We start from the raw sequence: 57397 nt of genomic DNA, 5'->3' as shown, positions 1-57397 counted from the left end.
CCTGGGCGGTGCGCGGGTCGCCCGGCCCGAAGCGGCGCTCGTACGCGGCGACCACCTGGCGGCACAACGCCTCCGCCTGCGCCCGGTCGCCCCGGCGGTGCACCATCGCGGCCAGGTTGCTCATGCTGGAGACGGTTTCGGGATGGTCGGCGCCGAAGACCTTGGAGTACCCCTCCACCACCGTGCGCATCAGGGCCTCGGCCTCACCCGCATGGCCCGCGCCGTGCAGGACCGAAGCCAGGTTGAACTGCGCGCCCAGCGTCTCGACGTGGCCCGCGCCGTTGTTGCGCACGCGGAGTGCGACCACGGCCCGGTAGTGCCGCTCCGCCTCCGCCCACCGGCCCTGGTGGGCGAGGACGGCGGCCTGGTTGGCGCGCGCGCTCACACTGATCGAGTCGTCCTCGCCGAACAGTCGCCCGGCGTCCTCCGCGACCTCCCGGTACAGCCGCTCGGCATCCTCCGCCCGCCCCTGCGCACGGAGCGCCCCCGCCAGGTCGTTGCGGCTTGCCAGGGTGTCCCGATGCCCCGGTCCGAGGACCTGCTCCCGGCCCGCCAGCGCCAGTCGGGTCAGTTCCTCGGCCTCGGCGGGCCGGTTCAGTCGGCGCACGATGCGGGCGAGCCGGGCGAGGTTCGTCAGGGCGTCCGGGTGAGCGGCAGCGGACGCGCGGACGTACTGCGCCCACACCGTCCGGGTGAGCTGCTCCGCCTCGGCGAACTCGCCCAGCTGCTCCAGCGCCCGCGCCAGGAAGGACGTGGCCGCCAGGGTGTCGGGGTGGCCGTGGCCGACCACGCTCCGACGGCCGGCGACGACATAGCGCAACAGTTCGACCGCCTCGTCCGTGGCCCCCTGTCTCCACAGCACTTCGGCCAACTCGTGGGCCGCGGTGAGGGTTTCGTGATGCGTCTCGCCCAAGTCCCGGTAGGCGGCGCTCAGCGTCCACCGCGCCTTCGCCTCCGCCGTCATCGTGAGCGCGATGTTCACGAGGGGCACGTCGTCGGCGCGCTCACGCCTGGTGATGCTGTACGAGACGCCCTCGCCGAGTTCCCCGGTCCCGAGATTCTCCGGCTCCGCGGGCTCGGCCTGCTGTTCCGCCTTCCCCCGACGTCCCCGCCTTCGCCAGCCACCGCTCATCGACCGCCCCTCCCCCTGGTGCGACTCCTGATTCGTCCTCCCATGGTCGCGCAACGACCCACATGAGCCCAGTAGGCGTCCGCGACGCGTCGGCCCCCTACGCTTGTCGGCCGCTCCGGCACGGCGCTACCTTGCCGAAGTGGATCTCTTCACGCGCTCTTGGGCGGCGTTGCGCACGGCGGTCGACGAACTCTCCGGCGACGACTGGGAACGGCCGTCCGGCTGTACCGGCTGGCTGGTGCGGGACCTGGTGTGCCATCTGATCGTCGACGCCCAGGACGTCCTGATCACCCTGGTCACGCCCGCCGACGCCGAACCCACCGTCGACTCGGTCACCTACTGGGACCTTGTCGAGCCCCCGACCGGCGAAGATCCGCTCGACGCGCTGATCCCTCGGCTGGCCGCCGCGTACGGCGAGCCGCGGTGGCTCAAGTTCCACTTCGACGACGTCGGTTCCGCGGCCGGGCGCGCCGCCGAACTCGCCGACCCGCACGCACGCGTCGGCACCCGCGACGAAGTGCTGACCGTCGGCGACTACCTCTCCGCGTACGTCATGGAATGGACGCTGCACCACCTCGACCTGATGGCCCACCTGCCCGCGTCCGCAGATCCGCCCGCCGAGACCCTCGCGGCCGCCCGCGCAGCGCTGGAGGAGATCGCCGGGGCATCGTTTCCGGCGGCCTTCTCCGACAAGGACGCGCTGCTGGTCGGCACCGGACGGCGCGCTCCGGCGGACGCCGAGAGAGCCGCGCTCGGACAACTGGCCGCCAGGATCCCGTTCGTGCTCGGCTGACAACCGGCGCGGAGGCGTTCCTCAGCGCACCGGGAAGCCGAAGGAGTACCCCTGCTCCTTCAGCCATGGCAGGACCTCGCGCAGGGCGGTGACGGTCTGCGAACGGTCGCCGCCGGCGTCGTGGAACAAGATGGTCGGACCGTTGGACACCTCGTTCTTGACGGTGGCCACGATGGCGTCGGCGCCGGGTCGCTCGAAGTCCTTGGTGTCGACGTTCCAGCCCAGCGGCCGCATCCCGTGCGAGGCGGCGAGAGTGCGGCTGTAGGGGGTGAAGGCGCCGCCCGGCGCGCGGTAGTACATCGGCCGGACACCGCCGGAGGCCTCGGTGATCATCCGCTCGGCGTCCAGGATCTGCTGCGACTGGTAGGACTCGGACTTGGTGTCCATGGTGGTGTCGTGCGAGACCGTGTGGTCGCACAGCCGGTGCCCGTCCGCCACCACCGCCTTGACCAGGTCCGGGTAGGCCTCGGCCTGGGTGCCGACCATGCAGAACGTCGCCTTCACGCCGTTCTCCCGCAGCACCTGAAGGACCTGCGGTGTCGAGACCGGGTCCGGCCCGTCGTCGATGGTGATGTTGACGCCCCGCGCGCCCTTGTCCGAGGCGTGGGCGATCTCCACCGACACCGCCGCCAGGGCGCGGGCGGCCGGCGCGGAAGGGCTCGCGGAGGCGCCCGCTCCCGCCTGCGATCCGTCGACGGGTCCGGCCTGGGCGGTCCAGACAGAGGTGACGGCCGCCAGGGCAGTCACCCCGATCGCCGCCGCGAGTACTCGGCCGTGCCATCCCCGCCCGCCATGTCGCGCCATGTCCGCCCTGTCCTCGTCCGTGGTGGTTGACCCCGTGCAGCTGTCAGGACGAGGAAAAGGCCGTGCGGGATCCGCGCTGGATCCGCCTGTTACCGATTGCGGACAGTTCCGCGCAGGTTCGGGGACGGACGAGCCTTTCTCAGGGCCGCAGTCGGGCGCACAACAGGGCCGCGGGGCCCGGCGTGCTGCCGAGGCGGGTGGTGAAGGCGATGCCGGCGGCGTACTCGTCGGCGGCGCACTGACCCTTGTAGCGGCCTTGGGCGAAGTCCCCGCCGCCGTCGGCCGGCCGGTTGTCGGACCGGTCGAACCAGACGGTCCGTCCGGCACCGCCGAGCGGCGTGCGGGCGGGGGCGCACAGGGCGGCCGACACCCGTTCGCCGCGGCGGCTGTAGCCGATGAGGAACTGCCCGGCGGGGCACTGGAGTTTGGTGTAGCCGCCGGCCCAGTCGCCGCCCGCCGGGACGTTTCGTTCGTCGGTCACGACGGTCTGTTCGTTGCCCGGCGCCCGCAGGTCGCCGCCCGTCTCGTCGGAGCACAGACCGCGGCCGCCGGTGTGGCTGAGGCCGGTCAACCGCAGGCCGTCGGGGCAGGCGGCCTTGGACGCTCCCGGATCCCAGTCCCCGCCGGCCCGTACCCGCAGCGACTGCACGGAGTCGCCGTGGTCGGTGGCGAGCATGCGCCGGACGGCCACCGACGCGACGGGCCCGCTGAGCGAGGCGGCCGTCGTCAGGCGACTCCAGGCCGTGCCGCGCCAGTCGCCCTGGTCGAGGATGCCGTACCGCCGCCCGGCCGTGTCGTAGCGCAGCAGCGCCCAGTCGTCGTGGCCCTCCCAGCCGACCAGGGGCCAGTAGGCGAAGTCGGCGTCGTGGTCGGCGAAGTAGTCGGTGAGGTTGCCGAACCAGGCGCGGGCCGCGGCCCCCGTCTCGCTGCCGCCGACGCCGAACTCGCTGATCCACACCGGCGCCGTGTAGTGCTGTCCTTCGGCCGTGACGAAGAAGGCCTGGTCGGTGAGGACTTGGTACAGCTGGTCGCGGGTCAGGTCCTGGTAGCGGGGGTCGTGGGTCTCGCCGACCCCGGTGGCGCCGCTGTGCCGGGGACCGGTGTAGCCGTAGAAGTGGGCTGAGTAGACCAGCTTGTGCGCGTCCACGAGGGTGTGCGAGAGCGTGCGCACGGGGGCGAGGGTCGGGCGTTCGTGCGGCAGCCCGTCCACGGGCAGCCCGGTCCAGTTGATTCCCTCGACGATGACGAGGAGATCCGGGTTGGCCTCGGTGAGGATGCGGTCCGCGGCGAGCTGGGCCGCGGCGTACCAGTCGTGATCGTCCCCCAGGCCCCAGTTGGGGTCGTCCAGGACGTCACGGCGTACCTCGTTGTAGAGGTCGGCGCCCACGACCCGGGGATCGGCGGCGTAGCGGCGGGCCATGAACACCCAGTCGTCGGCCCACCGCCCGGTGGTCTGACCGCTGTTCCAGCGTTCGTTGCCGTCGAGACCACAGCACCAACGGGAGGTGTTGGTGTGGTTGTTGAGGACGACCGCGAACCCGTCCCGGGTGAGGGCGGCCACGACGGCGTCGTAGATCTGAAGCGGTGTCCGGCCGCGCAGTTGCGGGTTGGCCGTGACGGCGGCGTCCGGCACCGGGGCCGTCGCGTGGATCATCTCGTTGGAGAACGGCAGCCGGATGCTGTTGACGCCGAGCGCGTGGAAGTCGGCGAGCAACTGCGGCAGCGGGGCGCGGTCCAGGCCCAGGGGGATCCCGTAGGAGTTCTGGCCGGCGTGGTGGTCGGCGGGGTCGGCCGTGCTACCGCTTCCCGTCCACGAGCCCTGCGCGCCGTCCCAGTTGGCCGACTTGAGACGGAAGCGGTTCCCCCGGGCGTCGACGATGTAGCGGCCGCGGGTGGACAGGGGCGGCTGCCAGGCGGCGGCGTCGGCGGCGGCCGGGGGAGCGGCTCGGACGGGTGTCCCGGCAGCCACCGCGGTCGGCGCCGGGGTCAGAAAGGCGAGAACCACGGCAGTTGATGTCAGGTACTTGACAAGTCTGACGAATCTGATGGTCGGCATCCGGTCCTCTGCGGGGGGTGGCGGGAGCGCGAGCGGCGACCGCCAGCCTACGAGGACTCGGCCGCGATGTCCCCGGGTCGGACATCGCGGCCTGGAGGGTTGTCACCAGGTGTGGGCGACGTCCACCACGACGTGGCCGGGCAGGACCAGCACCTGGAAGGGCAGCCGCGCCCGGACGCCGAGCCCGAACTGCGTCACGCCCTCGAAGCTGCCGGCGTAGCGGGTGTCCCGGAACGTGGAGTACCCGGTGAGGTTCACTCCCGGCAGGGGCTGCGCGACCCGTCCGGGGTAGGTCGAGGCGCCGGTCTCGGGGTTGTAGGCGGGCGCGTTCACCCGCACCTCGATGACGGCCCCGCCGCCGACGGCGATGGGCCGGCCGGATCCGTCCTGGTAGAGCTGGTCGACATAGCCCACCGAGTAGCCGAGCGCGGCGCTGGCCGCCCCGGGGACGTCGATGACGAACCGGTCGTAGCAGTCGTGGCGGCCGGTCCTGACGTTCGTCAGCGGCCTCGACGTGCCGGCGAAGGACGTCTTGTCGAGGCTGCCCCACCCGGTCGGGCAGGCGGCGGCAGCCCGGGGCGCGGTGGTCGGCGCGGCCACGGCCGGGGCCGCGGCCACGGCCAGCGTGGCGGTCAGCAGGGCGGCGGTCGCCCAGACGGTTCTGGTTCGTACCATGATCTCCCCCGAAGCTTGGTCTGTCGGATATCTACTGAGACAACCGGAATGACCAGAAGGTTGCGCTGTATTTCGGCCGCGCTGCTCAGAGACGCGATCTTGCGGGCTGTGACTTCTCCCACCTGCTCTTGCCCGCGGGAGGAAGGCCTACCTACGTTCGGTCGCATGTCCTCCGATTTCGCCATCGATCTCAGCGCGCACGAGATGCTCCGGCGGGCTCACGTCCTGGACGCCGTGGGCCCCGACTGGGATCCCGGCGAGGCCCTGCGCGGCGAGCAGGAGGCGTACGCGCTGCTGTACTCCGGCCTCGACGCCGACCAGCAGCGCGTCTACGCCGAGCTGGTCGCGGCCGGCGTGCTCCCCGGGCGAGGGGACGGCCATGCTGCCCCTTGATCCGCTGGCCGACGTCGGCCGTCGCGCCTGGGTCGCCTGCCCGAACTGTGACGACCGGCAGGGCTGCGACCCGTGCGCCGAGGGGCGCAGCTGCTCCACGCACTGGCGCTACCTGCTCTCCAACACCGGCAGCCTGCTGCATCTCCAGTGCCCGTCCTGCACCCACATCTGGACGCACGAGACCCGGTTCGGGGCCACCCGCTCCCGCTGGGAGCGCGTCATCAGCGGCCTGCGGCCACGCTGATCACGGCGTCGTCCGCACGCTGAGGCCGGACGACGGCGAGACCGGACGACGGCGAGACCCGACGACGGTGAGGCCGGACGGCGCATCCACGTCCGCTTTCGGATGACCTCACCGTCTGTCGGCGGCGGCGGTCGCCGGGCGCACCGGAGGATCGCAGTCGGCCGGGACGTCCCGGCGTGCCCCTCGTCCGCCTGGAGACAGCTGTGCACATCCTGCTCGTGGCCGGCGCGTTCAACAGCCTCACCCAGCGTGTCCACGCCGAGCTCCGCGACCGCGGCCACCACGTGGCGGTGGAACTCGCCCTCCCCGACGTCTCCCTGCCGGCCGCCGTCCGACGGCACGATCCGCGACTCGTCGTCGCGCCGATACTGAAGACGGCGATCCCCGAGGAGGTGTGGACGGCCTACACCTGCCTCGTCGTCCACCCAGGGCCCCTGGGCGATCGGGGACCGTCCTCGCTGGACTGGGCGATCCACGAGGGCGTAGACGAGTGGGGCGTCACGGTCCTCCAGGCGAACGGGGAGCTCGACGCGGGCGACGTCTGGGCCTCGGTGGCGTGCCGCGTCCCCCCGGTCGCCAAGAGCGACCTGTACCGGGGCGAGATCGCCGACGCCGCCCTCGAAGCCGTCCTCCTCGCCGTGGACCGCTTCGCCGGCGGGACCCACGTGCCGCGCCGACAGAGCGAGGCGTGTGAGCGGGAGGGCCTCCTGCGCGTCCGTCCCTGTCTCGACCAGAGCGTCCGGCGGATCGACTGGGCCGAGGACTCCACCCGGACGGTCGTCCGCAAGCTGCGGGCCGCCGACTCGCAGCCCGGGGTGCTCGACGTGCTGCTCGGCGTCGAGTGGTATCTGCACGGCGGCCACCCCGAGGGCGCACTGCGCGGCAGCCCGGGCGAGCTGCTGGCCACCCGGGCCGGGGCGATCTGCCGGGCCACCACGGACGGCGCGGTGTGGATCCCCGAGCTGAGGCCCCGCCGGCTGCCCGGGCAGCCGCGCCCTTTCAAACTCCCGGCCGTGCAGGCCCTGGGCGACCGGCTGCCGCCCCTGCCGGAGCACGCCCCGCCCCCGCTGCCCGAGGCGGCGGACCCCAGGTGGACCGACATCCGCTACCGGGAGGACGGCAGCGTCGGCTGTCTCTCGTTCTCCTTCCCGGGCGGCGCAATGAGCACCGAGCAGTGCCGCCGCCTCCTGGACGCCTACCGCGAAGCCTGCGCCCGCCCCACCTCGGTACTGGTACTGGGCGGCGAGCGGGACTTCTTCTCCAACGGGATCCACCTGGGCGTCATCGAGGCCGCCGCCGACTCCGCCGCCGAGTCCTGGGCGAACATCAACGCCATGAACGACCTGGTCGAGGCGGTGCTGACCACCACGGACCGCCTCGTCGTCGCGGCCGTCGCGGGCAACGCCGCCGCGGGCGGGGCGATGCTCGCCCTGGCCGCGGACGAGGTGTGGTGCCGCTCCGGGGCCGTGTGGAACCCCCACTACGGCCTGCTGGGCCTGTACGGCTCGGAGTACTGGACCTGCACCCTGCCCCGCAGGGTCGGTCCGGCGGTGGCCGAACGGCTCATGCGGGACACCCTGCCGGTGAGCTCGGCGCGCGCCGAGGAGCTGGGGCTGGTCGACCTGGTGGTGGACGCCGACCCCGACGCGTTCGCCGCGGACGTCCGCCGCCTGGCCGCGTATCTGGCGGGGCTGCCGGCGACGGAGGCCCGGATCGCCGCGAAGAAGACGGAGCTGGAGCTGCGCGAGAGCGTGGCCCCGCTGGCCGGGTTCCGGGAGCGCGAGCTGGCCCGGATGCGGCAGACCTTCGACGACCCGGACGCCCCGTACCACGCCCTGCGCCGGGCCTTCGTCCACAAGGAGTGCCCCCGGCACACCCCGCCGTACCTCGCCCAGGGCCCGTCCTAAACCACTTTGGGGCCGTCCGCCGTCGGATTCACCGCAACGGCCCCCCATGGCGTCCCGTCACGGCCGAACGGCTGATACGAAGAACTGTGAAGGGCATGGCAGTACATAGCGGAACACCACAGGGCGTCACGTGGTGCTGCGCCATATTTAGGGCGAACGCTCGCCCTGATCCCCTACCTCCCCGGGAGGCGATCCCATGACTGAGGCGGCGACGAAGACGGCCGAAGAGACACCCACGATCCACATCCTCTGGATCAACGCGGGCCTGAGCTGCGACGGCGACTCGGTCGCGCTGACGGCGGCCATGCAGCCGAGCATCGAGGAGATCGTCCTCGGTGTGCTGCCGGGGCTGCCGAAGGTCGCCGTGCACTGGCCGCTGATCGACTTCGAGTGCGGTCCGGTCGGCGGCGCGGACACGTTCATCGAGTGGTTCTTCAAGGGCGAGCGGGGCGAGATCGACCCGTTCGTGCTGGTCGTCGAGGGGTCCGTCCCCAACGAGGCGATCAAGCCGGAGGGCTACTGGTGCGGCTTCGGCGACAACCCGGAGACCGGCCAGCCGATCACCACCAGTGAGTGGATCGACCGGCTCGCGCCGAAGGCGCTGGCCGTGGTCGCCATCGGCACCTGCGCCACCTACGGCGGCATCCACGCCATGGCGGGCAATCCGACCGGAGCCATGGGCGTGCCGGACTACCTCGGCTGGGAGTGGAAGTCCAAGGCCGGCATCCCGATCGTGTGCGTCCCCGGCTGTCCGATCCAGCCCGACAACTTCGCCGAGACGCTCACCTACCTGCTCTACCAGGCGGCCGGCTCCGCCCCGATGATCCCGCTGGACGACAAGCTGCGCCCGACCTGGCTGTTCGGGGCCACCGTCCACGAGGGCTGCGACCGCGCCGGCTACTACGAGCAGGGCGAGTTCGCGACGACGTACGACTCGCCGAAGTGCCTGGTCAAGATCGGCTGCTGGGGTCCGGTCGTCAAGTGCAACGTGCCCAAGCGCGGCTGGATGAACGGCATCGGCGGCTGTCCGAACGTCGGCGGCATCTGCATCGCCTGCACCATGCCCGGCTTCCCCGACAAGTTCATGCCGTTCATGGACGAACCCCCCGGCGCCAAGGTCTCCACCACCGCCAGCGGCGCCTACGGGGCCGTGGTCCGACGCATGCGGACGATCACGGCGAAGACGCTGGACAAGGAACCCAAGTGGCGCCGCACCGGCGAGAAGATCAGCACCGGCTACCGGCCCCCGTGGTGACGACCCACACCCGACACCCCATCCGCAACGAAGGGCACGGCAAAGACGATGGCAAGGACGAAGGCGGCCGGCGACGGCAGTGGCCTGGTGGAGATGTCCTGGGACCCGATCACCCGGATCGTGGGCAGCCTGGGCATCCACACGAAGATCGACTTCAAGCAGAAACGGGTCGCGGAGTGCTACAGCACCTCGTCGGTCTTCCGCGGCTACAGCGTCTTCATGCGCGGCAAGGACCCCCGGGACGCGCACTTCATCACCAGCCGCATCTGCGGGATCTGCGGCGACAACCACGCCACCTGCTCGGTGTACGCGCAGAACATGGCGTACGGCGTGAAACCCCCGCACCTCGGTGAGTGGATCATCAACCTCGGCGAGTCCGCGGAGTACATGTTCGACCACAACATCTTCCAGGAGAACCTGGTCGGGGTCGACTACTGCGAGAAGATGGTCCGGGAGACCAACCCGGGCGTCCTCGAACTCGCCGAGCGCACCGAGGCCCCGCACGCCGCCGAGCACGGCTATCGCACGATCGCCGACATCATGCGCTCCCTGAACCCGCTCGAAGGCGAGTTCTACCGCGAGGCCCTCCAGGTCAGCCGGTACACGCGCGAGATGTTCTGCCTGATGGAGGGCCGCCATGTGCACCCCTCCACGCTCTATCCGGGCGGCGTCGGCACGGTCGCCTCCGTGCAGCTCTTCACCGACTACATGAGCCGCCTGATGCGGTACGTCGAGTTCATGAAGCGCGTGGTCCCCCTGCACGACGACCTGTTCGACTTCTTCTACGAGGCCCTGCCCGGCTACGAGGAGGTCGGCCGCCGGCGTGTCCTGCTCGGGTGCTGGGGAGCCCTCAACGACCCCGAGTACTGCGACTTCACCTACGCCAACATGACCGACTGGGGCCGGCGGATGTTCGTCACGCCCGGCGTCGTCGTCGACGGCAAGCTCGTCACCAACGATCTCACCGAGATCAACCTCGGCATCCGCATCCTGCTGGGCAGCTCCTACTACGACGACTGGCAGGGGCAGGAGCAGTTCGTCACCCACGACCCGCTCGGCAACCCGGTGGACCCGCGCCACCCGTGGAACCAGCACACCATCCCCGCCCCGCAGAAGCGGAACTTCGACGACAAGTACAGCTGGGTGATGTCCCCGCGCTGGTTCGACGGCAAGGACCACCTCGCCCTGGACACCGGCGGCGGCCCCATCGCCCGGCTGTGGTCCACCGCCCTGTCCGGGCTCGTCGACATCGGGTACGTGAAGGCCACCGGCCACAGCGTGGTCATCAACCTGCCGCGCACCATGACCAAGCCGGAGACCACCTTCGAGTGGAAGATCCCGAAGTGGTCCAACGCGCTGGAGCGCAACCGCGCCCGCACCTACTTCCAGGCGTACGCCGCCGCGGTCGCCCTGCACTGCGCGGAGAAGGGCCTGGCGGAGGTCCGCGCCGGACGCACCCAGACCTGGGAGAAGTTCGAGGTCCCCGAGGAGGGGCTCGGCGTCGGCTTCACCGAGGCCGTCCGCGGCGTCCTCTCCCACCACATGGTGATCCGCGACGGCAAGATCGCCAACTACCACCCGTACCCGCCCACCCCCTGGAACGCCAGCGTCCGGGACTCCTACGGCACGCCCGGCCCCTACGAGGACGCCGTCCAGAACACCCCGATCTTCGAGGAGAACACCCCGGAGAACTTCAAGGGCATCGACATCATGCGCGCCGTCCGCAGCTTCGACCCCTGTCTGCCCTGCGGCGTCCACATGTACGTCGGCGGCGGCAAGACCGTGAAGACCATGCACGTGCCCACCGGCCTGAGCGGACTCGGCGGATGAGCGCGCGCACCCCGGCGGCGGCGCGCCCGGCGAACGCCGAGCAGACCGGGCGCGCGATCGAGGAGGTCCTGGACCGGCTGACCACGAGCGGCGACCCGGCCTCGGCGGCAGCCGCCGAGGAACTCGTCCGGTCCCTCATGGACTTCTACGGCTCCGGTCTCGCCCGCGTCCTCCAACTGCTGTCCGCCGCGCCCGCGGGCATTCCGGGAGCGCTGCTCGGCGACGAACTGGTCGCCAGCCTGCTCGTCCTGCACGACCTGCACCCCGAGGACCGCGACGCCCGGATCGCCCGGGCCCTCGACAGCGTGCGCGAACACGGCCTGGAGGCCGTGGACTTCGACGCGGAGAGCGGCGCCCTGCGGCTGCGCTCCCGGGCGAGCGGCGGCTGCGGATGCGGCTCCGGCGCGGACGCCCAGGAGGCGGCGCGGGCCGCCCTCGCCTGCTTCGCGCCGGAGGTCACGGAGGTAGTCGTGGAGTCGGCGCCCGCGCTGCTCCAGATCGGTTCCGGTCCGGTGGGGAGCCGATGAACGCACCGGGCCTGCGCAGATTCCTCACCCCGCGGCCGCCGCGGCCCGAGCGGTGCGAACTGTGCGCGGCGGCGGTGCCGGACGACCACCGCCACCTCGTCGACACCGAGAAACGCGCCCTCGCCTGCGCCTGCACCGCCTGCGCGCTGCTGATGGAGGCGCCGGGCGTCGCCGCGGGCCGCTTCCGCGCGGTCCCGAACCGGTACCTGACCGACCCCGCCCACCGCCTCGACGACGGCGCCTGGGACGCGCTCCAGATCCCGGTCGGCGTCGCCTTCTTCTTCCGCAACGCCGCCCTCGACCGGTTGGTCGCCCTCTACCCGAGCCCGGCCGGCGCCACCGAGAGCGAACTCGAACCGGCCACCTGGACCGAGGTCCTCGGCGGCAGCCGGCTCGCCGAACTCCTCGAAGCCGACGTCGAGGCGCTGCTGCTGCGCCGCAGCGAGGGCCGGATCGAGTGCCATCTCGTCCCGATCGACATCTGCTACGAACTCGTCGGCCGCATGCGGCTGTTGTGGCAGGGCTTCGACGGCGGGGCCGAGGCCCGGGCCGCACTGGACGCCTTCTTCGACGACGTCCGCCGGCAGGCGCGACCGGTGGAGGAGGCGGTCCGACCGTGACCGACTTCTCCTTCGCCTGCACCGGGGTGCGCGCCGACCGGTACGCGGCCGGCCCGACCCTCGTCTTCCGGCTGCGCGTCACGGCCTCCGGGAACGCCCCCGTGCACGCCCTCGCGCTGCGCTGCCAGCTCCGGATCGAACCCGCCCGTCGCGGTTACGCGCCCGCCGAGGCCGACGGCCTGAGCGACCTGTTCGGCGAACGCTCCCGCTGGGGCAGCACGCTCCAGCCGGTGCAGTTCGCGCAGGTGTCGGTGATGGTGCCCACCTTCACCGGAGAGACCGACACCGACCTCGTCGTCCCCTGCACCTACGACATGGACATCGCAGCCACCCGCTACCTCACCGCCCTCACCGACGGCGAGGTCCCGCTGCTGATGCTCTTCTCCGGCACCGCGTTCACCGGGGCGGGCGGCTTCCAGGTCGAACCCGTCCCGTGGGACCGGGAGACGGCCTTCCGGATGCCGGTCACCGTCTGGCGGGACATGCTCGAACAGCACTTCCCCGGCTGCGGCTGGATCCGGCTCCCGAGCGACACCATGGACGCCCTCCTCGCCTACCGCTCCCGGCACGCGCTGCCCTCCTGGGAGGCGACGCTGAAGACGCTGCTGGACCACGCCGACCCGTCCGTGCGCGACCCGTTCCGTGCGCTCACCGGAAGGACCGACCCGTGACCGTGACCGCGTTCGCCCCGGAGACGGAGGAGCGGTTCGCCCTCGCCCGGCAGGTGGCCGACGCCGTCCTCTTCGAGGGCTATGTGCTCTACCCGTACCGCGCCTCGGCGGCCAAGAACCGGCTGCGCTGGCAGTTCGGGGTGCTCGTGCCGCCCGGGTGGGGCGCCGAGTGCGAGGAGCACGACTTCCAGTACACCGAGTGCCTGATGGAACCGAAGGCCGGCGCGACGCTGGCGGTCGAGGCGCGCTTCCTGCACGCCCGGCGACGCACCGTGCAGCGGCTCCGCCCGGACGGCGACTACGAGACGGTCCCCGAACTCCGCCTCGACGACCGCGTGTTGGTGCCCTGGGACGAGGGCGGCGAGGAACGCGTCGAGGTCGTGGCACAGGTGGAAGACCTGCTGGGCGACGGCGTCACGCATCCCTTCCGACGGCCCGCCCGCCAGGACGCACAACCGGTTCTGGACGCCGCCGGCCGCACCGTCGGCCGACTGGTGCGGCGGTGCGAGGAGATCAGCGGGCAGGTCAGGCTGTCCGCCCGCGAACTCGACGGCCCCTACCGGACCCTGCGGCTGACCGCGGTCGTCGAGAACACCAGCGACTGGACGGCGCCCGAGGGACGCGGCGCCGACCGGGACGCGGCGCTGCCGCACTCCCTGGTCTCCGCCCACCTCCTCATGGCGCTCAGTGCCGGATCGTTCCTGTCGATGACCGATCCCCCCGAGTGGGCCAAGGGCGCTGCCGCCGCCTGCCGCAACCTGCACACCTGGCCCGTGCTCGCCGGCGAACCCGGCCGCGCCGACCTCGTTCTCTCCTCGCCGATCATCCTGGAGGACCACCCGGCCATCGCCCCCGAGAGCCCGGGCGCGCTCTACGACGCCACCGAGATCGACGAGATCCTCGCGCTGCGCACCGCCGCCCTGACCGACGAGGAGAAGCGCGAGGCCCGGGGCACCGACGAGCGGGCAGCCGCCGTGATCGACCTCGCCGACTCGATGCCGCCGGAGGTCCTGGAACGCCTCCACGGCGCGGTGCGGAGCCTGCGGGAGGTCACCGGGGAGACGACGCCCGGCTTCCCCGACGAGCACGGCGTGCAGCGCCCCGACACCCCCTGGTGGGACCCGGCGAGCGACGCGGGCTTCGACCCCGAACAGGACACGGTCGTGGTCGACGGCCGGTCGGTGGGGAAGGGCAGCCGCGTCGAGCTGCGGCCCGGCCTGCGCCACACCGACGCCCAGGACCTGTTCCTCCAGGGCCGCGCCGCGACCGTCGAGGCGGTGCTGCACGACGTCGACGGCACGGTGCACCTGGCGGTCACCGTCGAGGGCGACCCGGGAGCCGACATCCGCCGCGAACAGGGCCGCTACCTCTACTTCCAGCCGGACGAAATCGTCCCCCTGGAGGACCGGCCATGACCCGGACCCTCGTCGCCGGCATCGGCAACGTCTTCCTCGGCGACGACGGCTTCGGCGTCGAGACGGCCCGCCGACTGGCCGAACGGCAGCTGACGACACGGCTACTGCCGCCGCACGTCGAGGTCGTGGACATCGGCGTGCGCGGGGTGCACCTCGCCTATCAGCTCCTGGACGGCTACGACACCCTCGTCCTCGTGGACGCCACGGCCCGCGGCGAGACCCCCGGCACGCTGTACGTGATCGAGTACGACGGGCCCGGCGACGCCCCCGAAGGCGCCGCGCCCGCGATCGACGGCCACCGCATGACCCCCGACGCCGTCCTGGCGCTGCTGGACACCCTCTGCGCCGGGACCGGCGGCGAACCGCCGCGGCGCGTCCTGATCGTCGGCTGTGAGCCGGCCTCGGTGGCGGAGGGCATCGGCCTCAGCGGGCCGGTGTCGGACGCCGTGCCCGAGGCCGTGCGACTGATCGAAGAGCTGCTGCGGGGCGGCGTCGAGCCGCCCGTGGCGCAGGCCTCCACCGATGGGGCCCCGACCCGAGGAGAGACGGGATGAAGAAGATCATCGCTGGTGGGGCGGCCCTGGTCGTGGCCCTCGTGGTCGTCGAGGTGCTCCCCGACGTCCGGCGCTATCTGCGGATCCGACGGATGTGAACCAGGGGCCGGGTGGGGCGAACGGCGTACCCACCCGGCCGGTCACGGCGTGCCTGGCCACCGGATCCGGACCTCGCACCTGTAATGAAGTCGGTTCCGGGAGGACGGAGAGACCGACCCATGCACGAGATGTCCGTGGCGCTCGCCGTGATCGACCAGGTGGAGACGGCCGCCGCCGAGGCGGGAGACGTCACGGCGGTGCGCTCGGTCCGGCTTCAGGTGGGCGAACTGGCCGGCGTCGTACCCGACTCGCTCGCCTTCTGCTTCGAGCTGGCCTGCGCCGGAACCCTGCTGGAAGGCGCCGAGCTGGTCACCGAAGCGGTGCCCGGACGGGCCTGCTGCACGTCCTGCGCGCACGCCTGGGCCGTCGGCATGCCGCCCCGGCTGACCTGTCCCGCGTGCGGCGGGACGCAGACCGACCTGCTCGCGGGCCGGGAGCTGAGAATCGTCGGCGTGCGCTGGGAGGACGGCGAGCCGGTGCCGCCGCCCACCCGCGAACCGATCTCCGAGGAGTGCTGAACCATGTGTCGTGCCGTCGACCTCCGGCAGGCCGTACTCGCGAAGAACGACGCCGGCGCCGAGGTGCTGCGCGCCGGCCTCGCGGCGCGCGGCACCACCATCGTCAACCTGCTGTCCAGCCCCGGCAGCGGCAAGACCGCCCTGCTGGAACGCGAACTGCTGCTGGCCCGGGAACGCTCGCTGCCGGTGGCGGCACTGACCGCGGACCTCGCCACCGAGAACGACGCGGCCCGGCTGGCCCGTTCGGGAGTCCCGGTCAAGCAGATCCTCACCGACGGACTGTGTCATCTGGAGGCCGGCATGCTCGCCGGGCACCTGGTGGGCTGGCTGCCCGACGACACCCGGCTGCTGTTCGTGGAGAACGTCGGCAACCTGGTCTGCCCGGCCTCGTACGACCTGGGGGAGACCCTGCGAGTCGTCCTCGCCTCGGTGACCGAGGGCGAGGACAAGCCGCTCAAGTACCCCACCGCCTTCGGTCTCGCCCAGCTGGTCGTGATCACCAAGACCGACATCGCCGAGGCCGTCGAGTTCGACGAGCACGCCTTTCGCGCGAACGTGCAGCAGGTCAACCCGGGGGTGGAGATCGTCCACACCTCGGCGCGCCGGGGGCAGGGCGTCGGCGCGGTGCTCGACCGGGCGCTCGCGGCGGCCTCGGGAGCGCCCGTCCACCAGCCGGTCATGGCCCGTGCGCCGCATACACATACGCACCCGCACCCGCATACGGAGGCGGTCGGCGGCGATCTGGCCGACCTCCCGTCGTGAGCACTCCGGTGCTGCGTCGGCGGGTCGTCGTCCGCGGAGTGGTGCAGGGCGTGGGTTTCCGGCCCTACCTCTACAGCCTCGCCACCGAACTCGCCCTGGTCGGGCATGTGACCAACACCCCGGAGGGCGTCGTCGCCGAGGTGGAGGGCAGTTTCGCGGCCGTGGCCCAGTTCTGCGACCGGATCGCGGTGCAGGCGCCCCCGCTGGCCCGGGTGGAGTCCGTCCACCACCAGGAACTGGCCGCGGCGGGAGGCGGCGCGTTCACCATCCTCGCCTCGCGCGGCGACGGCCCGGCCCGCACCCTCGTCTCCCCGGACACGGCCACCTGCGCCGACTGCCTCGCCGAGCTGGCCGACCCGGCCGACCGGCGCTACCGGCACCCCTTCGTCAACTGCACGCACTGCGGCCCCCGCTTCACCATCGTCACCGGCGTCCCCTACGACCGGGCCAACACCACCATGGCCGGCTTCGCGATGTGCGCCGCATGCGCCCGCGAGTACGGCGATCCGGCCGACCGGCGTTTCCACGCGCAGCCGGTCGCCTGCCCGGAGTGCGGGCCGAGGCTGCGGCTGGTCGGCGCGGGGACGGGCGGTGATCCGATTGCCGAGGCACGGGCGTCGCTGGCGCGCGGCGCGATCCTCGCCGTGAAGGGGCTGGGCGGTTACCACCTGGCCTGCGACGCCTCGGACGACGACGCCGTGTCCCTGCTTCGGCTCAGAAAGGCGCGCGGGGACAAGCCGTTCGCGGTCATGGCGGGGAGCGCGGACGACGTCGAGCACCTGGTGCACCTCGGCCCCGACGAACGGCGGCTGCTCCAGGACCCGGCCCGGCCCGTCGTGCTGCTGCGCCGGCGCGCGTCGGAGGTGGCCGCGGCCGTCGCGCCCGGCAGCCCCGACCTCGGGGTGATGCTGCCGTACACGCCCCTGCACCAGCTGCTGCTCGGCCTGCCCGGCGACCCGGACGGCCCCCGGCTGCTGGTCATGACCAGCGGGAACGTCTCCGGGGAGCCGATCGTCATCGACGACGCCGAGGCGCTGGAGCGGCTCGCGCATCTGGCCGACGCCTGGCTCGTGCACGACCGGCCGATCCACGTCCCCTGCGACGACTCCGTGGTCCGCGTGTGCGACGGGGAGCCGCTGGTGATCCGCCGCTCCCGCGGCTACGCCCCGCTGCCGGTCACCCTGCCACTGTCCGTCCGGCCGGCCCTCGCGGTCGGCGGCGACCTGAAGAACGCCTTCTGTCTCGGGGCGGACCGCAAAGCGTGGCTCTCGGCGCACATCGGCGACATGGACGACCTCGGCACCCAGGTCGCGTTCGAGCGCGCGGTGACGCAGCTGCAGTCCATCACGGGCGTGCGGCCCGAGACCCTGGTGGCCGACCGCCACCCCGGGTACCGCTCCGCGCAGTGGGCCGACCGGAACGCGGCCGGACGGCCCGTCGTACGCGTCCAGCACCACCATGCGCATATCGCCGCCGCGATGGCCGAACACGGGCTGGACGGCGGCCGGCCGGTGATCGGCGTCGCCTTCGACGGCACCGGCCACGGCGACGACGGGGCCGTGTGGGGCGGCGAGTTCCTGCTGGCCGACTACGACGGCTACACCCGGTTCGGGCATCTCGCCCATGTCCCGCTGCCCGGCGGCGACGCGGCGGTGCGCCGGCCCTACCGCATGGCGCTGGCGCATCTGCGGGCGGCCGGCCTCGGTTGGTCGGCCGACCTCCCCTGTACGGCCGTCTGCCCGACCGACGAACTGCACGTTCTGGAGCGGCAGTTGGAGCGCGAGCTGAACTGCGTGCCCACCTCCAGCATGGGCCGGCTCTTCGACGCCGTGTCCTCGCTCACCGGCGTGTGCCACCGGTCCGGCTACGAGGCGCAGGCCGCCGTCGAGCTGGAGAACGCCGCAATGGGCGCACCCGCCGAGGACACGACGGCGTACGTCTTCGGCCTGCGCTCGCACGGGGACGGCCCCGTAGCGGCCGACCCGGCGCCCGTGTTCGCGGCGATCGTCGCCGACCTGCGGTCGGGCGTCCGGCCCGCCCTGATCGCGGCCCGGTTCCACCGGGGCGTCGCGGGCCTGGTGCGGCGGCTCTGCGGGCGGGCGCGTGAGCGGCACGGGCTCGACACGGTCGTCCTGACGGGCGGCGTGTTCGCCAACACGCTGCTGTCCTCGGCCTGCGCCGCCCTCCTGCGCGAGGACGGCTTCACGGTCCTGCGGCACCGTCTGGTGCCGCCCGGCGACGGCGGCCTGGCGCTCGGCCAGCTGATAGTGGCCGCCCGTGCCACCGCCGCCGACGCCGCCGATGCCACCGACTGACCAAGACGCGCCACAGCGAGGAGAGGCCCATGTGCCTGGCGGTACCCGGCAGAGTGCTGGACATCGAGGAACGGGACGGCACCCGGATGGCCACCGTCGACTTCGGCGGGGTGGTCAAGGAGGTGTGCCTGGAGTACCTGCCGGACCTTCAGGTCGGCGAGTACGCCATCGTCCACGTGGGGTTCGCCCTGCAACGGCTGGACGAGGAGTCGGCGAAACAGACGCTCGAACTCTTCGCCGAACTCGGCATGCTCCAGGAGGAGTTCGGCGACCCCTGGGAGCTGGCGGCGGCAGAGGCGGGCGCGGACCCGGTGGAAGAGGTGGGCAAGCCGTGAAGTACATCGACGAGTTCCAGGACCCGGAACTGGCGCGCCGGCTCCTCGACGACATCCACGCCACGGTGACCAGGCCGTGGGCGCTGATGGAGGTCTGCGGCGGCCAGACGCACAGCATCATCCGGCACGGCATCGACCAACTCCTCCCCGAAGAGGTCGAGTTGATCCACGGGCCCGGCTGTCCGGTGTGCGTGACCCCGCTGGAGGTCATCGACAAGGCCCTGGAGATCGCCTCCAGGCCGGGCGTGATCTTCTGCTCCTTCGGCGACATGCTCCGGGTGCCCGGCACCGGCCGGGACCTGTTCCAGGTCCGTGGCGAGGGCGGCGACGTACGGGTCGTCTACTCGCCGCTCGACGCCCTGCGGATCGCGCAGCAGAACCCGGACCGCGAGGTGGTGTTCTTCGGCATCGGCTTCGAGACGACGGCCCCGCCGAACGCCATGACCGTCCATCAGGCCCGCACACTGGGCGTCCGCAACTTCAGCATGCTCGTGTCCCATGTGCGGGTGCCGCCCGCCATCGAGGCGATCATGTCCTCGCCGAGCTGCCGGGTACAGGGCTTTCTCGCGGCCGGGCATGTGTGCAGCGTCATGGGCATGGCGGAGTACCCGGAGCTCGCCGAGCGGTTCCGGGTGCCGATCGTCGTGACGGGTTTCGAACCGCTCGACATCCTCGAAGGCGTGCGCCGGACCGTGCGCCAACTGGAACGCGGCGAGCACACCGTCGACAACGCCTACGCCCGCGCCGTCCGCCCGGAGGGCAACCCGGCGGCCCAGGCCATGCTGGAGGACGTCTTCGAGGTCACCGACCGTGCCTGGCGGGGCATCGGGGTGATCCCGGGCAGCGGCTGGCGACTGGCGGCGAAGTACCGCGACCACGACGCCGAGCACCGCTTCTCGGTCGAGGGAATCCGGACCGAGGAACCGGCCGAGTGCCGTGCCGGCGAGGTGCTGCAAGGGCTGCTCAAGCCCCACGAGTGCGCGGCCTTCGGCACGCTGTGCACCCCGCGGACGCCCCTGGGGGCCACCATGGTCTCCAGCGAGGGCGCCTGCGCCGCCTACTACCTCTACCGGCGGCTCGACCTGCCCACCGCGAAGGCCCGGGAGGCGACCCCCGTTGTCTGACACCACCGATCTCCCCGCCCCGGCCACTGCCCCTGCCACGGCCCCCGCCCTGGACGTCGAGGGGTGGACCTGTCCCGCGCCGCTGCGCGACCGGCCCCGGGTGGTCATGGGCCACGGCGGCGGCGGGGTCCTCTCCGCCGAACTGGTCCAGCAGATCTTCGCGCCCGCCTACGGCGGCGAGGCGCTCTCCCAGCTGGGCGACGCCGCCGCCGTCTCCCTGGGCGGCGCGCGGCTGGCGTTCTCCACCGACTCCTTCGTGGTGCGGCCGCTGTTCTTCCCCGGCGGCAGCATCGGCGACCTCGCCGTCAACGGCACGGTCAACGACCTCGCCATGAGCGGCGCCCGCGCGGCCTACCTGTCCTGCGGGTTCATCCTGGAGGAGGGCGTCGAGCTCGACGTGGTCGCCCGGGTCGCGAAGGCCCTGGGCGCGGCGGCCCGCACCGCCGGCGTCGAGGTGGCCACCGGCGACACCAAGGTCGTCGAGGCCGGGCACGGCGACGGGATCTTCATCAACACCGCGGGCATCGGACTCGTCCCCGAAGGCGTCGATCTGCGCCCGCAGCGGGTCGTCCCCGGGGATGTGGTGATCGTCAGCGGGGCCATCGGCGTCCACGGTGTGGCGATCATGAGTGTCCGCGAGGGCCTGGAGTTCGGGGTGGAGATCGAGAGCGACTGCGCGGCGCTCGGCACTCTGGTCGACGCCATGCTGGCCGTCACCCCGGATCTGCACGTGCTGCGCGATCCCACCCGGGGCGGCCTGGCCGCTGCCCTCAACGAGATCGCCAAGGCCTCCGGAACAGGGGTCGTCCTTCGGGAACGCGCCGTCCCGGTGCCGCCCGCCGTCGCCAACGCCTGCGCCATCCTGGGCCTGGACCCGCTGTACGTGGCCAACGAGGGCAAGCTGGTGGCCTTCGTCCCGCGCGAGCACGCCGAGGCCGTCCTGGCGGCGATGCGGGCCCATCCGCTGGGTGCGGACTCCGCTGTCGTCGGGGAGGCCGTCGCAGCGCATCCCGGCATGGTGGTGGCCCGGACCGGGCTGGGCGGAACCCGCGTGGTCGACCTTCCGATCGGGGAACAGCTGCCCCGGATCTGCTGAGCGCGGCCTCGCCGCCGCCGGCTACGAACCAAGCCTGTCCGGCATCGGCCGGCCGGCGGGGGAGCGGACGGCGTCCGCGGCGAGGACGTCCTCCAACTGCCCGGTGTCACCGGACCGGGCGGCCGCGAGGAACGCCTGGACGAGACGCCGATGCGCGGCGGCGTCCACCCGCTGCCTGCCGCGATCGGCGGCGAGCCGCTGGTGGGCGCGGGTGTTCAGCTGCCTGGCGTTGGGGACGGTGAGGCGCAGGAGCTCCGAGATCCGGCCGTACGGGTAGCCGAACCCCTCCCGCAAAACGTAGGCTGCGCGTTGACTGGGCGTGAGTGTCTCCATCAGGAGGAGAACCGCTTCCTCGACCGCGTCCTGCTGCTCTACCAGCACTTCTGGGGTCTCATGGATGTCTGTTCGTTCCGGGAGCCAAGGAGTGGCGCAGGACTCCCGGCGTCTCCAGGCGGACTGGACGACGTTGATCGCCAGCCTGGCGGTCGTCGTCCTGAGCAGCGCCGACGGATTCAGGACGACCGTTCGGTCGGTGCCCTGCCAACGAAGCCACGCCTCCTGGACGACGTCCTCGGCCTCGTTCGCGTTCCCGACGATCCGGCCTGCGATCTTGAGCAGTCCCGGTATGTCGCGGACGAACACGGAAGTGGCCCCTTCCAGGTCGCCGATCCGCTCGCGGACTGGTCCGGATGGGGCGCTGTACGTGTCCACGACCGGCTCCTCTGTTCGGGGGTCCGTGGCTTGCGGGCTGGTGACAACCAGCCTGACGCCCGGGTGCGGCGCCCCGCACCCCGGGAAGGCCGTGGTCGGCTCCGTGGTCGTACGGGGGCGGCCCCGTGGCCGGACCCTGTTCGACCCGCCTCACCTGCGGTGATACAAGTACGGGCGCGGAGGAGGCTGCCATGACGGGCCGTGGTCCACGCGCGGGGTTCCTCGGGCGCCAGGACGAGTGCCGGACCCTTGACGGCCTCCTGGAAGGCGCCAAGGCCGGGCGCAGCGCGGTCCTGGTGCTGCGCGGTGAGGCGGGGATCGGGAAGACCGAGCTGCTGAACCACCTTCCCGAACGCTCCACCGGATGCCGCGTCGTCCGTGCCGCCGGCGTCCAGTCCGAGATGGAGCTCTCCTACGCCGGCCTGCACCAGCTCTGCGCCCCCCTGCTGGCGGGCCTCGACCGGCTTCCCGAACCGCAGCGCGACGCATTGCGCACGGCCTTCGGGCTGCGGGCGGGCAACGCGCCCGACCGGTTCCTGGTGGGCCTGGCCACGCTGAGTCTGCTCGCGGACGCCGCGGGGGACCAGCCGCTGGTCTGTCTCGTCGACGACGCCCAGTGGCTGGACCACGTGTCGGCGCAGACCTTGGCGTTCGCCGCCCGCCGGCTGTTTGCTGAATCGATCCTGCTCGTCTTCGCGGTCCGCGAGCCCACCGCCGGCGAGGTCTTCGCCGGTCTCCCCGAGCTGCCGGTGAGAGGGCTGGCCGAGAGCGACTCCCGCAAACTTCTCGACCTGGTCGTCACCGGTCCCCTGGACGAGCGGGTGCGCGACCGCATCATCGCCGAGACGCGCGGCAACCCGCTGGCCCTGCTCGAACTGCCTCGCGGGCTGTCCGCGGTGGAGCTGGCCGGCGGCTTCGGGCACCCCGCCGCGCAACCGCTGGCGGGCCAGATCGAGCAGGGCTTCCTGCGTCGCGTCCAGTCGCTCCCGGCCGAGACGCAACGCCTGCTGCTGACCGCCGCCGCCGAGCCGGTCGGCGACGTGCCGCTGCTGCGACGGGCGGCCGCACGGCTGGGGATCGACCTGGAGGCGGCGGCGGTGGACGCCGAGGCGTCCGGGCTGCTGACGCTCGGCACCTGGGTGCGCTTCCGGCACCCGCTGGTGCGCTCGGCGGCCTATCGCGCCGCCGACGTGTACGAGCGTCGTGAGGTGCACAGAGCGCTGGCGGACGCGACCGACGCCGGGCTCGATCCGGATCGTCGGGCCTGGCATCTGGCCCGCGCGACCGCGGGACCGGACGAGAGCGTGGCCGCCGAGCTGGAGCGCTCGGCCGGGCGGGCGCAGGCGCGCGGCGGAGTCGCCGCGGCGGCGGCCTTCCTCGACCGGGCCGCCGAGCTGACCCCCGACCCCGTACGCCGCGGCACCAGGCAGTTGGCGGCGGCGCAGGCCAAGTACCAGGCCGGCGCCTTCGAAGCGGCGCGCGAGCTGGCGGACGCGGCGGACCTGAGCGCCCTCGACGAGTTGGAGGCCGCACAGTCCAAACTGCTGCGCGGCCGGATCATGTCCGCCTCCCAGAGCGCCGGAGCGGGCATCCCGCTCATGCTCGAAGCGGCCAAGCGGCTCTGGCCGCTCGATGCCCGGATCGCCCGGGAGACCTACCGGGACGCGCTCTACGCGGCGCTCACCGCCGGCCGGCTGCCCCACGGCGGGATCCTCGAAGTGGCCCAGGCCGTGCTGAGCGCGCCGACACCGGACGAACCGACACGCGACGATCTGCTGCTGGACGGCGTCGCCAGGATGATCACGGAGGGCTACGCCGTCGGCGCGCCGCTGGTGCTCCGGGCGCTGGACGAGTTCCGCACCGACGACGTCTCGCGGGCGGAGGGGCTCGGCTGGCTCCCGCTGGTCTGCCGGATGGCCCACAGCACCTGGGACTTCGACACCTGGTCCGTGCTCTCGGCGCGGTTGGTCGACATGGCGCGCGAGACGGGCGCCCTGTCCGTGCTGCCGTCGGCGCTTCTCCTGCGCCTGTCGAACCGCGTCTTCGCCGGCGATCTGGCGGGCGCCGACGCCCTCGTCGTGGAGTCGTCCGCGATCGGCGAGGCCACCGGCAGCAGCTTCTTCGCGCACTACAGCGCACTGGTCGTCGAGCCGTGGAAGGGCCGGGAGTCCGCCACCCGCCAGGCGATCGACGCGATCACCCAGGATCTCCTGCTGCGCGGGGACGGCAAGGTGATCACGGCCACGCAATGGGCGGCGGCGGTGCTCTACAACGGCCTCGGCCGCTACCAGGAGGCCTTCACGGCCGCCCGGCGCGGCTGCGAGAACCCGCAGGAACTCGGCCTGTCGATCCAGTCCACGGCGGAGTTCGTCGAGGCCGCGGCACGGCTCGGCAGACCGGCGGACGCCGCTGAGGCGGTCCGGAGAATCAGCGAGATGGCGCAGGCCGGCGGCACCGACTGGGCCCTGGGCGTCTCGGCCCTCGCCCGTGCCCTGGTGAGCGAGGGGAAGGCCGCCGACGTCCTCTACCGCGAGGCGGTCGAGCGGCTCGGCAACACCCCCGTGCGGATGGACACCGCCCGCGCCCGACTGCTCTACGGCGAGTGGCTGCGCCGCGAGAACCGCCGCACCGACGCCCGGGCCCAACTGGGCACCGCTCACGAGATGCTCAGCCACATGGGGGCGGCCGGCTTCGCGGAACGCGCGCGACACGAGCTCCAGGCCACGGGTGCGAAGGTCCGCAGACCTCGTACCCCCGCGACGCACACCGCGCTCACCCCGCAGGAAGCGCAGATCGCCCGGCTCGCCGGCGACGGGCTCACCAACCCCGAGATCGGCGCCCAGCTGTTCATCAGCCCCCACACCGTCGAGTGGCACCTGCGCAAGGTGTTCTCGAAACTCGGCATCGCCTCCCGCAAGGAGATCCCGGCCCTGCGGGAGGAAGGCGGGGCGACCTGCGCGTAGGGCCTGTCCGGCCGATCATGCCGCAGACGCGGGGTGGCACGCTCCCCCAGAGGGGGGACCTCCATCGCGTCGACGCCCTCGACCGCCTTGCGGCTGTACGCCCCACACCCCGCTCACCGGCACCACCGAGGCACGGATCAGCTCGGTCAATAGGTGACCGGAAGCTCCAGCAGGCCGCGGGCGCGCATCGCCGGCCGGCGGCGCAGTTCGCCGGCGGGGACGGCGAGGGACAGCCGGGGGAACCGGTCCAGAAGGGCGGCGAGGGCGATCTCGGTCTCCAGTCGGGCCAGGGGCGCGCCCAGGCAGTAGTGGATGCCGTGGCCGAGGGCGAGGTGGCCCGTCGCGTCGCGGCCGATGTCGAGTCGGTCGGGGTCGCTGAAGCGGGCCGGGTCGCGGTGGGCGGCCGCGAGGCCGAGCAGGACGGTCTCGCCCGCGGGGACGGTGACGCCGCCGATGACGAGGTCCTCGGTGGGAAAGCGCCGGATGGCCAGCGGCGTCGGTCCGTCGTAGCGGGCCAGCTCCTCGACGGCCGACCCCAGCCGGCCCGGGTCCGCGCGCAGGGCGGCCAGTTGGTCGGGGTGGCCGAGGAGGGCCACGGTGGCGTTTCCGATCAGATGGACCGTGTTCTCGTATCCGGCGAACAGGACGAGGAAGGCGAGGGACATCAGCTCGTCCTCGCTCAGCCGGTCCGCGCCGTCCGCCGCGCCGTCCGCCTCGTCGCGTACCGCGATCAGGGCGGACAGCAGGTCGTCGGCCGGGTCGCTGCGCTTGTCGGCGATGAGCCGGGTGAAGAACGCCAGCACGCTGCCCACGGCCTGCTTCGCCCGGGAGGGCTCCGCCGGGTCGGGGGCGACCAGGGCGTCGGTCCAGGACCGGAAGTCCCGCCGGTCGTGCGGGGGCACGCCCAGCAGATCGCAGATCACGGCGATGGGCAGCGGCGCGGCGTAGGAGGCGATCAGGTCGGCACGGCCGAGCGGTTCGATCGCGTCGAGCAGCGCGTCGGCGGTCTCCCTGATCGGTTCGCGCAGTGCGGCGACCCGGCGGGGGGTGAACGCCTGGGACACCAGGCGCCGGATGCGGGTGTGGTCCGGCGGGTCCATGTTCAGCAGGTTCGCGTCCAGCGCCGGCGGCAGCGCGAGCCCGCGGTAGCCGCCGGGCTTGGCGTTGCGTTTGTCGAGCGAGAGCCGGGGGTCGGCGAGGGCCCGGCGGACGTCGTCGTAACGGGTGATCAGCCAGGCCGGCAGACCGTCGGTTCCGGTGATGCGGTGCACGGGCCCCGCCTCGCGGAGTCGGGCGTACGCCGCGTAGGGGTCCGCGATGAGCTCGTCGTGCTCAACCAGGGGCTTCTGAGCGGGTGTTGTGGTGGACATGCGTCCACCCTAGGCATCTGTGTCGAGGTCCGCGGCGTCGAGGAACATCCGCTCCAGGGCTTCGGGCGAGCGATCGCCGAGGCCGTCCGGGAGGTCGGGGCCGTCCGCGCCGTTCGGGCAGACGAGCTGCTGCTCGGTCCAGATGCACTTCCCCGTCGGTGTGTAGCGGGCGCCCCACCGTTCGGAGAGCGCCGTGATCAGCTGGAGCCCGCGGCCTCCCTCGTCGGTCTCCGCGGCACGGCGGATGCGGGGCATCGTCTGGCTGCCGTCGAACACCTCGCAGATCAACTCGGCCCCGTACAGCAGACGCAGCCGGACCGGGCCCCTGGCATGTCGGACGACGTTGCCCACGAGTTCGCTGACCAGGAGCTCGGTGGTGGGGGCGAGGTCGTCCAGGTCCCAGACGGCGAGCTGTTCGCGGACGTGGCGGCGGGCCCGGCCGGCCGCTATCGCCTCGTCGGGCAGCGGCCAGGACGCCATCCGGTCGCGCGGCAGGCAGTGCAGCCGGGCGACGAGGAACGCCGCGTCGTCGGCCGCCTGCTGTTCGGTGGGCAGCAGACCGGCCGTCAGCGTGTCGCACAGCCGCTCCAGGTCCGCCTCGGTGCTGACGGCGCCGCCCTGGTGCGCCGTGCTCAGCATCCGGGCCAGCTCCGCCATGCCCTCGTCGATCTCCCGCCTCGCCGATTCGACCAGGCCGTCGGTGTAGAGCACGAGCAGACTGCCCTCGGGCACCTCCAACTCGACCGTTTCGAAAGGCGGTTCGGCCGCGCCGAGGGGCGGGTCGGCGTCCGTCTTCGGGAAGTGCACCGTGCCGTCGGGATGGACCAGCGCGGGCGGTGGATGCCCGGCGCGGGCGATCGAGCAGACCCGGGTGGTGGAGTCGTAGAGCGCGTACAGGCAGGTGACGTACGAGGCCTCGCCCATGCCGCCGACGAGGTCGTTGAGGTGCCCCATGATTTCGTCGGGGGGCAGTTCGAGATCGGCCAGGGTGTGCACGGCGGTGCGCAGCCGGCCCATCGTGGCCGCCTCCGGCAGGCCATGGCCCATGACGTCGCCGACGACGAGGGCGACCTGTCCGCCGGAGAGCGGGATGATGTCGTACCAGTCGCCGCCCACGTCCGCGCCCTGCCCGGCCGGGAGGTAGCGGGCGGCGGCGGTGCAGGCGGGCAGGACGGGCAGTTCCTGGGGGAGCAGACTGCGCTGGAGCTCGCGGGACCGGGTGTGCTCGGCGTCGTAGAGCCGGGCCCGTTCCAGGGACTGCGCGACGAGGGCGCTGATGGTGGTCAGCAGGGCGCGCTCCTCGTCGGTGAGCAGCCGCGGCCGGTCGAAGGCCACGACGCACACGCCGAACGTACGGCCAGAGGCCGTGAGGGGCAGGAACGCCCACGCCTGCTTCCCGGCCCGCTGCGGCAGGCCGGTCAGCCGGGGCGCGCGTGCGGTCAGCTCCTCGGCCGAGGACAGGAACAGCGGGGCGCCGGAGTCGATGACGTCCCAGGCCGGGTCGCCGGGCGTCCGGGTGCGGTAGTTGATGAGTTCCAGGAAGTCGTCCTGGTAGCCGACGGCTCCGACGTAGTGCAGCCGCTCGTCCTCGATGACCTGGACCAGGACCGCGGTGGCGGCGAACGGCGGCAGCACCCGCCGGGCGACCGCGGCCACCACGTCCTGCGAGGTCGACGCCTTGGCGAGCTCCGTCGTCAGTTCCGCGATCCGGACCGCGCGCTCGGCCGCGGCTCGCTCGGTGGTCCGCCGCTCCTCCTCCAGGTGCCGTCTCTCGGTGACGTCGGTGAAGTACAGGGTGCGCCCGTCGGGTCCCGGCACCAGCCGCAGTTGGAACCGCCGCCCGGAGTCCGCCATGTGCACGTCGAAGCTGGCCGGCTTCTCGCTGGCGGCGGCCTCCCGGCACCGGTGCTCCAGGTCGGGCGCCTCCCGCACGGAGGGCAGGTCCCACAGGAGGCGCCCGAACAGCTGCTCCTCCGAGAGGCCCAGCAGGTGTTCCGCCTCCAGGTTGGCGAAGGTGATGCGCCACGCGTCGTCCACCGCCAGGAAGCCGTCGCTCATGTGCCGCAGGGCCCGGCCGAGCGCGTCCCGGGCGGTACGGGACTCGTTGCTCTCCCAGCCCACGCCGACCATCCGCAGGGGTTCGCCCTGCTCGTCGTAGGTCGCCCGGCCACGGGCCTGCGTCCAGCCGTAGGTGCCGTCGAGGCGGCGGACCCGGTACTCGGCCTCGTAGACGCTGTGGTCGAGGATCGCGCGCTGGGCCGCCGCGAGGGTGGGCGCCAGGTCGTCGGGGTGGACGATGCGCATCCAGTTCTCGATCTTGCCGGTGAAGTCGGCGGGCAGCGTGCCGTACAGCTCCAGCGCCGCCTCGTCCCAGATCAGGTCGCCGCTGCGGACGTCCCAGTCCCACGCGCCGACCCGGACCTCTTTGAGGGCCTGCCGCAGGTGCTCGGCGCTCGGCTCCGTCTGTCCGGGTCCGGCGGGCGGGGGCGCCTGGGACATGCGGTCCTCGGTCCAGTGGACGACGGCCCGCAGGAAGTCCCAGTGCTCCGGGCCGGGCTCGCCGCGCTCGCCGGCCAGGACGGTCAGCGCGCCGACGCTGCGCTTCCCGCTGAACACCGGCAGGGAGGCCAGTCCGGTGCCGGGCCAGGGCACCTCCGCCGTCGCCCCGCCGGGATCGGCGGCGCCGCCCGGACCGTCGGAGCGCCGTGGCACCCACACGCCGCTGCCCTGCTGGAGGGCGCGCGCAGGGGCGAGCGGCCCCTCCTGGTCGACGATCTCCCACGGGCGGGTGAGGGCAGGCGGCAGGCCGACGGCGGACACCAGGCGCAGGGCGGACATCGGACCGCGCAGATGCATGGTTGCGCCGAGTGCCTCCAGCTCGCTCATCGCGTGCTGGAGGGCCAGCCGGAAGACCTCGCTCTCGGTGACACCGGGGGCAACCGTGCCGAGCAGAGCGAGTCGTGCATTCATGGGAGGAAACCTATCGTTCCCGGTCGGTTCCGAAACCTGTTTCACAGATTCCATCTGTGGCCCCCGAAGTCGCCCCGTACGACAACACCCATGACACCGACGGCAGTTGCCGACGGGAGCGCCGTGTCGCGTGCCGCCGCACGGGTTACGCTCCGATCATGGACATCGGCGTCTTCATCCCCATCGGCAACAACGGCTGGCTCATATCCAAGAGCTCACCGCAGTACCTGCCGACCTTCGAGCTGAACAAGGCCGTCGTGCAGAAGGCCGAGGAGCACGGGCTCGACTTCGCCCTGTCGATGATCAAACTCAAGGGCTTCGGCGGCGAGACCGAGTTCTGGGACCACTGCCTCGAGTCGTTCACGCTGATGGCGGGCCTGGCCGCGGTCACCGAGCGGATCAAGCTCTACGCCTCCACCCCGATCCTCGCCCTGCCGCCGGCCATCGTCGCGCGGATGGCGGCCACCGTCGACTGCATCGCCCCCGGCCGGTTCGGCGTCAACATCGTCACCGGCTGGGCGCCCGGCGAGTACGCGCAGATGGGCCTGTGGCCCGGGGACGAGCACTTCGGCAACCGCTACGCCCGGGCCGTCGAGTACGTCACGGTGATGAAGGAGCTGTGGAGCGACGGCGTCAGCACCTTCAAGGGCGACTTCTACGAGATGGACGACTGCGTGCTGTCCCCGCGGCCGGCGAACGGGCGCATCGACATCGTCGCCGCCGGGCAGAGCGGCACCGGAATGCGGTTCGCCGCCCAGCACGCCGACTACAACTTCATCCTCGGCAGCGGCGTCAACACCCCGCTCGCCTTCTCGGACACCACGGCCTCGCTCATGGACGCGGTGCGGGAGACCGGCCGTGACGTGGGGGCGCTCTCGCTGTTCATGGTCATCGCGGACGAGACCGACGCCGCCGCCCGGGCGAAGTGGCAGGACTACCACGACAACGCCGACCACGCGGCGCTGGCGTACATGGCGGGGGAGTCGGCCACGGACACGACCGCGGACGACTCCTCCACCGCCCGGACCATCGTGCTGCCCGAGGGCGCCGTCAACTTCAACATGGGCACGCTCGTCGGTTCGTACGAGACAGTCGCGGGGATGCTCGACGAGATCGCCGGGGTGCCCGGGACCAAGGGGATCATGCTGGTCTTCGACGACTTCCTCGAAGGACTCGAGAACTTCGGCACGCGGATCCAGCCCCTGATGAGGTCCCGGGCGACCGGCTGAGCGCGTCAGCGGTAGCAGGTGGTGACGCCCGGCCGCCACGGACAGGCGAGGGCCGCGAAACCGCCGTTGGCCACGACGTCGACGCTCAGCGTGTCGCCGCCGCGCAGCACCTGACGGTCCTGGACGAGCCCGTCGGCGCCGTCCCGGATCGTCTCCACCAGCCACCGTCCGGGCGTCAGGGACAGCGGCACCTGCGCGGTGCGGGCCGCGCCGGCGTACACCCCGCCCAGGAACCAGCGGTCACCGCTGCGACGGGCGAGCACGGCCTCCTGCCCGGGCTGTCCGGCGAGCAGCCGGGTGTCGTCCCAGGCGGCCGGGACCTGGTCGAAGTAGGCACGGGCGAGCGGGCGTTCGTCGTACGACCGGGGGGTGCCCGCGAACATCTGCAGGCCCGACTCGTAGGCGACGGTGAGCCCGACCTCGGCCGCGTCGGAGTTGGGCCGCAGGCCGACGCGCTGGAAGGCGCCCGGGGTGAAGTCCATGGAGCCGATGACGTTGCGGGTGAACGGCAGGGTCGTCAGGTGGGCGGCGGTGTTGGTGCGCTTCTCCTCGCCGCCGACCCCCTCCAGGGTCATGACGTGCGGCCAGGTGCGCTGGATGCCCTTGGGGATCGTCGAGCCGTGGAAGTCGATCATCAGGTGACGGGCGGCGGTCTCCGGGAGGATGGCGTCGTACCACTGGAGCATCGACTGCGCCTCGGAGTTCATGAAGTCGATCTTGACGCCCTTGACGCCCCACCGCTCCAGCGTGGGCAGCCACTGGGCGCGCTCCTCGGCCGTGTCGAGGTCGCGCTGGTGGATCCAGACGATGATCCCGACGCCCTTGGCGCGCGCGTACCGGACGAGTTCGGGCATCCAGCTGTTGGTCTGCCAGTCGGGGTCGGTGACGTCCCACTCGCCGGGCTTGTAGTACCAGCCGGCGTCGACCGCCTCGTAGGGCCAGTTCCGTTCGGCGGCGTAGTCGACGTACGCCTTCTGCGCCGCCAGGCTCTGCCCGGCCTCCTTCCCGCCCGCGAGCCAGGTCCACAGCACGGTGCCGGGCCGGATCCAGGAGCGGTCGGCGACCTTGGAAGCGGGCGCGAGGTCGTCGGTGAAGGTGGACCGGGTGACGGTGGCCAGGTCGCCGGTCACCATCGCCCGCCAGGGGGTGGCGAGTCGGCCGTCGGTGCGGACCCGCTCGTCGGCGAGCTGGACGCGGTAGGCGCCGGTGCCCTGGGTGTGGGCGAGCCGGGCGCCGGAGTAGGCGCCGGTGAGGTCGGACTCGGCGAGCAGGGTGTAGCCGCCGGGCGTGGCGAACAGCGCCTGCGGCGAGTACGCGGCGGTGGGGGCGCTCGCGGCGGTGTGCTGGACGAACTGGCCCTCGTTGTCGACCCGGTAGGTGCTGAGCCACGCGCCGGCGTCCGACGGCAGGTTGAACGCCGAGGTCTCGCCGAGCACGTCGCCGTACCCGCCGGGCAGGACGTAACGGTAGGCGACGCCGTCGGCGGAGGCGCGGACGACGAGGTCGAGCCGGGCGCCGGCGGCGGTGGCGAACGACAGCCGGGTCTCGTTCATCCGGACCTTGCGATCGAGTCGCTTTCCGGACTTCGCCCGGTAACTCTCCTCGATCCGGCGGTCCTTGCGGTGCAGGAAGCGCAAGTCCTTGGAGAGATCGGCCTGTTCGGTGACGATGCCGACCGGCGACGGCTCGAGGACCGTCCGGCCGTCACGGGACACCGACAGGCTCAGCGTGCCGGTGGCGTCGTCCAGCGATATCCGGGCCCGGGGCGCGTGTGCCGCCGCGGAGACGGTCCAGGCGCGTGGATGCGACCCGGAGTCCTGCTCCGCCCTCGCGGGCGCGGTCGTGAAGAGTGTGGCCAGCAGTCCGGCGCAGAGCGCGCCGACCGCGGTCCTGATCGGAACAGCCATGTAAACCCTCCCTGTTGCGTAGACGGACGAAGGGACGGACGGACCGTCGTTACGGCAGTCCCCAGGCCGGGCCCGGTTCGCTGACGGCGACCGGCGCGATGACGAGGTCGGGCCGGGAGCCCGCGTGGACGAGCACCTCGCGGCCCCGGGGCAGGTCGATGCCGAGGACGCCGTCGCCCAGGTCGTGGGTGCGGGCCGGAGCGCCGTCGTCCAGCACGGCGGTGACACGGCCGGTGAGCCCGTGCCGCAGCTTGAGCGGCTCGCCCGCCAGGCTCCTGATCCGGATGAACCGGGTCGCCCCCGCCTTGCGGACGGCGCTGACCAGGAACGCGCCCTGGGTGCGGAAATCGTGCAGCGTGACGTCCGCCCAGGCGGCGGGGACGGCCGGGAAGACGCGGAGCACGCCGCCCCAGCTCTGGCAGAACATGTCGTGCAGCGACTGCGAGGCGGACAGCGGCGTCTCGATGACCGGACCGGCCTCGGTGTAGTGGGTGTTGGGGCGGCACGGGTAGCGGGTGGTGGTGTCGAAGAACTTCCGCAGATAGGCGATCGCGGTGTCGCCGTCGCCGGTCATCGCGTACAGCGAGGCGGCCCCGGTGTAGCTGTAGCCCCGGTGGGCGCCGGTCAGCGAGTGCCAGTGCTCGACGGACTTCGTGATCAGCTCGCGGTTCTCCGGCTGGTCCCAGTTGACGAGGTACAGCGGGTACACCATCAGCAGGTGCGAGTAGTGCCGGTGGGACTGCGCGTACGGGGTGTCGGCGCCGATCATGAAGCCGTTGTCGTCGACCGGGTACGGCGTCAGCTTGGCCAGCACCTCCTGCCAGCGCGGGGTCAACTCGTCGTCGACGCCGAGCAGTTCGGCGGACTCCAGGAGCGTCTGGCAGCCCCAGCGGATGAGGGCCAGGTCGTAGTTGGTGTCCTGCGGCGGCACCACGGGGTACTCGGGGGACAGCGTGCTCGGCAGATGGAGGCGGCCGTCGCTGCCCGGGGTGAGGAAGTGCAGGTAGTAGTTGATCGTCCGGCGCAGCACCGGGTAGATCGTGTCGCGCAGCAGGGCCCGGTCCATGGAGTGCCGGTAGGACAGCCACACGTTGTGCAGCGCCCAGGCGAGGTCGCCGGTCTCGGCGCCGGTGCCCGGTCGGCCCACGCCCCGGTTGGCGAACATGTCGGAGCTGCGGCCGACGCCCGAACTGTCCGAGCGGTAGGCGGCGGGCACGTTGGCGATCAGCTGTTCCTGGTTCTGCCGCAGGGTGGTGGCGAGCGCGTCGAGTTCGGGGTGGTTGGAGCCGTGGATGAGCCAGTACTCCAGCTGGATGTTGAGGTTCCACCACACCGCGGGCCAGGGCGTCGGCTCCAGCCACGGTCCGCAGGTGGCCATGACGGGACCGTCGGCGCGGCTGGCGGAGGCGACCTTGTAGAGCTGGATCCAGTGGAAGCTCTGCAGCCGCTGGTCGGGGAACGAGACGAAGCTCTTCGGGTAGAACGCGTGCCACCAGCGGGTGTGCCGTCGCCGCAGGGCGCCGTACGACCCCGCGCGGCGCAGGCCGCGCAGCGAGTCGGCCTCGGCGGCGGTGCCGGAGGGCGAGCTGTGCCCGACGCTGAGCAGCAGTTCGTCGCCGGTGCGGCGGTAGGAGGTCGCCGTCTGTCCGCCGCCGACGAGGGGCTGGAGCACCTGCTCGGTGCCGTCGGCGGTGGTCCGGGTGGTCCAGGGCGGGTTGGCGGTGTAGCCGGCGGGCGGCGCCTCGCTGATCTGCCGGGGGCTGACCGCGTCCTCGGGGTGGAACGTCCAGACGACCCGCTCGTCGCCCTCGGCCGTCACCCGGACGGCCAGTACCTCGTCGTGGATGAGGGCGGCGAGGGTGAGAGTGCCGGCGCTGGTGGTGACGGTGCCGGTGAGCTCGGCGTTCCACAGGCTCAGCCGCCAGTCGACGGCGGTGACCGCGCCGACCGGTTCGAGGGTGAGGTGTCCGACCGGCAGCCGGCAGGTGCCCCAGCCGCTGCCGAACTCGGGCCGGTGGTCCTGGACCCGGCCGTGCTGGACGGTGAACCGGATCTGATTCACGCCCGGTTCCTGGTAGATCATGCTGCCCAGCAGCCCGTCGCCGAGGAAGGGACCCTCGTACCAGCGGGTGGGCAGTGTGCTCCACAGGAGGTCCTGGCCGCGCAGGAACCGGCTCCAGGACTGGTCGGAGGTCATGTTGTCGCGGAGCTTCCAGGGGCGCCGGCCGTGCGCGGTCCCGGTGCCGGAGTCGGAGGCTGAGGCGGAGGCCGCTTGGGCCGTGCCGGGCAGTGCGGCGACCGCAGCCCCGCCGAGAGCGGTGCCGATCACTGCTCTTCGGGGCATGCGTGAGACGTTCCCCGACTGCGAGGTCATCATCGTCCTCCAGATCTGACGGATCATCGATACATCGGATACATCGGGTGTATCCCGGACCGTAGGCACGGTTCACAGACATGTCAATGGTTCAAGTCCTTGACTCCTCCGATGTATTGGAGTTCTCTACTGGCGTGTTCCTGACATGGTCCATACCTGGGAAAGGACGCGCGATGAACCGGAGAACCCTCTTACGGGCGGGCGGTGGCCTGCTGGCCGGCGGTGCCATGACCGCGGCGGCAGCCCCGTCGGCCGCGGCCGCGCCCGCCGCCGACCCAACCGACGGCTGGACGCAGACCGCGTTCACGTACAGCTGGCAGAAGCCCTGGAACCTCGACCTCGCCGACCGGCACAGCTACAGCGGCGGCGTCCACCGCATGTGGGTGTACGCCACCGACGAGCCGTTCCAGGAGGACAGCACCACGGACCCGCGCACCGAGATGCGCTGGAAGAACGACTACACCACCGGCAACCGCATGTGGGACGCCGACGTCTATCTGCCGTCCGGCAGCGACGGCGCGTCGTTCGTCCAGATCCTGCGCGGAGTCCACCCCTCGGGCACCCCGGCCACCGACATCATGCTCAACGTGTACGACACGAACGGCGGCACCGTGCGGCGCTACGACGGCACGGTGCTCAAGACCGACGCGTACGACACCTGGTTCAACGTGAAGATCGCCCACCGGGCGACCAGCGGCACCGGAACCGTCAAGGTCTACTTCGACGACTCGCTCGTCCTGACGGTCGCCGACCGGGGTCCCGCCACCCGGTACTTCAAGAACGGCGTCTACAACCATGGTTCCGGCCGCGTCGAGGCCCGCTTCCGCAACATCCTCTACTGGACGCGGTGACCCGACAGGGCGCGGACCCGGGGGCGGTGGGCACGGCCGCGCCCACCCGGCCGCGCCCACCCGGCCGCGCCCACCCGGCCGAGGCCGCCCGTCAGCCCTCGCGGCGCAGCGCGGCCGGTGTCGTGCCGAGCCGGGAGCGCAGCACCCTCGTCAGGTGCTCCTGGTGGGAGAAGCCGCACGCGGCGGCCACCTGCGCGATGGGCAGCGTCCCCGCCCGCAGCAGCCGGGCCGCCTGCTCCACGCGCACCCGCACGAGGTACCGGTGCGGCGGGCACCCCGTACGGGCGCTGAAGCGCCGAGCGAACTGACTGACGCTCAGGCCCGCGGCCGAGGCGAGATCTTCGAGGGACAGCGGCTCGGAGAGCCGCGCGTCGATGAGTTCCCGCACGGCCGCGAACTGCCGGTCGCCGAGTCCCGTCCGCGCCCGCGCCGGCTCGGCGGCAGGCTGCCGCACACTGTGCCGCCGCGCCAGCTGGGCCGCGGTCATCAGGGCGAGCTGCTCCGCGTAGGCGGTCCCGCTGGGCTCCCAGCGCTGTACGACACCGTCGAGTGCCAGCACGAGCTGCTCCAGCAGCGGGTCCGTGCTGCCGAACTCCTCCTTCAGCCGCACCGGCCGCTCGTCGTCCGCCGTCGACTGGAGAGCCGCGTCCGACACGTAGACGTGCACCGTGTTCAACTGTCCGCCGAGTTCCACGTCCAGATCGGTGGCGGCCGGGTGCAGGAACAGGCCGCCGGGCGGCACCTGCCGGGCCGCGGTCAGTCCCCGGCGGCCCCGCCGGACGGTCACGGGGCCGTCCAGGTGCAGGATCAGCAGATGGCTGTCGGCCCCCGCGAACGCGTCCCGGTACGGCAGTTCCCGCTGCGTCGACACGTAGACCAGCTCCCAGCCGAGCCCCGCGCTGCTGCGGACGGGACGCACGCCCGGCCGGGCCAGGATGCCGTGGGTGTCACCGATCCCCAGCTCGCTCATACGGCCCTCCTTCGCGCCACGGCCAGTCTCTCCGCCCCGACCGCGGGTGGGCAAGCGACACCGGCCGAGTGACGGTCCCTGCGGGTTTCGTGCAGCGGCGTGCGGTGATTGTGCAGGAGCCGGGCGCGTGAGGGAGCGGATACTGCGGCAGACGGCCACACCCCCGGGAAACGACCCACGGCACAGCATGGAGAGAGCGGCTTCATGAGGAGTTTCGTACACACAACCAGTCCGAGCAGGGTGCTCTTCGGCAGAGGCACGGTCGAGCGGGTCCGCGACGAGGTGGAGCGGCTCGGCGGATCCCGCGTCCTGCTCCTGTCCGACGGGTCACCGCCACTGCGCAAGGACGTCGAGCGGCTCCGCGCGGCCCTGGGCGACCTGGTGGCGGCCGAGTTCGACGGCGCGGCCATGCACACCCCCGTCGAGGTGACCGAGCGGGCCCTGAGCCTGCTGCGCGCACAGCGCGTGGACTGCCTCGTGGCGATCGGCGGCGGCTCGACGACCGGCCTGTCGAAGGCGTTGGCGGTCCGCACCGATCTGCCGCAGGTCATCGTGCCGACCACCTACGCCGGCTCCGAGGCGACCCCCGTCCTCGGCGAGACCGCGGACGGCCGCAAGACCACCCGGTCCGCGCCCGAGATCCTGCCGGAGACCGTCGTCTACGACGTGGAGCTCACCCTGGAGCTGCCGCTCCCGATGACGGTCACCAGCGGCGTCAACGCACTCGCCCACGCCGTGGAGGCCCTCTACTCGCCGGACGCCGACCCGGTCACCGACGCCATGGCCCTGGAGGCCGTCGCCGCGATCGCCCGTGCGCTCCCCGCCCTCCACGACGACCCCCGCGACCCGGCCGCGCGGGCGGATCTGTTGCAGGCGGCCTGGCTCGCGGGCATCTGCCTGGGCGCCGTCGGCATGGGACTGCACCACAAGCTCTGCCACACCCTGGGCGGCGCCTTCGGCCTGCCGCATGCCGCGACCCACACCGTGGTCCTGCCGTACGCCATGGCGTACAACGCGCCCGCCGCACCGGAGGCGATGGACCGCATCGCACGCGCCCTCGGCGTGCCCGACGCCCCCGCGGGCGTCTTCGACCTCGTCCGCCGGGTCGGCGGCCCGACGTCGCTGCGCGAACTCGGCCTGGCCGAGTCCGACCTGGACCGCGCGGCGGAACTGGCCACCGCCCAGCCGTACCCGAACCCGCGCGAGCTGACCCGCACCGGCCTCGACGGCCTGCTGCGGGACGCCTGGCAGGGCCGCCGTCCCCACGGCGCCCCCGATCTGCGGGCGCTCACCGACGAGGTCGTGGCGAGCTTCGCCGGCTGCGCCGCCCCGCGACTCAGGGAGTTGCTGGCCGATCTCGCCCGCACCCTGCACGGCTACGTCCTCCGCAACGACCTGACCCCGCAGGAGTGGCTGCGGGCCGTCGAGTTCCTCACCGAGGCCGGTCACATCACCACCGACACCCGGCAGGAGTTCATCCTGCTCTCCGACACCCTCGGCGTGTCCAGCGTGGTCGACGCCCTCGCCAACTCCCGTACCCCGGACACCACTTCGTCCGCGATCCTCGGCCCCTTCTATGTGGCCGGGCCGCCCGCCGCCGAACACGGCAGCGACATCTCGGGAGACTGCGCCGGGACGCCGATGTGGGCCGACATCCGGGTGATCGACCAGGACGGGGCACCGGTCGCCGGCGCCGTCGTGGACGTGTGGCAGTCCAACGAGCACGGCTTCTACGACGTCCAACTCCCGGATCTGGACGGGCCCGTGCTGCGCGCCCGGTTCACCACCGGCTCCGACGGACGGTTCACCTTCTGGTCGATCCTCCCCTCCGAGTACCCCATCCCCGACGACGGCCCGGTGGGCAGGATGCTGGCCGCCGCGGGCCGCCACCCCTTCCGCGCGCCCCATGTGCACTTCCTGATCGACGCCCCCGGACACCAGCCGCTGATCACCCAGCTGTTCGTCCGCGGCGGCGCCTATCTCGACGGAGCCCCCGGGCAGCGCGACGCCGTCTTCGGCGTCAAGGACGACCTGGTCAGTGACTTCGTCAGGCAGGCCGGCCCGACACCCGACGGCCGGCCGGTCGACGGCGAGTGGCGCCGACTCGACTTCACGTTCCGCATCGCACGCCTCACGGATTCCACGGAGACGACAGCATGAGCACGCCTGAGACCACCGGGAACCACGACACCGACGTCCTCGTCATCGGCAGCGGACCCGCCGGCGGCACCGCGGCCCTGCTGCTGGCGACCTACGGGGTGCGCACCCAACTGGTCACCAAGTACGGGTGGCTCGCCGACACCCCGCGCGCCCACATCACCAACCAGCGCGCCATGGAGGTCTTCCGCGACCTCGGGATCGAGCAGGACGCGCTGGAGAAGGGCACCCCCGGCCACCTGATGGGCGACACGGTCTTCGCCACCTCGCTGCTGGGCGACGAGATCGGCCGCATCCGCACCTGGGGCACCGGCGACGACAGTCGCACCGAGTACGCGGCCCAGAGCCCCTGCGCGATGATCGACCTCCCGCAGACCTATCTGGAGCCCATCCTCCTGGCCAGGGCCGCCGAGCGCGGCGCCGTGGTCCGGCTGAACACCGAGCTGATCGACTTCGAGCAGGACGAGGACGGCGTGACCGCGCGTCTGCGCGACCGCCCCTCTGGAACCGAGTCCACCGTGCGGGCCCGCTACCTGATCGGCGCCGACGGAGGCCGCAGCATCGTCGCGGACCGGCTCGGGCTGCCCCTGGAAGGGCAGATGGGCAAGGCCGGCAGCATGAACATCGTCTTCCGGGCCGACCTCGCGCAGTACGTCGCGCACCGTCCCAGCGTCCTGTACTGGATCATGCGGCCGGGCGCCGACGTCGGCGGGATCGGCATGGGGCTGCTGCGCATGGTCCGGCCCTGGAACGAGTGGCTCATCGTCTGGGGCTACGACATCGACAAACCCCCGCCGGAGGTCACCGACGAGGCCGCCGCGGCGATCGTCCGCGACCTCGTCGGCGACGACGAACTCGAGGTGCGGATCGACAGCGCCTCCCTGTGGACGGTCAACCACGCCTACGCGACCCGGCTGCACGCCGGACGCGTCTTCTGCGCCGGGGACGCCGTCCACCGGCACCCGCCGTCCAACGGCCTCGGCTCCAACACATCCGTCCAGGACTCCTACAACCTGGCCTGGAAGCTGGCGGCCGTCGTCAAGGGGCAGGCCGGGTCCGCACTCCTGGACACCTACACCGACGAGCGCGCCCCGATCGCCCGCCAGATCGTCGAGCGCGCCAACCTCTCCCGCGACCAGTTCCTGCCCCTGTTCGAAGCGCTCGGCGTGGTGGGCGGGGACGCGGAGGGCATCGCCAAGGCGCTGCACGCGGCGCGGCAGCCGGACGCCGACGGGGCCGAGCAGCGGCGGGCCGTCCGCGAGGCGATCGAGCTGAAGAACTACGAGTTCAACGCCCACGGCGTCGAGCACAACCAGCGCTACGAGTCGGCGGCCGTCATCCCCGACGGCACCGTCGAGACCGTCTCCCGGGACGGCGAACTCTTCGGCCGCCCGACCTCCCGCCCCGGCGCCAAGCTGCCGCACGCCTGGCTCGTCGACCACAAGGGCGCACGGGTCTCGACGCTCGACCTGGTCGGCAAGGGCGCCTTCACCGTCGTCACCGGCCTGGCCGGCACCCCGTGGGCCGACGCCGCCGACGCCCTGGCCCGGGAACTCGGCCTCGACCTGCACGGGGTCGTCATCGACCGCGACGCGCACGACGCGTACGGGGAGTGGAGCCGGCGCGCGGAGATCGGGGAGGAGGGCGCGCTGCTGGTCCGCCCCGACGGGTACGTGGCCTGGCGCCGGCCGAGCGGCGCCGCCGACCTCACGGAGGCGACCCGGCTGCTGCGGGAGGCGCTGACCACGGTCCTGCACCGGACCGCGTGAGCACTCCCGCCGGCCCCCGGACGACCTGCCGGGCCGCACGACCGTCGTCGAAGGGCCGGCCGGGCTCACCAGAACAACGTCACTGATTGTGCCCGCTCCCGTACAGTCCGTGTGGTCAGTGCTCCGCCACGGCCGAGCACACGGGCTGACCAGGAGAAGAAACATGGACACCGAAGCCGGACCCGGCTCCCTCGCGCCCGCCCCCGCGACGGGACGGCCGATCCCCGAAGCCGACCCCGCACTCGTGGCCGGGTGGCGTTCGCGGCGAGGCGAACTGGTCGAGCTGCTCTCCCAGGTGCGCGAGCGGCTCGGCGGGGTCGCCGCGGTCCGCCTCGGGCCGGCCGCCCCCACCGTGCTCGTCACCGACCCGCAGGCCGTCCAGCACGTACTGGCCCGGCACCCGGACCGGTACGTCAAGCGCTCCCACCGCGCCCGTCTGCTGATCGGCGACGGCGTCCTCGCCGCCACCGGCGCCGCGTGGAAGCGCCAACGCCGGCTGCTGCAGTCCCAGTTCACCGGCACCGGGATGCGCCGCTACGAACAGCGGATCACCCGGGCCGCCCGGACCACCGCAGCGCGCTGGGAGGAGTACGCCCGCACCGGGCAGAGCCTCGACGTCGGGCGGGAGATACGCCGCTTCGCCCTGGACGCCATCTGGCGCTCCCTCACCGGGCACCCCCTCGACGACGGGACCGAGCGCGAACTGGCCGCCGTGGGCGCCGTCGCGACCGCCCTCCCGACCCTGCCCGCCGACGCCACCGACGCCCGGGACGCCGTAGCCGCCGATCTCGCCCGGATCGACACGGTCGCCCGGCACGCCGTCGAGGCCGCCCGTAGCGGGGCGGCGGGACCCGACGGCCCGGGGCTGCTGCACGTCCTGACCGACGCAGCCGCCGAGCACCCCGAGTACACCGACCGGCTGATCCGCGACGAGCTGGTCACGCTGCTCGTGGCCGGACACGAGACCACCGCCATCACGCTGACCTGGCTCTACCTGCTCCTCGACCGCCACCCCGCCGCCCGCGAACAAGCGCTCGCCGCCGGCGGCGAAGGCTCGGCGGAGCGCCGCCAGGCTCTCCAGGCCCTGGTCCACGAGACGCTCCGGCTCTACCCGTCCGCCTGGATCCTGCCCCGCCACGCCACCGAGGACGACACCCTCGCCGGCTACGCCGTCGAGGCGGGCGCCGACCTCCTCGTCAGCCCGTACCTCACCCACCGCGACCCCGAACTGTGGCCCGACCCGGAGCGCTTCGACCCCCGGCGCTTCACCGCGGCCGACGGCCGCCCCACCCACCCGGGGGCCTACTACCCCTTCGGCATCGGCCCCCGCGCCTGCATCGGCCTGCAGTTCGCGCTCCGCGAATCGACCGTCCTGCTCGAACACCTGCTGCCGGCCCACATCCCGGTCTTCTCCGCCACCCCCGCCGGCGCCACGTACGGCATCACCGTCCGTCCCGACGGCCCCGCCGCGGCGACCTTGGAACCGTCCCGCGACTGACCCGCGGGCCGTGGGGCCGTGCGCGCCCGGAGCGCGCGAGTACCGCCCGCGGCCGGCCGGGGTGCCGTTCCCGGCCGGGCGGGCGGTGCGAGGCCGCTGTCAGAGCTGGCCGGACGCGGAGATGGTGATCTTCGCCGAGGTCGAGCCGCTGCCGGAGCCGAGCGACTCGATCTTCCGGACGAGGGCCATGCTGTCCTCGTCGGCGACCTCGCCGAACACCACGTGCTTGCCGTCGAGCCAGCCCGTCACGATCGTGGTGACGAAGAACTGCGAGCCGTTGCTGTTCGGGCCCGCGTTGGCCATGGACAGCAGGCCCGGACGGTCGTGCTTGAGCTTGAAGTTCTCGTCGGCGAACTTCTCGCCGTAGATGCTCTTGCCGCCGGTTCCGTTGCCGCGGGTGAAGTCACCGCCCTGGAGCATGAAGTCGGGGATGACCCGGTGGAAGGAGGAGCCGGCGTAGCCGTAGCCCTTCTCGCCGGTGGCGAGCGCGCGGAAGTTCTCCGCGGTCTTGGGCACGACGTCGTCGAACAGGTTGAAGTTGATGCGCCCGGCGGGCGCGTCGTCGATGGTGATGTCGAAGTAAACCTTGATCGTCATAGCTCTATCCTGCACGGTCCGGGGAGTGCTCTCGCACAGTGGGTCTCGTGTCGGCCTTCCTGCCCCCTCCTGCCGGGCCCTCGTACCCGCTCTGACCAGTCAGTCCACCGGCCAGGTGTGGGCGGGAGCGTTGAGATGCATGTAGTCGATGTACTGCTGGGTCATCCGCCGCAGGGCCTCGTGCCGGCCCGTCCCGGCGGCGGTGATGCGGTGGAAGGTCTCCTTCTGCCAGACGGCCCCGTTGCGGGCGGTGACACACCGCTGCTCGATGACGCCGAGCAGCGGCTCCCGCCAGGCCGCGTCCATGCCGGAGCGCTCCAGACCCAGATGCGCCAGCGGCAGCAGCCGGCGCAGGACCAGCTCGGGCACCGGCACCTCGCCCGTCCCCGGCCAGTACAGCCGCGACTCGATGCCGTGCCGGGCCGCCGTGTGCAGATTGTCCTCGGCGGCCCGGAACGACATCCGTGACCACACCGGCCGCTCCTCCTCCACCAGGGCGCGGGTGAGGCCGTAGTAGAAGGCGCCGTTGGCGAGGGTGTCGGCGACGGTCGGACCGGCCGGCAGACAGCGGTTCTCGACCCTCACATGCGGCCGGTCGTCGGCGACGGCGTAGACCGGGCGGTTCCAGCGGTAGACGGTTCCGTTGTGCAGGGTCAGCTCGGGCAGTTCGGGGACCTCCCCTCCCGCCAGTGTCGCGCGCGGGTCCTGCTCGTCGCACAGGGGCAGCAGGGCGGGGAAGTACCGCAGGTTCTCCTCGAACAGGTCGAAGACGCTGGTGATCCACCGCTCCCCGAACCACACCCGGGGCCGTACCCCCTGCACCTTGATCTCCTGCGGGCGGGTGTCGGTGGCCTGCTCGAACAGCGGGATCCGCGTCTCGTGCCACAGCTCCTTGCCGAACAGGAACGGCGAGTTGGCCGCCAGCGCCACCTGCACGCCCGCGATCGCCTGCGCCGCGTTCCAGTAGGCGGCGAACTCGTCGGGGGAGACCTGGAGATGGAACTGGGTGCTGGTGCACGCGGCCTCGGGAGTGATCGTGTCCGCGTAGGTCCGGAGCCGGTCCACGCCGTCCAGCTCGATGTGCAGATCCTCGCCCCGCGCGGCGAAGACCTGGTCGTTGAGCAGCCGGTAGCGGGCGTTCTCGGACAGCGCCGACTCGCCCACGTCCGCCTGCCGCAGAGTGGGCAGGATGCCGATCATGATCAGATGCGTGCCGACCGACCTGGCGCGCTCCTCGGCGTGATTGAGCGCGGCGCGGATCTCGGACTCCCAGGCGTCGGGGCCGCCCTGCGTCAGCCGCCGGGGCGGGACGTTGATCTCCAGGTTGAATCGACCCAGCTCGGTGGACCAGGCCGGGTCCGCGATCGCATCGAGGACATCGCTGTTGCGCATCGCCGGCTCGGCCCGGTCGTCGACCAGGTTCAGTTCGATCTCCAGGCCCACCTGAGGCCGCTCGGACTCGAACCGCGACTCGCGCAGCATCTGCGCGAACACCTCGAGGCACTCCTGCATCTTGGTCCGGTACCGGCGGCGGTCCTCGCGGGTGAAGACCAGCGCCGGGACATCACGTCCCATCGGCCCTCCCGACCTGTCCGTCGGCGGACGTCCGCTGCCTCCAGCGTCGCATCACCGGACGCCCCTGACCAGGCGGGATCGGACCTCGATCTACCGGGCGGGTCCGGCCAGGCGCTCCACCTCCCGTGCGGCGTCCCGTGCGGCCCGGTCCGCCCGGGCCGCGGCGGCGGCGGCCGCCCGACGCCGTTGCCCGGCTTCCTTCTCCTCCTGGTCGGCTCGCTCGAGGTCCTCGCGTGCCTGTCGGAGCTGCTCCTCGGCGGCGGACAGCCGCCGTCCGGCCTCCTCGTGCCGGTCGTGGGCCTGCCGCAGCGCCCCGTCGGCGTCCGCCTGCTCGGCGCGCAGCTCCCCGAGCCGTCGATCGGCGGCCCTGACCGCCCGGCGGGCCTCGCCGAGCTGCGCCTGCCGCTGCCGGCGGCGCTCGGCGAGCTCGTCCTCGGCCTGTGACGACGAGGGCGGCGGTGCGGCCTCGGCGGGCTTGCGCGGCGTGCGGGCGGCCGAGGGATCGGCCGGCGGAAAGTCCGCCGGCGGGGTGAGGGCCCTCTCCAGACGTCCGGCGGCCCACAGGTCTGCCGCGTCCTCGTCGGCGAGCACCGCGCGCAGGGTGGACTCGACGTCCTGCCGAGCCGCGTCCGACAGCCGGTGCCCGGCCGCCCGCGCCAGCTCGGCGGCCTGCCGGGACAGCGCCGAGACGACGTTCCGGCGCTGCCCGGACAGTTCCTTGATCCCGTCGGCGTCCAGCGTCCGGTAGGCCTCGCGCAGGGCGCGCCCCAGCTCCAGGAACCGCCGGCTCTCCTGCGGCTGCGAGCGCAGCAGCAGGTTCGCCGCCCAGGCCGCGAGCGTGGGGCGGCGGGCGGCCCGGATCCGACGCGCGTCCTTTGGGCGTCCGTCCGCCTCGGCCGCCGCGGCCAGCTCCGCGCGCCGGGCGACGAAGCCGGACGGCGCGGTGGTGTGGAGCTCGTCGAGAAGCCGCTCCACGTCGTGCTCCGCACCGCGCCGCACACCCTTGCGCCCCATGATCGTCAGCTTCCACCCGGCCGGGCCGCCGCGCACCTCGGACGGCCCGGGTACGCCGCGACGGCCGTCTCTGAGCGGTTGGCCGGCCGGTCCCCGGGACGCGCCGGACTCGTGAAGCGCCTCCCCGGACGAAGCGCGGGGTGGGTGCCGGGCCCTCCCCCGAGGGGGCCCGGCGGGCTGACGCCGGCAGGGCGCACCGACGACCGACAAGGAAACGAGGCCCACTGGGATGCCGGGACGGCCGCAATCGTCTGACCTGGTGGTCTCACCTGCCCGCTGGGACGCGCCTGGGACGGACGGGTTCCGGCCGACCTGACCCTCGCTGAGTACCCGTACTCAGGTCCGGGTGCGATCACCCGATCAGACTGTGGGGTTCATGACAGATCACGGAGGAGTGAACGTGAGTCGAACGAGGAGAGCCCTGGCCGTGACGGCGCTGGCCGCCTGTGCCCTGACAGGCGTCGGAGCGGGGCCCGCCGTCGCCGTCGGGGATCCTTTGCTGCCCCATCCCGGTCCGGACGGCCTGGTGTGGGTGCAGGAGTGGACCGGCGACGGCGGGATCGCGTCGGGCGGCGCCTGGGACGGTCTGCCGACCGTCCTCACGGTGGCGTGCGAGGGCGGCGGCAGCGTGCGGGTGACGATGCAGTCGAAGGAGACGGAGGTCGCGGCGTTCTCGGTCGACTGCCCGGCGGACAGCGTCGGCGTGGGGTCGGCGACCATGGCCGCCGGCGTCGTGCGGCCAGGCTCCTTCACCGTGGGCGTCGACGCTTCGTCGGACGCCGTCCGGTGGGCTTTGACGGTGACTCAGCCGGAGTAGCCGAAGCAGCCGGGTGCCGCACGGGACCGCTCACCGCCCTCGGCGCACCACGCACACCGGTCGTAGGGCGCCGGCGAACCGTGCGGTAACCCGGACAGGCGTGGGCCAACGGTCCTACGCTTTGCTGTGCCTGAGTGAGGCCCAGGAGAGCGCTGAGACAGCGCGGAGCGCCGGGGGGCGGAAGCAGTGGACAGAGGGCTTTTACGGGGCTTGTGCGCCCTTTCGACGAGTGGCTTACTGCTGATCACGGGATGTTCCGACGATGGCGGCGGATCCGGCGACGGGAAGTCCACCGCGAAGCCCGCGGAGACGACCACCGCAACGGTCGCGCAGGGGGAGGACGCCCAGGGCGACTCGGCCGGTGGAGCCTCGGCCGCCCCCAGCGCCGCGCCCACCGCGCTCGACGTCACCCTGGATCCCGACCGAGCCCCGAAGACCCGCGCGGACGCCGTGCGCCTGGCCGACAAGGTCGCCGCGGGTCCGGAGCTGTGGGGAGCCGGCTTCGTCATCGCGTCCCCGGACAGTGATCCGGGCACCTGGCCGGTCCTCGACGACTCCTGCGTCTGGGAGCTGCAGCCCGTGCCCGACGACGTGCTCGCCAGCATCACCCGCTACAGCGAACTCCCCGCCGCCGACGGCGAGGGCCCGATCAGGGTCGCCGCGACCGTCACCGTCCACAAGGACATGGACGGCGCCGACTGGGAACAGGCAGCGACCCTCGAGGAGGCGCTGCGCTGCCCGGAGCAGACACTGCGCGCGGGGGAGAAGGTCTCCGGCCTCAACTCCGTCGGCATCCCGTTCGGCACGAACGGCAACGAATACGCCGAGGACGCGCTCTACGAGACCGGCGACTACCGGAGCGACGCCCTGGGCGGTCCCCACCCCTACATATGGACCCAGGCCCGCATCGGCCAGGTCACCGTCGCCACCACCTGCCGGGGCTCCCAGGGCCACTCCGGCGAGGAGCTGAGCTCGGCCGTGGCCGAGACGCAGAGTTCCATGCTGGTCCGCCTGGAGAGCGAACTGGAGGTGGCCGAGTGACCGGCGCCCTGCTGCCCTCCGACCCCTCCTCCCTCGCCGGGTACCGGCTGCTCGGCCGGCTCGGCGCCGGCGGCATGGGTGTGGTCTACCTCGGCCGCACGGACGACGGCGCTCCGGCCGCCGTAAAGGTGATCAAGGCCGAGTACGCCGACGACCCCGAGTTCCGGGCCCGTTTCCGGCGTGAGGTCGAGGCCGCGCGACGGGTCAGCAGTCCCTGGGCGGTGCCCGTGGTGGGCGCCGACCCGGAGGCCGCCGAGCCCTGGCTCGCCACCGCCTTCGTCCCCGGGCCCTCGCTCGCCGAGGCCGTCGCCGAGTGCGGGCCGCTGCCCGCCCGCAGTGTGCGCGTCCTGGCCAAGATGCTGGCCGGGGCGCTGGCCGAGGTGCACGCGGCGGGTCTGGTGCACCGGGACGTCAAGCCCGGCAACGTGCTGCTCGCCGTGGAGGGGCCGCGGCTCATCGACTTCGGGATCGCGCGGGCCGCCGACGACACGGCGATCACCTCCGCCGACATGATCGTCGGCACCCCCGGCTTCCTCGCCCCCGAACAGGCCGAGGCCCGCGCCGACGCGCTCGGCCCGGCCGGAGACCTCTTCTCGCTGGGCTGCCTGCTGGCGTACGCGGCGACCGGCCGCCCGCCCTTCGGCACCGGCGCGGTGGACGCCCTGCTCTACCGCACGGTCCACGACGAGCCCGACCTCACGGGCATCGACGAGCAGTTGCTGGTACTGCTGTGGCCGTGCCTGGCCAAGGACCCGGCCCAGCGTCCCACGGCGGCCGGGCTGTACGGGCTGATCATCGAGGACACCCCGGGCGAGCCGGCGGGCTGGCTGCCGGAGGACGTCGTACGGATCATCGCCGAGAGGTCGGCCGCGATGCTCGCCCTGCCGGACATCGAACCGACCGTCGCCGAGCCGCCCGCCACAGCCGAGGCCTCGCCGAGCCGGCGGCGGTTCCTCGTCGCGGGGGCGGCGGGCGCCGTACTGGTGGCGGGCGGTGGTGCGGCGGCGGTCTGGGCGGCACTCCGCGACGACGGTGACGGGACAGCGTCCGGCGCGGGAACGGGCGGGTCCCGGCAGTGGACCGTCGGGCTCCAGGCGGATCTCAGCGGCCCGGCGAAGGCCCTCGGCCAGGCGCAGGAGCGCGGCGCGCGGCTCGCCGTCGAGCAGTTCAACGCCCGTAAGGACAAGCCCTTCACGCTCACCCTGAAGACGGCCGACGACCGGGGCGACGCGAACCGGGCGGGCGCCGTCGCGCGCGCGTTCGTCGAGGACAAGGACGTGCTCGCCGTCCTCGGCCCGACGTCCGACACCCCCGCCCGCGCGGTCCTCGCTGTGTACGACGAGGCGCTGCTCCCGCTGATCTCCGTGTCCGCCGGGGCGAGCATCCTGACCACCGTGGAGAACCGCTCCTTCCTGCACGCCCGCCCCAACAACCTCGAGGCCACCGCGTCCATCGTCATGCTCCTGACCGCCGGCGGGAAGGCTCTGGGCGCTCAGTACGCGTCCAGTCGGACGGCCGGCGGCCCCTCCCGGCGGCCCGGTCTGCTCCTGGACCGCAGTGCGGGCGACTACGCCTGGGAGAGCGTCGGCTCGGTCAACGCGCTGGTGCGCAACGCGGGCCTCACGCCCTACCCGCGGGTCGTCCCGGCCGGCGCCGACGCCTTCCGGCCCATCGTCACCGACATGCTCGCGGCGGGCTCCGACGCCTTCGTCTACGGCGGGTACGCGCCGGGCGCGGCCGCCTTCGCCCGCGCCCTGACCGCGGCCGGCTTCGGCGGGCCGGTATACACCCCGGGAGCCGCGCTGACCACGGAGTTCCTCCAGGCTTCGGACGAGGCCGGCGACGGCTGGCTGATCACCGCCACCTGCGTCGACCCCACCGAACTGCCCACGGCCGCCGACTTCACGGCCGCTCACCGCAAACGGTTCGGCGACGCCCCCGCCTACTTCGCGGCGGAGGCCTACGACGCCGTCAACCTGATCGCCAACGGGCTGCGCAAGTCCGGGAAGCGGCCCACGCGCCCCGAACTGATCAAGTCGCTGCGCGCGACCACCTATCAGGGCGTGACGAAGACGTTCGCCTTCACCCCCGACACCGGGTCCTTCGTCGCCCCCGCGAGCGGCGCGGTCTTCGGCTACCGGGCCGACGGCGGCAGGTTCCGTTTCCTGGGTCCGGCCGCCGTACCCTCCTCGGCGTCCTAGGGCCGCCGCACCGTGCCCGTCGCCGCACTTCGCCCCGGGGACCCGCCTGTCGTGGGCGGTCACCGGCTGCTGGGCCGGCTGGGCGCGGGCGGCATGGGCGTGGTCTATCTGGCCCGTACCCGGGGCGGGGCGCTGGTCGCGCTCAAGGTGATCCGCGCCGAGTACGCAGCCGACCCCGCCTTCCGGGTGCGTTTCCGGCGCGAGGTGGAGGCGGTGGCCGGACTCGGCGAGCCAGGCGAGACGGGGGTCCCCCCGGCCGAAGGCGGAGGGAAGGCGGCGGGGCGGCCCGGCGGACGCTGGCTGGTGCCGGTGACCGCCGCCGACCCGGAGGCCCGCGAGCCCTGGCTGGCCACCGCGTACGTCCCCGGGCCGCCACTCGTCGACGCGGTCGCGCGCTACGGCCCCCTGCCGCCGGAGAGCGTACGGGTGCTCGGCGCCCGGCTGGCCGAGGCGCTGGCGGAGGTGCACGCGGCCGGACTGACCCACCGGGACGTCAAGCCCGGCAACGTCCTGCTGGCCCTCGACGGACCGCGCCTCATCGACTTCGGCATCGCCCGCTCGGCGGACGCGACCGCGCTCACCGCGAGCGACGTGGTGATCGGCTCCCCGGGCTATCTCTCGCCCGAGCAGGCCCAGGCGGGCGGTCGGGAGCGGGTCGGCCCGCCGAGCGACGTCTTCTCGCTGGCCTGTGTCCTCGCCTTCGCCGCCACCGGCCGCCGCCCCTTCGGCACCGGCACCCCGGCCGCCGTCATCTACCGCACGGTCCACGACACCCCCGACCTCACCGGCGTACCGGACCCGCTGCTGCCGCTGCTGACCGCCTGTCTCGCGAAGGAACCCGGCGCCCGGCCGTCGGCGCGGGAGGTGCACGCGGCCCTCGACCCCGGCGGTACGGCCGAGGACGGGTGGCTGCCCGCTCCCCTCCCGGGGCTGATCGCCGAACGAGCCGCACGGGTGCTGGAGTTGCCGGCGCCGCACCCGCCCGACCTGGACGACACCCGGGTGGACACCCGGCCCGCACGGCGGCGCCTCGTGATCCTCGGGGCGGCCCTGGGGGTGCTCGGCGCGGGCGGCGGCGTGGCCGCGTGGGTGTCCCGCGGCAGAGCCGGCGGGCCCACCGGCCGGGCGGGGGTCCCGCTCCCCCGATACCTGATCGGGCTGCACGCCGATCTGAGCGGCGGGCAGAAGAGCCTCGGGCAGGCCCAGGAGCGGGGCGCGCGGCTCGCCGTGGAGCACCACAACGCCCGTACGGACCGGGACTTCGACCTCGTACTGAGGGTCAGGGACGACGGCGGGAAGCCGGACCGGGCGGTGCGGACCGCTGCCGCCTTCGTGGCCGACGAGACGGTGTACGCGGTGATCGGCCCCACGACCGACGCGACCGCCGTGGCCGCCAAGGAGACGTACGAGAAGGCTCTGCTGCCCGCGCTGATCGTGTCCGCCGGGAACGAGGAGCTGTCCGACAGCGCAGCCGAGGCGATCTACCAGCTCAGGGCCAGCGAGAGGACCCTGACGACACCGGTGCTGTGGTACCTCACCCACGTCGAGCCCGCCCACCGGACCGCCGTCCTCGAGGACCGGGCCGCGGGAGAGACCGGCTGGAAGAAGGCCAGGTCGCTCAGCGAGTTCCCACCGTCCAAGGGCACCACCACCCTCCACACCGTCGCCGCCGACAGCGAGGACTTCCGCCCGGCCGTCGACGCGGCCCGCGCGGCCGGCGCCGAGGCGCTCGTCTACACCGGAGACTCCGCCCACCGGGCCGCCCTGTGCGCCCGCGCGGTGCGCGAGGCGGGTTTCGCCGGCCCGTGTGCGGCCTTGGAGCCGGTGCTGGGGCCGGTCTTCCTGACGGAGGCGGCCGACGACGCCGAGGGGTGGGTGTTCGCCGCCGCCTATGTGGATCCGTCGGCTCTGGCGACGGCGAAGGCCTTCGCGGCGGCCTACCGCAAGCGCTACGGCGTCGCCGAGGTGGGCGCCTACGCCGCCGAGGCCTACGACGCGCTCGGCCTGGCCGCGCAGGGGCTGCGCCTGCTCGGCCCGGACGGGGTCGAGCGGGGCGGCATGACCCGCAGGCTGCGCACGCTCGCCTACCGGGGCGTGAGCAAGGAACTGTCGTTCAACAGGACGACGCTGCAGATCTCTTCGGGACCCGGGCTCTTTCTGTACCGGGTGGAGGAGGGACGTCCCCGCTTCCTGGGTCAGTACGAGACGGTGAAGTGAACGAGCGGGGAGCGCCCCGTGAGCTCAGCGCATGCGTCGTCCGCCGCCCCGGGGCAGACTGAAGTGGTGACTGGCATGTACACCAAGCACCGGGCGGGAAGCGCGTCCGCAGGGGGTGGTGCGCCTTCGCAGTCGGTCGCGCTCGCGGCCATGATGTTCGCGGTGGCGATGACGTTCATCGACCAGACCATCGTCTCGATCGCCACGCCGGCCATCGTCGACGAACTCGGCCTCTCCGCCTCCGGAATGCAGTGGGTCGTCAACTCCTATCTACTGGCCCTGGCCGCGTTCTTCGCCCTGGGCGGACGCCTGGCGGACCTCCTCGGCCCTCGGCGCATCGTGGTGACGGGCACCCTGGTGTTCGTGGTCTCGTCGGTCCTGTGCGGCTGCGTCCCCCGTGGCGACTTCGCCCTGACCTGGCTCATCGTCTTCCGGAGCACTCAAGGGCTGGGCGCCGCGCTGCTCTTCCCCGCGGCGCTGGCCGTCGTCGTGGCGGTCTTCCCGGTGGAGCGGCGCGGGCGGGCGCTGGCACTGTTCTTCGGCGTCACCGGCGCTCTGACGGCCATCGGGCCGCTGCTCGGCGGCTGGCTCACCGACTGGACGTGGCGGGCGATCTTCTGGGTCAACGTGCCCGTGGCGATCGTCGCGTTGATCCTGACGGCCATGGCGCACGTGTCCGACCGCCGCCGCGACGAACCCCTGGACGTGCCGGGCGCCGCGCTCATCGCCGTCGGCATGGGCGTGAGCGTGCTCGGCTTCCAGCAGGCGTCGGCGTGGGGTTGGGACAGCGCGGTCACCTGGGTGTGCGTCGTGGGCGGGCTCGGGGTGCTGTATGTGTTCTGCCGCTACGAACTGCGCACGGTCCATCCGTTGGTCAAACTCGCGGTCTTCCGCGACCGCGCGTTCGTCGTCGACTCCTTCGTGCTGTTCTTCGCCATGCTCGCGTTCGTCCCGCTGTTCTTCTTCGCCTCCGTCTACGCGCAGGTGTCCCTGAGCGCCTCGCCCAACCAGGCGGCCCTGTACCTGCTGTACTTCTTCGCGGGCTTCGCGCTCGCCTCGCAGTGGGGCGGCCGCATCCTCGACAAACGAGGCGCGCGGCCGGCCATGAAGCTCGGCTGCGCGGCCGGGGCGGTCGGCTTCGCGCTCTGGGCGGGCACGTTGACCGACCTGTCCATGCACGACCAGTGGCCCTACGCGGCCCTCGCGGGGGCCGGCATCGGCTTCATCCTCGCGCCCGCCTCGACGGACGCCGTCAACCGGGCGATCGACGCCTCGTACGGCGAGGTCACCGGCGTCACCCAGACGATCCGCAACTACGCCGCCAGCGTCGGCCTGGCACTCTTCGGCACCCTGCTGACCCACTCCATGACCGACAACGTCAGGGACACGCTCGAGTCGCGCGGAGTGCCGTCCGAGGCGGCGGGCGACGCGGCCAGGAGCGTCGCGGAGTCGGTCACCGGCAGTGCCGACGACCAGCGGTTCAGCGGCGGCGGCGCGGTCGCGGACACCGTGCGGGAGTCGATGTCCGCGATCCGCATGGACTTCGCCGAGGCCAACCAGTGGGTGTTCTACGGCATGGCGATCGCCCTGGGCATCGGTTTCCTCGGCGCACTCCGGCATCCCGGCGGCACGCAACGGTCCGAGGAGACATCGGACGACTCGCGCGCCCTTCGCTGAGCCGGGGAGGCCGGACGGCCGCCCCGGTTCCCGTGCCTCAGCGGCTGCGCAGCGCGCTGGTGGTGAAGAATCCCATGGCTGCGGCGCTGACCAGGGCGCAGACGGCGAGGAGAGCGGTACGTCGCATCGAAGGGCCTTTCCGATGATGAAGGATGGGTTCTGCAGGTTGCTCTGCAGGTTCTGCACAACGCCCGTCGGCCCCGCCCCGCTTCGCCCACGGACCGAACCCACCCGTACGGCTGCGCGTCTTCACCTGCCTGCCGGTACCGGCCGCCGCAGCAGGTAGGCGCCCGCGGTCGAGACGAGGACGGCCATGCACGCGATGAACACCAGCCCGGCGCCCTCCAGCCCCATCGGTTCCGCCAGTACGCCCACCCCGATCACCGGCACCGAGATGCCCGTGTAGGCCACCACGAAGAGCGTCGAGATCACCGCCGCGCGCCGGTCCGGGGGAGACGCCCCGGCCACCGCGGCCAACGCCCCGCGAAACGCCAGGCCCTGCCCTGCCCCGCCGACGATCGCGCTGAGCACCACCAGCGTCAGCGAGTCCCAGCGCAGCGCGCCCGCGAGCAGCGCCAGCCCGGCCAGCAGCGCGGCGCAGCCCAGCGGCAGCGAACGGCCGACCCCGACCCGGCCGACGGCCAGTTGACCGGCCGTCGAGGAGAAGAAGGCCAGCGCGACGACCAGACCGCTCACCGCGTGGTCGCGCACGTCCAGGGACTGGGCGAGGAACGCGGGGCTGACCGAGGTGAACACGCCGAACAACGCGAACCCCACGAACGAGGCGATCGCCGCCGGTCCGAACACCGGGCGCACCTGTGCGGGCAGGCCGGGCCGCTGCGGCCGGACCGTGCTCAGCGGTCTGAGGTTCTGCACGGTCTCCGGCAGCCGAAGCACGACGACGGCCGAGCAGGCGACCAGGGCGAGATGCACGACGAACGGCAGATACAGCGGCCAGGGGGCGTACTGCGCGAGCACACCGGCGAGCAGCGGGCCGCAGCCCAGTCCGCCCATGTTGGCGGCCGTCGCCACGAACGTGGCCCGGGCGGCGCCGCCGGGCGGAGCCAGGTCCATCACGTAGGCCGTGGCGGCGCCGGTGAACAGACCGGCGGACAGCCCCGACAGCAGCCGCCCCGCGTACAGCCAGCCCAGCCCGGTGGCGCACAGGAAGCAGACGGCGCTCGCCGCCGCGCAGCCCAGGCCCCACAGCAGCACGGACCGTCGGCCCACGGTGTCCGAGGCGTTGCCCGCCAGCAGCAGAACGCCGATGACCCCGAAGGCGTACACCGCGTACACGACGGTGACCGTCAGCTCGGAGAAGCCGAACTTGTCCTGGTAGAGGCCGTAGAGAGGGGTCGGCAGCGTGGTGCCGACCATGCACACGGCGAACACGGCTCCGGCGAGCAGACAGGGGAGCCACGCTCGGCGATCACGGTCCATGCCGGCGACAGTAGCGCCGGGCGCCCTGGCCGGCTCCCCGCCCGACCGGCGAGTCGGGCCGGTGTCCGAAGGGGGATCGGGCCACCGACCAGTCCCGCGGTCGGCGGGCCACCGACCAGTCCCGCGGTCGGCGGGCCGCCGCGGGTGGCGTGCGGGCCGCTTCCGCTCAGTCGGCGAAGACCCTGCCCTGCTTGACGACGAAGTGCGTCGGGTCGGAGCAGCCCAGGGAGGGCGTGAGCAGCAGGCTCACCGTGAGCGGCGCGGGCTCGGTGCTCGCGGTCGACAGTTCGCAGACGGCGCCCCGGCCCGTGAGCGGGAACCAGAACCAGCCGTCCACCTCGGCCACGGTCACGCGGTCCGACTCCTTCCAGACGCCACCCGCCTGTGTGTAGACCTGCAGGCGCACCGAGGCGGCGTACTCGTCCTCGGTCGACCGCAGGGCCGTGAGGGTGATCTTGTAGTCGCTGCCGAGAACGGAAGAGGCGATCTGGCGTGTCTGCGGCGCCGCGGCGGCCGCGTTCGAGGCTCCGGCGTCGGCGGCGGTGAGCGTGGTCGCCGCCAGAGCGAGAAGGGCTGCGGCCGTGACGCCGTAGGTGCGGATGCGAGCAGGACTCATGTGTTCCCCCGTCGGAACGAGCCGGTCGGGATGACGGAATCATCCCCTTTGTGACATGGACGCCCGACCGGCCTCCGAGGTTGCGGGTGCGGTGCCCGCACTGGCGCCGAGGATCCCGGGATCCGCCAGGGGGTTGCGGGTCGGCGCCTGCATCGGCGCGCAGTCGGGCGCATCGCCGTGGAGCGTGCGCCAGGCCTGGCCCAGGGGCACGTCGAGCGCCCCGCGCGACAGCGCGAGCAGCAGTACCGCGCGGGGGCCCGTGGCCGCCCGGACCGCGTACACGCAGCGGATCAGGTCCGGCTCGAGCGCGGCGATCCTCTCGACCTGTGGACCGGTGCCGGTGTCCTTGAGGACGGTCGGAGCGCTCGCCCCGGCCGGCTTGCCGGACGCCCGGCCCCTCGGTGGTGGCGACCGGCGCCTTGCCCAGGGCGAGGGCCGAGTCCTGGTCGGTGAGTCCGACGGTGACGATCCGCTTCGGCTCCGACTCGATCGTCGTGGTGCCGAACTTGTGCGTGAGGGTGACCGGGAACGCGGACTTCCCGGAGGGGGCCGCCGTCGAGCCGGCGCTCGACTTTTTGAATCGGCCATCCATACGAATATTGACTTTCGGCTTGATGAGCCAGAGGATTCCGGAGGTGACGCACTCCGCCTCCGGGCCCGTCGGCCCGGCACTTCCCGCGGCCCTCGACGAGGCGGCCCACCGCTGTCTCGTCGCGGGCTTCGACGGCACGACGACCGTCCCCGACCCCCTGAAACGGCTCATCGACCGCGGACTGGGCGGGGTCATCCTGTTCACCCGCAACATCCGCGACGCCGACCAGGTCCGCGAACTCACCGGCACCCTGCGGGCGTTGCGCCCGGACCTGCTCATCGCCATCGACAACGAGGGCGGCGGCATCGGACACCTGGTCGCCGCGGACGCACCCGAGGCGCCCGGCTCGTGGGCGCTCGGCGTCGCCGACGACCCGGCGCTCACCGCCGCCTGCGCCGACGCCCTGGCCGGACACCTGCTCTCGCTCGGCGTCACCGCCTCCTACGCGCCCGTGGCCGACGTCCAGAGCCGGCCCGAGAACCCGATCGTGCGCACCCGCGCCTTCGGCGCCGACCCGGAGCTCGTCTCCCGGCATCTGCGGGCCTGGATCGCGGCCACCGAGGCGCGCGGCGTGGCCTCCTGCGCGAAGCACTTCCCCGGCCACGGCGGGACCGTCACCGACAGCCACCACGAGCTCGCGGTCGACCCGCGGCCGTACGACCGGCTCGACCTCGCGCCGTTCCGGGCGGCCGTCGAGGCGGGCGTGCCCATGCTGATGAGCGCCCACGTCGTCTTCCCCGCCCTCGACCCGGACCGGCCCGCCACGCTCAGTCCGCGGATCCTCTCCGAGCTGCTGCGCGGCGAACTCGGCTTCGACGGCGTCCTGGTGAGCGACGCGCTGGAGATGAAGGCCATCGCCGACCGCTACGGCGAGGCGGCCGGGGCGCGTCTCGCGCTCGCGGCGGGAGCGGACCAGGTCATCGTCGCCGTGCCGGATCTGGAGGTCACCCTCGCCTGCCGGGACGCCGTGCTCGACGCCCTGCGATCCGGCGAACTGGCCCCCGAGCGGGTGACCGAGGCCGCGGCGCGGGTACGGCGGCTCGCGCTGCGCTACGCGGTGCTGCCGTACCGCCCGGCCGACGTGGCCGCGTGGGACGAGACGGCCGGGCTGGCGGCGGCACGGCGGGCCGTGCGCGGCACGGGGCCCCTGCCCGAGCCGGTGCGCGGCGCCCACGTCGTGGACTGCTTCCCGCCCCCGCACCCCGCTCTCAACTGGGGCGGCGAGGACCTCCTGACCGCACTGCGGTCCCTGGACCCGACGGTCACGGGGACCGCGGTCACCGGGGAGCCGGAGGACGCCGAGGCCGTCGAGGACCTCGTACGGGACGTCCTGCGGACGGCGCAGGGGCGGCCGTTGGTCGTCGCCGTGTGCGACGCGGAGCTGTATCCGTGGCAGCAGCGGGTACGGGACGCGCTGCTGGCCGCACGGCCGGACGCGGTGCTCGTCTGCACCGGGTTGCCCGAGCCGGGCGGCCGTGCGCTGAGTGCGTACGGGAGGGGGCGGGTGAACCTGCGGGCGCTCGCGGAGGTCCTGACCGGCGCCGCCGGCTAGGGGGCTTCTGATGGATCTCCGCGGCGTCGCGACGCCCGGCACGCACTCTCGCCGCACCGGGCGAAAGCCCTAGATGAATGAGTCCAAGGGATGTCCTGCGGACATAGGACGAGGGCGTCCAGTGTCGATGTGTGACGACCGACCTGGACACCCTCGCAACGGCA

Annotated in this window: 44 protein-coding genes and 1 pseudogene (1 of these 45 cut by a window edge); 29 read left to right on the top strand and 16 right to left on the bottom strand. The window is 72.8% G+C overall.

The window, feature by feature from the left end; all coding sequences use genetic code 11:
- Positions 1-1132: the 5' portion of a tetratricopeptide repeat protein gene (locus tag AB0J04_RS21960; RefSeq protein ID WP_363170224.1), read on the bottom strand. Its footprint begins 41 nt before the window's first position; 1132 of the gene's 1173 nt are visible here — the first part of the coding sequence; it begins with the start codon at positions 1130-1132; the stop codon falls past the left edge of the window.
- Positions 1133-1271: 139 nt separating this feature from the next.
- Between AB0J04_RS21960 and AB0J04_RS21955 the strand changes: the two genes are divergently transcribed.
- Positions 1272-1925 (top strand): maleylpyruvate isomerase N-terminal domain-containing protein, encoded by a 654-nt coding sequence (locus tag AB0J04_RS21955; protein ID WP_363170223.1) that lies wholly within the window; start codon positions 1272-1274, stop codon positions 1923-1925.
- A 21-nt stretch (positions 1926-1946) separates the two neighbouring features.
- On the opposite strand, the gene AB0J04_RS21950 is transcribed toward AB0J04_RS21955, so the two are convergent.
- From AB0J04_RS21950 to AB0J04_RS21940, 3 genes are all read right to left on the bottom strand, one after another.
- Positions 1947-2729, bottom strand: a complete 783-nt coding sequence (locus AB0J04_RS21950; RefSeq protein WP_363170222.1) for a polysaccharide deacetylase family protein — start codon at positions 2727-2729, stop codon at positions 1947-1949.
- A 139-nt stretch (positions 2730-2868) separates the two neighbouring features.
- Positions 2869-4785 (bottom strand): cellulase family glycosylhydrolase, encoded by a 1917-nt coding sequence (locus tag AB0J04_RS21945; RefSeq protein ID WP_363170221.1) that lies wholly within the window; start codon positions 4783-4785, stop codon positions 2869-2871.
- Between the two features lie 102 nt (positions 4786-4887).
- Positions 4888-5460: a hypothetical protein gene (locus AB0J04_RS21940; protein WP_363170220.1), complete on the bottom strand. Its 573-nt coding sequence runs from the start codon at positions 5458-5460 to the stop codon at positions 4888-4890.
- A gap of 165 nt (positions 5461-5625) precedes the next feature.
- Between AB0J04_RS21940 and AB0J04_RS21935 the strand changes: the two genes are divergently transcribed.
- From AB0J04_RS21935 to hypE, 16 genes are all read left to right on the top strand, one after another.
- Positions 5626-5853 (top strand): DUF6400 family protein, encoded by a 228-nt coding sequence (locus AB0J04_RS21935; RefSeq protein WP_363170218.1) that lies wholly within the window; start codon positions 5626-5628, stop codon positions 5851-5853.
- Complete coding sequence (locus tag AB0J04_RS21930) at positions 5840-6097, top strand: hypothetical protein (protein WP_363170217.1); 258 nt, start codon at positions 5840-5842, stop codon at positions 6095-6097. The genes AB0J04_RS21935 and AB0J04_RS21930 overlap by 14 nt, the downstream gene beginning before the upstream one ends.
- A gap of 203 nt (positions 6098-6300) precedes the next feature.
- Complete coding sequence (locus AB0J04_RS21925; protein WP_363170230.1) at positions 6301-8004, top strand: hydrogenase maturation protein; 1704 nt, start codon at positions 6301-6303, stop codon at positions 8002-8004.
- 196 nt (positions 8005-8200) lie between these two features.
- Positions 8201-9259, top strand: a complete 1059-nt coding sequence (locus tag AB0J04_RS21920; protein WP_363170216.1) for a hydrogenase expression protein HypE — start codon at positions 8201-8203, stop codon at positions 9257-9259.
- A 48-nt stretch (positions 9260-9307) separates the two neighbouring features.
- Positions 9308-11089, top strand: a complete 1782-nt coding sequence (locus AB0J04_RS21915; RefSeq protein WP_363170215.1) for a nickel-dependent hydrogenase large subunit — start codon at positions 9308-9310, stop codon at positions 11087-11089.
- On the top strand, positions 11086-11616 hold the full coding sequence (locus AB0J04_RS21910) for a hypothetical protein (RefSeq protein ID WP_363170214.1): 531 nt from the start codon (positions 11086-11088) through the stop codon (positions 11614-11616). The genes AB0J04_RS21915 and AB0J04_RS21910 overlap by 4 nt, the downstream gene beginning before the upstream one ends.
- On the top strand, positions 11613-12236 hold the full coding sequence (locus AB0J04_RS21905) for a DUF5947 family protein (RefSeq protein WP_363170213.1): 624 nt from the start codon (positions 11613-11615) through the stop codon (positions 12234-12236). The genes AB0J04_RS21910 and AB0J04_RS21905 overlap by 4 nt, the downstream gene beginning before the upstream one ends.
- Positions 12233-12907: a DUF6084 family protein gene (locus AB0J04_RS21900; RefSeq protein ID WP_363170212.1), complete on the top strand. Its 675-nt coding sequence runs from the start codon at positions 12233-12235 to the stop codon at positions 12905-12907. The genes AB0J04_RS21905 and AB0J04_RS21900 overlap by 4 nt, the downstream gene beginning before the upstream one ends.
- Complete coding sequence (locus AB0J04_RS21895) at positions 12904-14322, top strand: hypothetical protein (protein ID WP_363170211.1); 1419 nt, start codon at positions 12904-12906, stop codon at positions 14320-14322. Before AB0J04_RS21900 ends, AB0J04_RS21895 begins: the two co-directional genes overlap by 4 nt.
- A complete protein-coding gene (locus AB0J04_RS21890) occupies positions 14319-14876 on the top strand; it encodes a hydrogenase maturation protease (protein WP_363170210.1) in 558 nt (185 codons plus the stop codon). The genes AB0J04_RS21895 and AB0J04_RS21890 overlap by 4 nt, the downstream gene beginning before the upstream one ends.
- A 218-nt stretch (positions 14877-15094) precedes the next feature.
- A complete protein-coding gene (locus AB0J04_RS21885; protein WP_363170208.1) occupies positions 15095-15493 on the top strand; it encodes a hydrogenase maturation nickel metallochaperone HypA in 399 nt (132 codons plus the stop codon).
- A 3-nt stretch (positions 15494-15496) separates the two neighbouring features.
- Positions 15497-16255, top strand: coding sequence for a hydrogenase nickel incorporation protein HypB (gene hypB, locus AB0J04_RS21880; RefSeq protein ID WP_363170207.1), 759 nt, complete (start codon positions 15497-15499; stop codon positions 16253-16255).
- On the top strand, positions 16252-18570 hold the full coding sequence (gene hypF / locus AB0J04_RS21875; protein ID WP_363170205.1) for a carbamoyltransferase HypF: 2319 nt from the start codon (positions 16252-16254) through the stop codon (positions 18568-18570). The genes hypB and hypF overlap by 4 nt, the downstream gene beginning before the upstream one ends.
- Positions 18571-18599: 29 nt before the next feature.
- Positions 18600-18905, top strand: coding sequence for a HypC/HybG/HupF family hydrogenase formation chaperone (locus AB0J04_RS21870; RefSeq protein ID WP_363170204.1), 306 nt, complete (start codon positions 18600-18602; stop codon positions 18903-18905).
- The gene (gene hypD, locus AB0J04_RS21865) at positions 18902-20029 is read left to right on the top strand and encodes a hydrogenase formation protein HypD (RefSeq protein WP_363170203.1); all 1128 of its coding nucleotides are present in this window, start codon (positions 18902-18904) and stop codon (positions 20027-20029) included. Before AB0J04_RS21870 ends, hypD begins: the two co-directional genes overlap by 4 nt.
- Positions 20022-21125, top strand: coding sequence for a hydrogenase expression/formation protein HypE (hypE, locus tag AB0J04_RS21860; protein ID WP_363170202.1), 1104 nt, complete (start codon positions 20022-20024; stop codon positions 21123-21125). The genes hypD and hypE overlap by 8 nt, the downstream gene beginning before the upstream one ends.
- 21 nt (positions 21126-21146) lie before the next feature.
- Here the strand turns inward: hypE and AB0J04_RS21855 are convergent, their stop codons facing one another.
- A complete protein-coding gene (locus AB0J04_RS21855; RefSeq protein WP_363170201.1) occupies positions 21147-21836 on the bottom strand; it encodes a sigma factor in 690 nt (229 codons plus the stop codon).
- A gap of 191 nt (positions 21837-22027) precedes the next feature.
- On the opposite strand from AB0J04_RS21855, the gene AB0J04_RS21850 reads away from it, so the two are divergent.
- Positions 22028-24799, top strand: coding sequence for an AAA family ATPase (locus AB0J04_RS21850; protein WP_363170200.1), 2772 nt, complete (start codon positions 22028-22030; stop codon positions 24797-24799).
- Between the two features lie 146 nt (positions 24800-24945).
- Here AB0J04_RS21850 and AB0J04_RS21845 read toward each other — a convergent pair whose 3' ends face one another.
- On the bottom strand, positions 24946-26169 hold the full coding sequence (locus AB0J04_RS21845; RefSeq protein WP_363170199.1) for a cytochrome P450: 1224 nt from the start codon (positions 26167-26169) through the stop codon (positions 24946-24948).
- A gap of 9 nt (positions 26170-26178) precedes the next feature.
- A complete protein-coding gene (locus AB0J04_RS21840) occupies positions 26179-29139 on the bottom strand; it encodes a SpoIIE family protein phosphatase (protein ID WP_363170198.1) in 2961 nt (986 codons plus the stop codon).
- 158 nt (positions 29140-29297) lie between these two features.
- Between AB0J04_RS21840 and rutA the strand changes: the two genes are divergently transcribed.
- Positions 29298-30368, top strand: a complete 1071-nt coding sequence (rutA, locus tag AB0J04_RS21835) for a pyrimidine utilization protein A (RefSeq protein WP_363170229.1) — start codon at positions 29298-29300, stop codon at positions 30366-30368.
- Positions 30369-30373: 5 nt separating this feature from the next.
- Here rutA and AB0J04_RS21830 read toward each other — a convergent pair whose 3' ends face one another.
- Positions 30374-32275 carry a glycoside hydrolase family 97 catalytic domain-containing protein gene (locus AB0J04_RS21830; RefSeq protein ID WP_363170197.1) on the bottom strand — a complete coding sequence of 634 codons (1902 nt, stop codon included), beginning with the start codon at positions 32273-32275 and terminating at the stop codon, positions 30374-30376.
- Between the two features lie 49 nt (positions 32276-32324).
- Positions 32325-34649 (bottom strand): Tat pathway signal sequence domain protein, encoded by a 2325-nt coding sequence (locus AB0J04_RS21825; RefSeq protein WP_363170228.1) that lies wholly within the window; start codon positions 34647-34649, stop codon positions 32325-32327.
- Positions 34650-34822: 173 nt separating this feature from the next.
- Here AB0J04_RS21825 and AB0J04_RS21820 point away from each other — a divergent pair, with 173 nt between their 5' ends.
- The gene (locus AB0J04_RS21820; RefSeq protein ID WP_363170196.1) at positions 34823-35500 is read left to right on the top strand and encodes a polysaccharide lyase family 7 protein; all 678 of its coding nucleotides are present in this window, start codon (positions 34823-34825) and stop codon (positions 35498-35500) included.
- Between the two features lie 91 nt (positions 35501-35591).
- Here AB0J04_RS21820 and AB0J04_RS21815 read toward each other — a convergent pair whose 3' ends face one another.
- Positions 35592-36470 carry an AraC family transcriptional regulator gene (locus AB0J04_RS21815; RefSeq protein WP_363170195.1) on the bottom strand — a complete coding sequence of 293 codons (879 nt, stop codon included), beginning with the start codon at positions 36468-36470 and terminating at the stop codon, positions 35592-35594.
- Between the two features lie 204 nt (positions 36471-36674).
- On the opposite strand from AB0J04_RS21815, the gene AB0J04_RS21810 reads away from it, so the two are divergent.
- From AB0J04_RS21810 to AB0J04_RS21800, 3 genes are all read left to right on the top strand, one after another.
- Positions 36675-38630: a maleylacetate reductase and hydroxyquinol 1,2-dioxygenase domain-containing protein gene (locus tag AB0J04_RS21810; protein WP_363170194.1), complete on the top strand. Its 1956-nt coding sequence runs from the start codon at positions 36675-36677 to the stop codon at positions 38628-38630.
- A complete protein-coding gene (locus tag AB0J04_RS21805) occupies positions 38627-40396 on the top strand; it encodes an FAD-dependent monooxygenase (protein ID WP_363170193.1) in 1770 nt (589 codons plus the stop codon). The genes AB0J04_RS21810 and AB0J04_RS21805 overlap by 4 nt, the downstream gene beginning before the upstream one ends.
- Before the next feature lie 163 nt (positions 40397-40559).
- Positions 40560-41894, top strand: a complete 1335-nt coding sequence (locus tag AB0J04_RS21800) for a cytochrome P450 (RefSeq protein WP_363170192.1) — start codon at positions 40560-40562, stop codon at positions 41892-41894.
- 99 nt (positions 41895-41993) lie between these two features.
- On the opposite strand, the gene AB0J04_RS21795 is transcribed toward AB0J04_RS21800, so the two are convergent.
- The 3 genes from AB0J04_RS21795 to AB0J04_RS21785 form a co-directional block, all read right to left on the bottom strand.
- A complete protein-coding gene (locus AB0J04_RS21795; protein ID WP_363170191.1) occupies positions 41994-42491 on the bottom strand; it encodes a peptidylprolyl isomerase in 498 nt (165 codons plus the stop codon).
- A gap of 99 nt (positions 42492-42590) precedes the next feature.
- A complete protein-coding gene (locus tag AB0J04_RS21790) occupies positions 42591-44066 on the bottom strand; it encodes a glutamate-cysteine ligase family protein (RefSeq protein WP_363170190.1) in 1476 nt (491 codons plus the stop codon).
- A 90-nt stretch (positions 44067-44156) separates the two neighbouring features.
- A complete protein-coding gene (locus AB0J04_RS21785; RefSeq protein ID WP_363170189.1) occupies positions 44157-45080 on the bottom strand; it encodes a hypothetical protein in 924 nt (307 codons plus the stop codon).
- Positions 45081-45480: 400 nt separating this feature from the next.
- Between AB0J04_RS21785 and AB0J04_RS21780 the strand changes: the two genes are divergently transcribed.
- The 5 genes from AB0J04_RS21780 (at position 45481) to AB0J04_RS21760 (ending at position 53033) form a co-directional block, all read left to right on the top strand.
- Positions 45481-45897, top strand: coding sequence for a hypothetical protein (locus AB0J04_RS21780; RefSeq protein WP_363170188.1), 417 nt, complete (start codon positions 45481-45483; stop codon positions 45895-45897).
- A 210-nt stretch (positions 45898-46107) separates the two neighbouring features.
- Complete coding sequence (locus AB0J04_RS21775) at positions 46108-46938, top strand: hypothetical protein (protein ID WP_363170187.1); 831 nt, start codon at positions 46108-46110, stop codon at positions 46936-46938.
- Complete coding sequence (locus tag AB0J04_RS21770) at positions 46935-49139, top strand: bifunctional serine/threonine-protein kinase/ABC transporter substrate-binding protein (protein WP_363170186.1); 2205 nt, start codon at positions 46935-46937, stop codon at positions 49137-49139. Before AB0J04_RS21775 ends, AB0J04_RS21770 begins: the two co-directional genes overlap by 4 nt.
- A 51-nt stretch (positions 49140-49190) precedes the next feature.
- Positions 49191-51356, top strand: a complete 2166-nt coding sequence (locus AB0J04_RS21765; RefSeq protein ID WP_363170185.1) for a bifunctional serine/threonine-protein kinase/ABC transporter substrate-binding protein — start codon at positions 49191-49193, stop codon at positions 51354-51356.
- 75 nt (positions 51357-51431) lie between these two features.
- Entirely contained in the window at positions 51432-53033 is a 1602-nt protein-coding gene (locus tag AB0J04_RS21760) for an MFS transporter (RefSeq protein ID WP_363170184.1), read from the top strand.
- A 249-nt stretch (positions 53034-53282) separates the two neighbouring features.
- Here AB0J04_RS21760 and AB0J04_RS21755 read toward each other — a convergent pair whose 3' ends face one another.
- The 3 genes and pseudogenes from AB0J04_RS21755 to AB0J04_RS21745 all read right to left on the bottom strand — a co-directional run.
- Positions 53283-54473, bottom strand: coding sequence for an MFS transporter (locus AB0J04_RS21755; protein WP_363170183.1), 1191 nt, complete (start codon positions 54471-54473; stop codon positions 53283-53285).
- 166 nt (positions 54474-54639) lie between these two features.
- A complete protein-coding gene (locus AB0J04_RS21750) occupies positions 54640-55089 on the bottom strand; it encodes a hypothetical protein (RefSeq protein WP_363170182.1) in 450 nt (149 codons plus the stop codon).
- Between the two features lie 81 nt (positions 55090-55170).
- Positions 55171-55681 (bottom strand): annotated as a pseudogene (locus tag AB0J04_RS21745) (hypothetical protein); the annotation flags it as partial.
- A gap of 22 nt (positions 55682-55703) precedes the next feature.
- Here AB0J04_RS21745 and AB0J04_RS21740 point away from each other — a divergent pair.
- Positions 55704-57233: a glycoside hydrolase family 3 N-terminal domain-containing protein gene (locus AB0J04_RS21740; protein ID WP_363170181.1), complete on the top strand. Its 1530-nt coding sequence runs from the start codon at positions 55704-55706 to the stop codon at positions 57231-57233.
- Positions 57234-57397 lie beyond the last annotated feature (164 nt).

Source organism: Streptomyces sp. NPDC050263, from assembly GCF_040655955.1.
Taxonomy (GTDB): Bacteria; Actinomycetota; Actinomycetes; order Streptomycetales; family Streptomycetaceae; genus Streptomyces.
This window is presented reverse-complemented; position numbering and strand designations above follow the sequence as displayed.

What these genes read in the sequence shown, in the direction of transcription:
- AB0J04_RS21950 (WP_363170222.1), bottom strand. Translation starts at nt 2,729, where the DNA reads ATGGCGCGACATGGCGGGCGGGGATGGCACGGCCGAGTACTCGCGGCG.
- AB0J04_RS21945 (WP_363170221.1), bottom strand. Translation starts at nt 4,785, where the DNA reads ATGCCGACCATCAGATTCGTCAGACTTGTCAAGTACCTGACATCAACT.
- AB0J04_RS21940 (WP_363170220.1), bottom strand. Translation starts at nt 5,460, where the DNA reads ATGGTACGAACCAGAACCGTCTGGGCGACCGCCGCCCTGCTGACCGCC.
- AB0J04_RS21935 (WP_363170218.1), top strand. Translation starts at nt 5,626, where the DNA reads ATGTCCTCCGATTTCGCCATCGATCTCAGCGCGCACGAGATGCTCCGG.
- AB0J04_RS21930 (WP_363170217.1), top strand. Translation starts at nt 5,840, where the DNA reads ATGCTGCCCCTTGATCCGCTGGCCGACGTCGGCCGTCGCGCCTGGGTC.
- AB0J04_RS21920 (WP_363170216.1), top strand. Translation starts at nt 8,201, where the DNA reads ATGACTGAGGCGGCGACGAAGACGGCCGAAGAGACACCCACGATCCAC.
- AB0J04_RS21915 (WP_363170215.1), top strand. Translation starts at nt 9,308, where the DNA reads ATGGCAAGGACGAAGGCGGCCGGCGACGGCAGTGGCCTGGTGGAGATG.
- AB0J04_RS21910 (WP_363170214.1), top strand. Translation starts at nt 11,086, where the DNA reads ATGAGCGCGCGCACCCCGGCGGCGGCGCGCCCGGCGAACGCCGAGCAG.
- AB0J04_RS21905 (WP_363170213.1), top strand. Translation starts at nt 11,613, where the DNA reads ATGAACGCACCGGGCCTGCGCAGATTCCTCACCCCGCGGCCGCCGCGG.
- AB0J04_RS21890 (WP_363170210.1), top strand. Translation starts at nt 14,319, where the DNA reads ATGACCCGGACCCTCGTCGCCGGCATCGGCAACGTCTTCCTCGGCGAC.
- AB0J04_RS21885 (WP_363170208.1), top strand. Translation starts at nt 15,095, where the DNA reads ATGCACGAGATGTCCGTGGCGCTCGCCGTGATCGACCAGGTGGAGACG.
- hypB (WP_363170207.1), top strand. Translation starts at nt 15,497, where the DNA reads ATGTGTCGTGCCGTCGACCTCCGGCAGGCCGTACTCGCGAAGAACGAC.
- AB0J04_RS21870 (WP_363170204.1), top strand. Translation starts at nt 18,600, where the DNA reads ATGTGCCTGGCGGTACCCGGCAGAGTGCTGGACATCGAGGAACGGGAC.
- AB0J04_RS21850 (WP_363170200.1), top strand. Translation starts at nt 22,028, where the DNA reads ATGACGGGCCGTGGTCCACGCGCGGGGTTCCTCGGGCGCCAGGACGAG.
- AB0J04_RS21845 (WP_363170199.1), bottom strand. Translation starts at nt 26,169, where the DNA reads ATGTCCACCACAACACCCGCTCAGAAGCCCCTGGTTGAGCACGACGAG.
- AB0J04_RS21840 (WP_363170198.1), bottom strand. Translation starts at nt 29,139, where the DNA reads ATGAATGCACGACTCGCTCTGCTCGGCACGGTTGCCCCCGGTGTCACC.
- rutA (WP_363170229.1), top strand. Translation starts at nt 29,298, where the DNA reads ATGGACATCGGCGTCTTCATCCCCATCGGCAACAACGGCTGGCTCATA.
- AB0J04_RS21830 (WP_363170197.1), bottom strand. Translation starts at nt 32,275, where the DNA reads ATGGCTGTTCCGATCAGGACCGCGGTCGGCGCGCTCTGCGCCGGACTG.
- AB0J04_RS21825 (WP_363170228.1), bottom strand. Translation starts at nt 34,649, where the DNA reads ATGACCTCGCAGTCGGGGAACGTCTCACGCATGCCCCGAAGAGCAGTG.
- AB0J04_RS21820 (WP_363170196.1), top strand. Translation starts at nt 34,823, where the DNA reads ATGAACCGGAGAACCCTCTTACGGGCGGGCGGTGGCCTGCTGGCCGGC.
- AB0J04_RS21815 (WP_363170195.1), bottom strand. Translation starts at nt 36,470, where the DNA reads ATGAGCGAGCTGGGGATCGGTGACACCCACGGCATCCTGGCCCGGCCG.
- AB0J04_RS21810 (WP_363170194.1), top strand. Translation starts at nt 36,675, where the DNA reads ATGAGGAGTTTCGTACACACAACCAGTCCGAGCAGGGTGCTCTTCGGC.
- AB0J04_RS21805 (WP_363170193.1), top strand. Translation starts at nt 38,627, where the DNA reads ATGAGCACGCCTGAGACCACCGGGAACCACGACACCGACGTCCTCGTC.
- AB0J04_RS21800 (WP_363170192.1), top strand. Translation starts at nt 40,560, where the DNA reads ATGGACACCGAAGCCGGACCCGGCTCCCTCGCGCCCGCCCCCGCGACG.
- AB0J04_RS21795 (WP_363170191.1), bottom strand. Translation starts at nt 42,491, where the DNA reads ATGACGATCAAGGTTTACTTCGACATCACCATCGACGACGCGCCCGCC.
- AB0J04_RS21790 (WP_363170190.1), bottom strand. Translation starts at nt 44,066, where the DNA reads ATGGGACGTGATGTCCCGGCGCTGGTCTTCACCCGCGAGGACCGCCGC.
- AB0J04_RS21785 (WP_363170189.1), bottom strand. Translation starts at nt 45,080, where the DNA reads ATGGGGCGCAAGGGTGTGCGGCGCGGTGCGGAGCACGACGTGGAGCGG.
- AB0J04_RS21760 (WP_363170184.1), top strand. Translation starts at nt 51,432, where the DNA reads ATGTACACCAAGCACCGGGCGGGAAGCGCGTCCGCAGGGGGTGGTGCG.
- AB0J04_RS21755 (WP_363170183.1), bottom strand. Translation starts at nt 54,473, where the DNA reads ATGGACCGTGATCGCCGAGCGTGGCTCCCCTGTCTGCTCGCCGGAGCC.
- AB0J04_RS21750 (WP_363170182.1), bottom strand. Translation starts at nt 55,089, where the DNA reads ATGAGTCCTGCTCGCATCCGCACCTACGGCGTCACGGCCGCAGCCCTT.
- AB0J04_RS21740 (WP_363170181.1), top strand. Translation starts at nt 55,704, where the DNA reads ATGAGCCAGAGGATTCCGGAGGTGACGCACTCCGCCTCCGGGCCCGTC.